At 61.3% G+C, this 40,616-nt stretch carries 38 protein-coding genes and 5 pseudogenes; 17 read left to right on the top strand and 26 right to left on the bottom strand.

Annotation, left to right across the window (positions count from 1 at the left end; genetic code table 11):
* Positions 1-62 precede the first annotated feature (62 nt).
* A pseudogene (locus ACFFWD_RS15160) lies at positions 63-392 on the top strand (hypothetical protein); the annotation flags it as partial.
* Positions 393-454: 62 nt separating this feature from the next.
* Entirely contained in the window at positions 455-970 is a 516-nt protein-coding gene (locus tag ACFFWD_RS15155; protein ID WP_376966401.1) for a hypothetical protein, read from the top strand.
* Between the two features lie 98 nt (positions 971-1,068).
* On the opposite strand, the pseudogene ACFFWD_RS45265 reads toward ACFFWD_RS15155, so the two are convergent.
* Positions 1,069-1,158 (bottom strand): annotated as a pseudogene (locus tag ACFFWD_RS45265) (transposase domain-containing protein); the annotation flags it as partial.
* A gap of 313 nt (positions 1,159-1,471) precedes the next feature.
* Between ACFFWD_RS45265 and ACFFWD_RS15150 the strand changes: the two are divergent.
* Positions 1,472-1,939 (top strand): hypothetical protein, encoded by a 468-nt coding sequence (locus ACFFWD_RS15150; RefSeq protein WP_376966399.1) that lies wholly within the window; start codon positions 1,472-1,474, stop codon positions 1,937-1,939.
* A gap of 176 nt (positions 1,940-2,115) precedes the next feature.
* On the opposite strand, the gene ACFFWD_RS15145 is transcribed toward ACFFWD_RS15150, so the two are convergent.
* The 9 genes from ACFFWD_RS15145 to ACFFWD_RS15105 form a co-directional block, all read right to left on the bottom strand.
* Positions 2,116-2,367, bottom strand: a complete 252-nt coding sequence (locus ACFFWD_RS15145; protein ID WP_376966397.1) for a hypothetical protein — start codon at positions 2,365-2,367, stop codon at positions 2,116-2,118.
* Positions 2,368-2,516: 149 nt separating this feature from the next.
* Positions 2,517-2,720 (bottom strand): cold-shock protein, encoded by a 204-nt coding sequence (locus ACFFWD_RS15140; RefSeq protein ID WP_376961571.1) that lies wholly within the window; start codon positions 2,718-2,720, stop codon positions 2,517-2,519.
* Between the two features lie 108 nt (positions 2,721-2,828).
* Positions 2,829-3,095 carry a hypothetical protein gene (locus tag ACFFWD_RS15135; RefSeq protein WP_376966395.1) on the bottom strand — a complete coding sequence of 89 codons (267 nt, stop codon included), beginning with the start codon at positions 3,093-3,095 and terminating at the stop codon, positions 2,829-2,831.
* Positions 3,092-3,310 carry a hypothetical protein gene (locus ACFFWD_RS15130; RefSeq protein ID WP_376966393.1) on the bottom strand — a complete coding sequence of 73 codons (219 nt, stop codon included), beginning with the start codon at positions 3,308-3,310 and terminating at the stop codon, positions 3,092-3,094. Before ACFFWD_RS15130 ends, ACFFWD_RS15135 begins: the two co-directional genes overlap by 4 nt.
* Positions 3,311-3,536: 226 nt before the next feature.
* Complete coding sequence (locus tag ACFFWD_RS15125; RefSeq protein WP_376966390.1) at positions 3,537-3,908, bottom strand: hypothetical protein; 372 nt, start codon at positions 3,906-3,908, stop codon at positions 3,537-3,539.
* On the bottom strand, positions 3,905-7,114 hold the full coding sequence (locus tag ACFFWD_RS15120; RefSeq protein WP_376966387.1) for an efflux RND transporter permease subunit: 3,210 nt from the start codon (positions 7,112-7,114) through the stop codon (positions 3,905-3,907). Before ACFFWD_RS15120 ends, ACFFWD_RS15125 begins: the two co-directional genes overlap by 4 nt.
* Positions 7,107-8,054: a divalent metal ion exporter adaptor subunit IhpB gene (gene ihpB, locus ACFFWD_RS15115; protein WP_376966385.1), complete on the bottom strand. Its 948-nt coding sequence runs from the start codon at positions 8,052-8,054 to the stop codon at positions 7,107-7,109. The genes ACFFWD_RS15120 and ihpB overlap by 8 nt, the downstream gene beginning before the upstream one ends.
* Positions 8,051-9,322 (bottom strand): divalent metal ion exporter subunit IhpA, encoded by a 1,272-nt coding sequence (ihpA, locus tag ACFFWD_RS15110; protein WP_376966382.1) that lies wholly within the window; start codon positions 9,320-9,322, stop codon positions 8,051-8,053. Before ihpA ends, ihpB begins: the two co-directional genes overlap by 4 nt.
* 55 nt (positions 9,323-9,377) lie before the next feature.
* A complete protein-coding gene (locus tag ACFFWD_RS15105; RefSeq protein WP_376966379.1) occupies positions 9,378-9,797 on the bottom strand; it encodes a hypothetical protein in 420 nt (139 codons plus the stop codon).
* 726 nt (positions 9,798-10,523) lie between these two features.
* On the opposite strand from ACFFWD_RS15105, the gene ACFFWD_RS15100 reads away from it, so the two are divergent.
* Together ACFFWD_RS15100 and ACFFWD_RS15095 are read left to right on the top strand one after the other, a co-directional pair.
* Positions 10,524-12,254 carry an ABC transporter permease gene (locus ACFFWD_RS15100; RefSeq protein WP_376966407.1) on the top strand — a complete coding sequence of 577 codons (1,731 nt, stop codon included), beginning with the start codon at positions 10,524-10,526 and terminating at the stop codon, positions 12,252-12,254.
* A gap of 13 nt (positions 12,255-12,267) precedes the next feature.
* Entirely contained in the window at positions 12,268-13,572 is a 1,305-nt protein-coding gene (locus ACFFWD_RS15095; protein ID WP_376966377.1) for an ABC transporter ATP-binding protein, read from the top strand.
* Between the two features lie 12 nt (positions 13,573-13,584).
* Here ACFFWD_RS15095 and ACFFWD_RS15090 read toward each other — a convergent pair whose 3' ends face one another.
* Positions 13,585-14,424, bottom strand: a complete 840-nt coding sequence (locus tag ACFFWD_RS15090) for a DUF1194 domain-containing protein (RefSeq protein WP_376966375.1) — start codon at positions 14,422-14,424, stop codon at positions 13,585-13,587.
* Positions 14,425-15,132: 708 nt separating this feature from the next.
* Here ACFFWD_RS15090 and ACFFWD_RS15085 point away from each other — a divergent pair.
* Positions 15,133-15,309 (top strand): hypothetical protein, encoded by a 177-nt coding sequence (locus ACFFWD_RS15085; RefSeq protein ID WP_376966373.1) that lies wholly within the window; start codon positions 15,133-15,135, stop codon positions 15,307-15,309.
* Between the two features lie 439 nt (positions 15,310-15,748).
* On the opposite strand, the gene ACFFWD_RS15080 is transcribed toward ACFFWD_RS15085, so the two are convergent.
* Positions 15,749-16,195, bottom strand: a complete 447-nt coding sequence (locus ACFFWD_RS15080) for a peptidoglycan-binding domain-containing protein (RefSeq protein WP_376966370.1) — start codon at positions 16,193-16,195, stop codon at positions 15,749-15,751.
* A gap of 257 nt (positions 16,196-16,452) precedes the next feature.
* Entirely contained in the window at positions 16,453-16,905 is a 453-nt protein-coding gene (locus ACFFWD_RS15075) for a hypothetical protein (protein ID WP_376966368.1), read from the bottom strand.
* Between the two features lie 724 nt (positions 16,906-17,629).
* Between ACFFWD_RS15075 and ACFFWD_RS15070 the strand changes: the two genes are divergently transcribed.
* Both ACFFWD_RS15070 and ACFFWD_RS15065 read left to right on the top strand, forming a co-directional pair.
* Entirely contained in the window at positions 17,630-17,980 is a 351-nt protein-coding gene (locus tag ACFFWD_RS15070; protein WP_376966366.1) for a hypothetical protein, read from the top strand.
* Between the two features lie 443 nt (positions 17,981-18,423).
* Positions 18,424-18,795, top strand: a pseudogene (locus tag ACFFWD_RS15065) (hypothetical protein); the annotation flags it as partial.
* On the opposite strand, the gene ACFFWD_RS15060 reads toward ACFFWD_RS15065, so the two are convergent.
* Together ACFFWD_RS15060 and ACFFWD_RS15055 are read right to left on the bottom strand one after the other, a co-directional pair.
* A complete protein-coding gene (locus ACFFWD_RS15060; RefSeq protein ID WP_376966364.1) occupies positions 18,759-19,190 on the bottom strand; it encodes a Chromate resistance protein ChrB in 432 nt (143 codons plus the stop codon). The pseudogene ACFFWD_RS15065 and the gene ACFFWD_RS15060 overlap by 37 nt on opposite strands.
* Positions 19,191-19,268: 78 nt before the next feature.
* Positions 19,269-20,888, bottom strand: coding sequence for a sensor histidine kinase (locus ACFFWD_RS15055; RefSeq protein ID WP_376966362.1), 1,620 nt, complete (start codon positions 20,886-20,888; stop codon positions 19,269-19,271).
* Between the two features lie 156 nt (positions 20,889-21,044).
* Between ACFFWD_RS15055 and ACFFWD_RS15050 the strand changes: the two genes are divergently transcribed.
* Complete coding sequence (locus ACFFWD_RS15050) at positions 21,045-21,650, top strand: response regulator (protein ID WP_376966360.1); 606 nt, start codon at positions 21,045-21,047, stop codon at positions 21,648-21,650.
* Positions 21,651-21,653: 3 nt separating this feature from the next.
* Here the strand turns inward: ACFFWD_RS15050 and ACFFWD_RS15045 are convergent, their stop codons facing one another.
* From ACFFWD_RS15045 to ACFFWD_RS15035, 3 genes are all read right to left on the bottom strand, one after another.
* A complete protein-coding gene (locus ACFFWD_RS15045; protein WP_376966358.1) occupies positions 21,654-21,983 on the bottom strand; it encodes a hypothetical protein in 330 nt (109 codons plus the stop codon).
* Positions 21,984-22,680: 697 nt separating this feature from the next.
* Entirely contained in the window at positions 22,681-25,905 is a 3,225-nt protein-coding gene (locus ACFFWD_RS15040) for an efflux RND transporter permease subunit (RefSeq protein WP_376966355.1), read from the bottom strand.
* 37 nt (positions 25,906-25,942) lie between these two features.
* The gene (locus ACFFWD_RS15035) at positions 25,943-27,160 is read right to left on the bottom strand and encodes an efflux RND transporter periplasmic adaptor subunit (protein ID WP_376966353.1); all 1,218 of its coding nucleotides are present in this window, start codon (positions 27,158-27,160) and stop codon (positions 25,943-25,945) included.
* A 240-nt stretch (positions 27,161-27,400) separates the two neighbouring features.
* On the opposite strand from ACFFWD_RS15035, the gene ACFFWD_RS15030 reads away from it, so the two are divergent.
* Positions 27,401-28,966: an efflux transporter outer membrane subunit gene (locus ACFFWD_RS15030; RefSeq protein WP_376966351.1), complete on the top strand. Its 1,566-nt coding sequence runs from the start codon at positions 27,401-27,403 to the stop codon at positions 28,964-28,966.
* A 12-nt stretch (positions 28,967-28,978) separates the two neighbouring features.
* On the opposite strand, the pseudogene ACFFWD_RS15025 reads toward ACFFWD_RS15030, so the two are convergent.
* Positions 28,979-29,449: pseudogene (locus tag ACFFWD_RS15025) on the bottom strand (relaxase/mobilization nuclease domain-containing protein); the annotation flags it as partial.
* A gap of 550 nt (positions 29,450-29,999) precedes the next feature.
* Positions 30,000-31,088 carry an IS110 family RNA-guided transposase gene (locus ACFFWD_RS15020; RefSeq protein ID WP_376966349.1) on the bottom strand — a complete coding sequence of 363 codons (1,089 nt, stop codon included), beginning with the start codon at positions 31,086-31,088 and terminating at the stop codon, positions 30,000-30,002.
* A gap of 203 nt (positions 31,089-31,291) precedes the next feature.
* Here ACFFWD_RS15020 and tnpA point away from each other — a divergent pair, with 203 nt between their 5' ends.
* The 3 genes from tnpA (at position 31,292) to ACFFWD_RS15010 (ending at position 32,739) form a co-directional block, all read left to right on the top strand.
* Positions 31,292-31,429 (top strand): IS66 family insertion sequence element accessory protein TnpA, encoded by a 138-nt coding sequence (tnpA, locus tag ACFFWD_RS45260; protein WP_446680518.1) that lies wholly within the window; start codon positions 31,292-31,294, stop codon positions 31,427-31,429.
* A 57-nt stretch (positions 31,430-31,486) separates the two neighbouring features.
* Positions 31,487-32,203, top strand: a complete 717-nt coding sequence (locus ACFFWD_RS15015; protein ID WP_376966346.1) for a transposase — start codon at positions 31,487-31,489, stop codon at positions 32,201-32,203.
* Positions 32,204-32,328: 125 nt separating this feature from the next.
* Positions 32,329-32,739, top strand: a complete 411-nt coding sequence (locus ACFFWD_RS15010) for a hypothetical protein (protein WP_376966344.1) — start codon at positions 32,329-32,331, stop codon at positions 32,737-32,739.
* A 179-nt stretch (positions 32,740-32,918) separates the two neighbouring features.
* On the opposite strand, the pseudogene ACFFWD_RS15005 reads toward ACFFWD_RS15010, so the two are convergent.
* The 3 genes and pseudogenes from ACFFWD_RS15005 to ACFFWD_RS14995 form a co-directional block, all read right to left on the bottom strand.
* Positions 32,919-33,035: pseudogene (locus tag ACFFWD_RS15005) on the bottom strand (IS110 family transposase); the annotation flags it as partial.
* A gap of 191 nt (positions 33,036-33,226) precedes the next feature.
* Positions 33,227-33,502: a DNA -binding domain-containing protein gene (locus ACFFWD_RS15000; RefSeq protein WP_376966405.1), complete on the bottom strand. Its 276-nt coding sequence runs from the start codon at positions 33,500-33,502 to the stop codon at positions 33,227-33,229.
* Between the two features lie 76 nt (positions 33,503-33,578).
* Positions 33,579-33,854, bottom strand: coding sequence for a helix-turn-helix domain-containing protein (locus tag ACFFWD_RS14995; RefSeq protein WP_376966341.1), 276 nt, complete (start codon positions 33,852-33,854; stop codon positions 33,579-33,581).
* Between the two features lie 395 nt (positions 33,855-34,249).
* On the opposite strand from ACFFWD_RS14995, the gene ACFFWD_RS14990 reads away from it, so the two are divergent.
* Positions 34,250-34,546, top strand: a complete 297-nt coding sequence (locus ACFFWD_RS14990) for a helix-turn-helix transcriptional regulator (RefSeq protein WP_376966403.1) — start codon at positions 34,250-34,252, stop codon at positions 34,544-34,546.
* Here ACFFWD_RS14990 and ACFFWD_RS14985 read toward each other — a convergent pair.
* Both ACFFWD_RS14985 and guaA read right to left on the bottom strand, forming a co-directional pair.
* Positions 34,500-35,756 (bottom strand): tyrosine-type recombinase/integrase, encoded by a 1,257-nt coding sequence (locus tag ACFFWD_RS14985; RefSeq protein ID WP_376966339.1) that lies wholly within the window; start codon positions 35,754-35,756, stop codon positions 34,500-34,502. The two genes, ACFFWD_RS14990 and ACFFWD_RS14985, sit on opposite strands and share 47 nt — an antisense overlap.
* A gap of 291 nt (positions 35,757-36,047) precedes the next feature.
* Complete coding sequence (gene guaA / locus ACFFWD_RS14980; protein WP_376966336.1) at positions 36,048-37,646, bottom strand: glutamine-hydrolyzing GMP synthase; 1,599 nt, start codon at positions 37,644-37,646, stop codon at positions 36,048-36,050.
* A gap of 128 nt (positions 37,647-37,774) precedes the next feature.
* Between guaA and ACFFWD_RS14975 the strand changes: the two genes are divergently transcribed.
* On the top strand, positions 37,775-38,146 hold the full coding sequence (locus tag ACFFWD_RS14975; RefSeq protein ID WP_376966334.1) for a nuclear transport factor 2 family protein: 372 nt from the start codon (positions 37,775-37,777) through the stop codon (positions 38,144-38,146).
* Between the two features lie 178 nt (positions 38,147-38,324).
* Positions 38,325-38,657 carry a DHCW motif cupin fold protein gene (locus ACFFWD_RS14970; RefSeq protein WP_376966332.1) on the top strand — a complete coding sequence of 111 codons (333 nt, stop codon included), beginning with the start codon at positions 38,325-38,327 and terminating at the stop codon, positions 38,655-38,657.
* Between the two features lie 13 nt (positions 38,658-38,670).
* Here the strand turns inward: ACFFWD_RS14970 and ACFFWD_RS14965 are convergent, their stop codons facing one another.
* A complete protein-coding gene (locus ACFFWD_RS14965; protein WP_376966330.1) occupies positions 38,671-39,120 on the bottom strand; it encodes a winged helix-turn-helix transcriptional regulator in 450 nt (149 codons plus the stop codon).
* Between the two features lie 106 nt (positions 39,121-39,226).
* On the opposite strand from ACFFWD_RS14965, the gene ACFFWD_RS14960 reads away from it, so the two are divergent.
* Positions 39,227-40,492: an MFS transporter gene (locus tag ACFFWD_RS14960; RefSeq protein ID WP_376966328.1), complete on the top strand. Its 1,266-nt coding sequence runs from the start codon at positions 39,227-39,229 to the stop codon at positions 40,490-40,492.
* Positions 40,493-40,616: the final 124 nt, after the last annotated feature.

Genomic DNA, 40,616 nt, shown 5'->3' with positions numbered 1-40,616 from the left:
CACCCGCCTCGATACGCCGCCTATCTCAGTCCGTCATCACCCACTTTCCCGCATAGCTCTGACTGTGGCAGCATCCAGGTCAGACGGCGCGAGCGGCTCGACCTGCCGGACACGGTCACGTCGATCAGCAATTGATTTCTCCGGCCATCGCGATTGCGGAAGCAGGCCGGGAGGGAGAGGTTCGCTTCTTCGGTGAGGTCGACGCTTCGGCAACCAACATGCGCCGCGTCGTAGTGCGGATCGCCAACCGGTTTGACCGCGTGCATTTCTGTTACGAGGCCGGTCCGACTGGCTATGGCCTTTATCGCCTGATCCGGTCGCTCGTCCATGAATGCACGGTGGTGGCGCCATCGCTGATCCCAAGGAAGCCGGGCGATCGCGTGAAGACGAACGTAAGCGTCGAGCTGAGGCCGTTCGGGGATAGCGATCGTTTGCCCCACGGCGAGTAAATGACGTGGATATCGATGCCCCGGCGATTGACGTCGATATGGCCGAATGGTGGGTTTTTCAAACTCAGCCGCGAGCCCTGCCGATGTCTATCGAATCCCAGTTGCGCGAGAAGTTGCGGAAGATCGAGGCTCTTTTCGCGGGTGCCGGAACGGCCGGCGAGCGGCTCGCGGCGGAAGCGGCGCTGGAACGTGTGAGGGAGCGTTTGACGGAACTTGGTCGGCAAGATCCGTCAATTGAGATGCAGTTCTCGATGCCGGATCAATGGTCGCGCCATCTGTTTCTCGCCTTGTGTCGGCGTTACGGCATGAAGCCCTATCGCTATTATCGGCAGCGGCGCAACACGGTCATGGTTCGCGCACCCAAACGGTTCCTCGATCAAGTTCTGTGGCCGGAGTTCTCCGAGCTTGACCAGGCCCTGCAGGCCTATCTTCATCAAGTGACGCTGCGCGTGATCCGCGATGAGGTCTTCGCCGACGCGAGTGAGGCGCAGGAGATTCCGGAGGCGCTACCACCGAACTGATGGATGCGGTTAGGGCGGAAGGCTTGCTTTGCTTTTATCCCAGGCCAGCGATTCGTCGATCTTCGCCGTCGGCCATCCATAGGCCGAGCTGAGGCCATTCAGGCTTTGAAGTTCCACGACATGAGCTGGTCGATGCTCGAGATCGGCCAGCCTTGAGCGATGCGCTCAAGGGTCTGCGTGAGCCAGGAAGACATTCCTTCTTGGCTGAACTTCTATGCTTCTCCGCAATAGTGCGCCGGGGCGCGCAGAGAGCCATTGCGGTGCCAGGGATAGACACGACGGATTTGCTGCGCAGCCATTGCGCAGCATCTCGTTGATTTGCCCCAAATGCGCAGTCCCTAAGCCTTCCCACCGAGTCTCCGCGCTGCGCGAGTCGTGGCTTTGGCAAATCCATTCTATCAAACCTACCAATAGCTTAGCCTTATTCTGGGCAAATTTCGGCGGAAGCCTGCGGTTTTCGGCGCAAGCCTGCGGTTCGCTGCGTTGGTCGAGGATCAATCAATGTGGATCCGGATTTTGGCGGTCGGAGTGGTTGGCCTAGTCGTAATGGGCGCGGTTGCAGCGCTAGGGAGAAATCCCGCGCCTGCACCGCTTACCGAAGCCTACCCAGTGGCGCAGAGCGCGGGGAAAGCCGATCGGCTTCCGCTCAACAACACCGAGCACGACACAGCTGAGGCCAAGGTGGACGCCTCACCTGCGGCGACGAAGCCAACGGCGCCAACCCAGATCGCCACAGTGACGCCGCTACCGTCCAAACCGAAGGCCGATCCAGCACCGTCCATCATCTCTCGACACTGGCATGATCCGGCCGACTCAAAATTCAAATCGCGAAAACGCGCGGCTGTCAGCGAGAGATCTCAAATAGTTCAGGACGACAAGCCAAGGCAGGCTATCGAGGCAAAAAACTGCAGCGAGAGCGGACTGGACACTCTGTTACGATCGATCAATCTAAAACCGCGCTGCCAATGAAACAGTGCGCTTGAAGACCGACGCAAAATGAAACGACCCCGGCGCGGTCGGCGCGTCGAGGTCGCCATTTCAGCCAACTCCCAGCCGTCGGGGGGCGGGAGTGACCGCGGGGAGCAAATGAATTGACTCCCGGCATTGCCACTTGTTCCCGGCCATCTGGCAGCGGCTGATCAGCGTCAGTCGAGCGGTGAAAGCGTCGAAGGCGACACCTTGTTGCCCTGCGGGCAACCTGTTCGCCCCTTGAGAGGCAGAATCGGAGTTGAGGCAGCCACGGCCACCTCGGTCCGGCTCGTGAATTGGGCCAGACTAGCGTCCGATGACCATTCCACATAACCAACGACCGCAAAGGCGAGCGCTACCACGATGAAAATCCAGACCACCAAAGTGGCGCCTGTTCCACACCAATTCTCGCTGCTGAATAATGGCATCGCGGTTTTCCCGACACCGAGGCTGCCCTGTCGTTAGATCGACTCGCGATTTTCAAATGTGAACGGCCTTACATCTCACGCGCACTTGATGCTGAGGCAGACTGAAGCCCGCCGGGCGTGAACCGGCGGGAAGTCGACTCCGACCCTCGCTAGCCGACCCTCAGATTCTCCGCGGACGTCTTGCCCCGGTTTTCCTTCTCTTCGTAGCTCACCTTTGCGCCCTCATTGAGTGTACTCAGTCCAGCTTTCTCGACTGCCGAAATGTGCACGAAGACGTCCTTGCCGCCGTTGTCGGGCTGGATGAATCCAAATCCCTTGACTGGATTGAACCATTTCACAGTGCCTGTCGCCACGTCGCTCTCTCCCTTTTGAAGCAGTGGCAGCCTAGGGCGCTAGCGCACCACACCGCAAGGAAAAATCCGCCGGCTGTGAACCGGCGGGTCCCATCAAAATGAAGTTGACTACGTGGCGCGCGATCGAGCGCCAGTCTCCTTGCGAAGGCGGTAATAGAGATCCTCAAATCTCTTGGCCATCACCGCCATTTGCGTAACCGTAAACACCGCAAGTTCGGGAGCCGCCGCATCGGGAGCTTCAATACACTCACCGTTTTCGTAGGTTAGACCGCCAACTGCTTCGTTGAGTTGACATTCTGCAAGACGCGCCATGCGCGTGAGGCCGCAAATATCTCCCTCGAGTTCAGAGAACGCCTTCGCAAATTTCCCGCTCATGACGTCACCGCCATGCGGTTGAATGCCGTTGCCAATGCGCCGATCAGCGGGGTTGTGTAGTTGTCCTCAAACTTCCAGAGCTCCTTTTTGTGGACCTGGTCGAGATGGGTCACCAGGGCGACCACGCCCGCAAGCGTGGTGGGGACCGCTTCGAGCAATTCGAGGAAGAGATCCATTTCGTCCGACGCCGGCTCACTGATGAAGTCGTCGGTCACCCGTTCTGTACAGCACCATTATTGGCTGCTCACGGAACGAAGCGGCACCGAGCCCAACAATCTGCGCGGTCCGCGCGCCCAGTTCTTCTGCAGCCACTGAGTTCCACGACAGCGTGCAGATCATGCAGACGGCTGCCAAATGTCGGCGGCAGCTATGGGGCGGCGCGGAAGCGCTTCTCACCCTTGATCTTCTCCCCGCTCGCAGCATTCGCTTCACGTCTGTGAGCTACTTCTTGAATTTGGCCTGGCCCGACTTCCCCTCGGCGGTCTTGATCGTGAGGGTGATCGTCGCGCCGGCAGGGATCGGATTCTTCGCGTCCCCCTTGAGCGAGTTCTCGCCTTGGGGCGCAAGGGTGACCGTTTCGCGAGCCGATCCGCCGACGATCAGCACCGCACCGACATAGCCCTTGGTCGAGACCGGCTTCGCTTTGAAGGCCTCAAAGACGTTGATGGTGACCGTTTTGCCCGACGTCAGGAGTTCAGCATCGATGCCGGCGACGTCGAGCATCAACCCGCCGTTCGGACCCTTTTCGTATTCCCCGGCGGAAACCGGCGCCGCGAACAAGATGGTTGCGATCAACAACAGCGTGTACTTCATGACGTTGTTCCTTCGGTAACAGGTGAGTTCGATTTGCCGTTGGAGGGTTCCTCCCGCCTGAGCAGGACGTAGAGCGCCGGCAGGACCAACAAGGTGAGGACAGTCGACGAGATGATCCCGCCAATGACGACGGTCGCCAGCGGCCGCTGGACCTCTGCGCCGGCGCCAGTCGCGATCGCCATCGGGACGAAGCCGAGCGAGGCAACGAGTGCGGTCATCAGGACCGGCCGCAGCCGCGTGAGCGCCCCTTCCCGGACCGCGTCCACCAGCGCCCGCCCCTCGCCGCGCAGCTTCTCGATGAATGTGATGATGACCAGACCGTTGAGCACGGCGACCCCGGAGAGCGCGATGAAACCGATTCCGGCGCTGATCGAGAGGGGGATTCCCCTGAGCAGAAGCGCGGCGACGCCGCCGGTCAGCGCGAGCGGCACGCCGCTGAACACCAGAAGTGCATCGGGTATCGAGCCGAGGCTGATGAAGAGCAGCATGAAAATCAGGAACAGCGCGAGCGGCACGACGACCGTCAGGCGCCGCGTCGCCGAGACCAGTTGCTCGAACTGGCCGCCCCAGCCGATCCAATAGCCGGCCGGCAGTTTCACCTTTGTCATCACCTGGTTCTGAGCGTCGGCGATGAACGAACTGAGGTCGCGGCCTCTTACATTCGCGGTCACGACGATCCGCCGTTTGCCATCCTCGCGGCTGATGAGATTGGGACCGGGCGCAAGATTGATCTGAGCGAGTTCTGACAAAGGCACATAGCGAATTTGAGCCAGCGGGGAATTGCCCCATAAAGCCGCCGTTGGCTTGGTCTGATTCTCAGCCAACGGCAACGGGACCGGCAACGCCTTGATCGCCTGGATGTCGGAGCGCAGGTGCTCCGGGAGCCTGACGACGATATCGAAGCGGCGATCACCCTCAAACAATCGGCCCGCGCTCTTGCCGCCAACCGCGATCTCCACCAGATTCTGAATATCGCCCACGCTGATCCCATAGCGCGACAAAGTCTGACGGTTCAGCTTAACGGTCAGTACCGGCAATCCCGAGGTCTGCTCCGTTTTGACATCCGCTGCCCCCCGAACCTTCTGCAGGATCGCTTGGACCCGGGCCGCGGATTGGATGAGCACGTCCAGATCGTCGCCGAATATCTTGACGGCGACGTCGCTTCGGATACCCGATACCGTTTCGTTCATGCGTTGCTGGATCGGTTGTGAAATCCCATAGACGCTTCCGGGGACATCTTCGAGCGCCTCCTGGATATCCGAAACAACAGCGGCCTTCGGCTTGTCCGGATCGGGCCATTCCTTCCGTGGCTTCAGCATCACGTAGCCATCCGAGCCCGACGGCGGCATCGGGTCGGTCGCAACTTCCGCCGAGCCCGTCCGCGCGAACGCCTCATTGACTTCAGGCACCTTGAGCAGCCGCTTCTCGAGCATCGTCTGCATTTCGACCGATTGCGTCAGGCTCGTGCCCGGGATGCGTATGACCTCCATGGACACATCACCTTCATCGAGACCTGGAATGAATTCACCGCCCATGCGGGCAACGGCTATGCCGCAGAGGGCAACCAACAGGGCCGCGATCACGACGACACCGAACCTGTTGCGGATCGACGCCGCGAGCAGCGGCGCATAAATGCGGCGCGCTCCCCGCATGAAGTAATTCTCACGTTCGGATACTTTGCCGCCGACCAGCAGCGCCACGGCCGCCGGCACAAACGTCAGCGACAGGATACTGGCGCCTGTCAGCACCATCAGCACGGTCAGCGCCATCGGCACGAACATCTTTCCTTCGACCCCGGTGAGCGTCAGGATCGGCAGATAGACGACGGCGATGATGAACGTTCCGAACAAGCTGGGACGAATGACTTCGCGCGATCCGGCGAGGGTGGTGGCAAAACGTTCCTCGCGATCGAGCATGCGGCCGAGCCGGTGCTGCTCCGCGGCGAGCAGGCGCAGGCAGTTTTCGACGATGATGACGGCGCCGTCGATGATGATGCCGAAATCGATGGCGCCCAGGCTCATCAGATTGGCGCTGACGCGGTTCTCGACCATGCCGGTGATGGCGATCAGCATGGCAAGCGGAATGACACACGCAGTTGCGATCGCCGCCCTGAAATTTCCCAGCGTCAGAAACAGCACGACGACGACAAGCAAAGCGCCTTCGACGAGATTGTTCCGGACCGTCTCGACGGTCGCCTCGACCAGGCGCGTCCGGTCGTAAACGGTGTGCGCGACCACGCCGTCCGGTAACGAACGTCCGATCGCCTTGAGTTTGGCGGCGACGCGCTGCGCCACAGTTCGGCTGTTTTCGCCGATCAGCAGCATCGCAGTGCCCAGCACGACTTCCTTCCCATTCAACGTCGCCGCACCGGTACGAAGATCCCGGCCCTCTCTGACGTCCGCGATATCGGACACCCGCACGGGAACGCCGTTCCGCGATCCGATCACGATTTCCTTGATCTCATCGATGTTGCCGACCTGCCCCGGCGTGCGAACGAGGTACTGCTCGCCATTGCGCTCGATATAGCCGGCGCCGACGTTCGCATTATTGGTCGCGAGCGCCGCCATGACGTCGCGGAAGCTAAGCTTGTAGGCCATTAGCTGTGCGGGATCGGGCAGCACATGAAACTGCTTCTCGAAACCACCGACGGTGTTGACCTCGCTGAGACCCGGCACCGTCCTCAACTGAGGCCGAATGATCCAGTCCTGAACCGTGCGCAGGTCGCTCTCGGTGTATGGCCCCCCGCTTGGCTTGCGCGCCTCGGGCTTGGCTTCGACCGTGAACATGTAGATTTCGCCCAGTCCGGTGGACACCGGACCCATCGCAGTCTCGATCCCGGCAGGCAACTGATCCCTGACCTGCTGAATCCGTTCGTTGACCAATTGTCTGGCAAAATAGATATCGGTGCCATCCTTGAAGACGACCGTCACCTGGCTAAGGCCGTAGCGCGACTGCGACCGCGTGTTCTCAAGGCGCGGCAACCCGCCCATCGCGGTCTCGACCGGGAACGTGATGCGCTGCTCGACTTCCAGCGGCGAGTAGCCGGGCGCGCGGCTGTTGATCTGGACCTGAACGTTCGTGATGTCGGGGACGGCGTCGATCGGAAGGAGCGTGAAATTCCAGGCTCCGAAGCCGGCCATCGCGAGCACGGCGATCATCACCAGCCACCGTTGACGGATGGCGAAGGACAGGATGCCGTCAATCATTGTCCGCTCCTCCCTTCGCCATTTCCGCCTTCACGATGAAGCTGTTCTTCGCTGCGTACACGTCGCCTTCCAGAACGCCGAAGGTGATCTCGACGAACTCCGGATCCCGCTCGCCGATCTCGACGTCGCGGGCTTCGAACTTGTCGCCGCTGCGGACAAACACGACCGTGCGATTCTCCACGGTCTGCAGCGCCGAGACTTTCACGGCAACTGGTACCTGCCTGGCTGACAGCGTGAGCCGGCCGGTGATGAACAGCCCAGGGCGCAGCCGCTGGTCGGTGTTCGGTACGACTGCTCTTGCCACAGCGCTCTGGGTATCGCTGCTGCCGACGGGCGATAGGTAGGAAATCTTCGCCTCGATCGTCGGCTTGCCATCCGCGGGATCGATGAGAACCTGATCGCCGACGTTGACCCGGCCAAGGTCGCGGCGATAGACGGAGAAGTCCACCCAGACGCTCGACAGATCCGCGATGACAAACGCCGGCTTTTGTTCGGAGACATATTCGCCAAGCGTGGTCTGACGGTCGATGACAGTGCCTGCGAGCGCGGCCTTCAACTCGTACGGCGTCAGGCTCTGATTGCTTTCGACGATCGCGAGGACCTCGCCTTTCTGGACCTGGTCTCCGATGCGCTTGCGTACGTCGCGGACGATTCCCGGAAAGCGAGGCGTGACCTGAACCAGGGACTCGTGGTTTGGCTGAACGATTCCGTTCAGCAGCAGATTGTCGTGCAGCACCGCAGGTGATGCTTTCGCCAGCTCGATGCCGGCCGTCGCAACTTTGGCGTCGGTCATCACGACGCTGTTTGAATGCTCTTCCTCTTCAATCTTCTCGGTTGTCGCTGTCTTGGTTGTCGCCGGCGTCGATACGCGGTAGCCGGCGTAGATCAGCGCGCCGGCAACCAGGGCGAAAACCAAATACCGGATCAATCCCCGAATCATCTTGAACTCTCACGTGCGAGCGAAAACGGATTGCCCACGAGTCCTTCGATGGTCGCGACGGCAACGTGGAAATTCTGCAATGCTTCCTGTTCGCGCAGCCGCGCCTGCGTGAGGCTTGCCTGGGCATCCAGCACCTCAAGAAGCGTGAAGCGACCCTGCCCGTAACCATCGGAAATGGCCTGCGCCGCCTGCTCCGCCTTCGGGATCGCGACTTCGCGGAGGATGGCAAGCTCCCGCAGCGAGCCCTGAAGTGAGTCGTAGGCCCGTCCGGCAATGACGACTAAGATGTTCCGGTTGGCCTCTCTCTCCGCCCTAGTCTTCGCGAGGCTCTCCTCCGCCGACAGGATGTTGCCCTGATTCTGGTCGAACACCGGGATAGGTACCGAAAGCGTAAGCCGGACGGCGTCGTCGTTGGTCCCGTTGAAATGACGCCAGCCAGCAGCGATCCGGACGTCGGGATAGGGTTTCAGCCGGGCCAGCAACAGCTCCGCGTTCCGCTGCGCATAAACCGCGGTCCATCGCACCAGTTGCGGATTCGCGTCGATCCCAGCCACGACGGATTGAAAGGACGGCGGTCGTCCGGTGGCTTCAATACGGCCGGAGACAACAGCGAACTTCGGTGTGGTTTCTCCCATTAGGACGGCGAGTTCACGTCGCGCACTGGCGAGTGTCGACCGAAGCCGCTCCCGATCTGCCTTGACCAAGGCAGAAGCCACCTCTGCCCGGCCGGTCTCTGCCGGCGAAGACGCACCGGCCTCGACCCGCCGCCGCAAGAGCGGGGTCAGCCTGTCGATGGCCGCGATCTGTTCATCCAGGATTTGGATTCGACGCTGTGCGCCCAGCACGTTGAGGAATGCAATCGCGGTCTCCGTGAGAACTTCCAATCGGACCGCCTGACGTTGGATCGCGGCCGTCTCGACACTGGCCGCACCCGCCGCAATGCGAGCCTCCCGCTTGCCGAACCATTCGAAGGCTTGGCTGATCTGCAGCGTGGTCTCTGCGGACTTCGTGCCCCGATACTTGCCCGTACCGAACGAATTGTCTTGTTCGTAGGACACCTCGGGATTGAGCAGCGCTCCGGCTTGGATACGCTGCCCCGTCGCAATGCCGACATCGCGCTCGGCCGCGGTGAGACGCGGACTGGCGGCAAGCGCCCGACCGAGCGCATCCCTCATGGTGAGGGTCTGGGAATGTGAGGCGCCGGTGAGCCATGGGCTGACCAGAAATGCGGCTGCGCACGCAAGATGCGTGACCGTTTTGCAAAGCATGAGAGTTACCTGGCCAAGCGATCGATTCGAGCGCTCGCGCGCTCTTAGGAGACGCTTAGATCCGGTATTTGGGCGGCGGCGTATCGAGTCCCGGGTGATCTTCAAGAAGAAACGTCGGCGTGGCGTATGTCGGCGGGGCCGACTTTGACGTCGGCTCGGCTACCAGGACAGGCGGCGGAAGGAGCAAGGGAACACAGGTGTAGCAATGATCAACGACAGTGACGGCCGGCTTCTTCGAATCCTGGTCCGCTTTGCCGGGCATAGCGGCAAGTTCGACCTGCTCGGCCTGCTCAACGGACGCAAGCGTCTCCTCGGCGCAGACAATCTCTCCAGCAACCCCAACGATGACGTATGCCAATGTAAGGCAAACGGTCAGCATCCCGCGTAGCGCAGGTGCAAAAAGACGCCGCCTGTGGCTGAGTTGCCATTTCATCGAGAGCACGGGATAGCAAGGACCGGAAGCGAACACTATCACGAATTCGACCCTCCAAGGCGCGTTTCACACGAATGGGGACCAAATCGGGCCGCACGGCTGGCCTGTTCATCATCCTCAGCATTCCCGGGCCGCCGGTTCTTGAGAACCGCCAAACAGCCAGCACCGATCGCGGAGCTCCACAAGCCGGTTCATCGCTGTTCAGAGCTTCGCTCCTCATCGAGCCATCCCGCGCGGGGCCCTGCGCGTTCGAGTACGACGATCTCAAACGGGTGTTGGCAGGGTGATCAGAGTACGAGCCCGCCGATTTCTACGCTGGGCCACGCCATTCCTCTCGCGTGAGGAGATGCTGGTTTCGCGGGGGCGTTGGCTCAAATAAAGATGCGACAGACCGCACGAGCAAGCACTGCACCAAGACGCGCGAGATCAAACAGGGGAGATTGCGCAGAGCAAAAACTGACGCGCGCTATGGGTAACAACGTGGGAATAGAAAAATCGCGAAAAATGTTTTTCGCATCAACGACTTATTGCCCTGGTGCGCTCGGAGGGCGATCGCATTTGCTGCGATTTCAATAGGTTGTCAAGAGCCTTCAACGCATAAGGTGCATTTCCCGCCGCATTCTCTACTACGCCTATTCCGTGAACAAGAACGTCACGCTTACGGCCGACTACCAGTTCATCGTGAACCCCGCCTATAACGCCGACCGCGGCCCGGTCATCGATCTTTTCGGGCCGGTTGCACGCGGAATTCTAGCCGGAGCGGCCGTCATGAACTTGCAGGATTTTCGCCCGGCCGCGCTGGGCCAGGCACTGCGGCCCAACGTCTGGGATCTCGTCGCGCTCATTCTGGTCGTCGGCATCATGGTGCTGATCGCCTACGGCGGTGAGCAGACCACATTGCCATTGTCCGCGCTCGATACTGCTCCCGTGTCGCTCGATCCGATCCACCTCCCCTTCTATGCCCTGCGCACCACCATGCGGATGCTGCTGGCAATCGTCTGCTCGACTGTCTTTACCTTCGTCTATGCCGCCCTCGCCGCCAAGAGCCGCCGGCTGGAGATGGTCCTGATCCCGCTCCTCGACATTCTGCAGTCGGTACCGATCCTGGGCTTCCTGACCTTCACGGTCGTGTTCTTTCTGAACCTGTTTCCCGGCCAGGTGTTGGGCGCCGAGCTTGCCTGCGTGTTCGCGATTTTCACGAGCCAGGCCTGGAATATGACCTTCAGCATGTACCAGTCGATCCGCAACGTGCCGAAGGACCTCGAAGAGGCGTCTCAAAGCTTTCATCTCTCGGGCTGGCAGCGCTTTTGGCGGCTCGACGTGCCGTTCGCCATGCCCGGCCTGATCTGGAACGCGATGATGTCGATGTCCGGCGGCTGGTTCTTCGTGGTGGCGTCAGAAGCCATCACCGTCGGCAATACCACCGTCACCTTGCCAGGCATCGGCTCCTATGTTGCGCTTGGCATCCAGGAGAAGGACCTGCCCGCGATCGGCTACGCTCTCCTGACGATGCTTCTCGTCATCATTGCTTACGATCAATTGCTCTTCCGTCCGATCGTGGCCTGGGCTGACAAATTCCGCTTCGAACAGACCGCCTCGGGCGAGGCGCCAACCTCCTGGGTGCTTGACCTGTTCCGGCGCACCCGCGCACTGCGCGGGCTGACGTTTCCGCTTGCGGCCGCGAACAAGGCCATTTCGACGCTGCACCTCCGTCTTCCCAAAGGTCTGACGAAAGTCAAACGTGGCGCCCCGTCGCGCATCCTTGATGCTGCCTGGCTTGCGCTGATCGTCGCGGGCACCGGCTACGCCGCGTGGAAGGCCTATCGATACCTTTCCGCGAATCTCGACGCCTCGGACGTCGCAATCGCGCTGGGAGACGGCGTCCTCACACTGATCCGCGTCGTCGTTCTGATCGCGCTGGCGTCACTGATTTGGGTCCCTGTCGGGGTCTGGATCGGACTGCGGCCGAAGCTCGCCGAGCGGATACAGCCGCTGGCGCAATTTCTGGCTGCGTTTCCGGCCAACCTGGCCTTCCCGGTTTTCGTCGTACTCATCGTTCGTTACGGCCTGAACCCGAACGTCTGGCTCAGCCCGCTGATGATCCTGGGTACCCAATGGTATATCCTGTTCAACGTGATCGCTGGCGCGAGCGCCTTTCCGACCGACCTGCGGGAGGCTGCAGGCAGCTTCCATCTCACAGGATGGCGGTGGTGGATCAAGGTGATCCTGCCCGGCATCTTTCCCTATTATGTCACCGGTGCCATCACGGCATCCGGGGGATCATGGAATGCATCGATCGTCGCCGAAGTCGCGAGCTGGGGCGATACGCATCTGACGGCGAAGGGGCTCGGCGCCTACATCGCAGCGGCCACGGAAGCTGGCGATTTCCCGCGCGTGGTTCTCGGAATCGCCGTGATGTGCATTCTGGTGACGCTCTTCAATCGTCTGCTCTGGAGGCCGCTCTACGCCTTCGGCGAACGCCGCCTTCGCCTCGGCTGATCGGGAGGTAGTCATGCTCGAGCCCCAACCCACGCTTATCGACATCCGCAGCGTCTGCCGGTCCTTTCCGAAAGGCAGTGGCGAGGAGCTCTTGGTGCTCGAAAAGGTCGATCTGACAATCCGCTCGGGCGAAATCGTTGGCCTCCTCGGCCGGTCTGGATCCGGAAAATCGACGCTGCTGCGGATCATCGCGGGTCTGGTCGCGCCCTCGTCCGGAGAAGCGGAATGCCGCGGCCAGACCATCAAGGGGCCGCCGAACGGCGTCGCAATGGTCTTCCAATCGTTCGCGCTGTTTCCATGGCTGACCGTGCTGCAGAACGTCGAGCTCGGACTGGAGGCGCTCGGCGTCGATAGCGACGAGCGCCGAAGCCGCGCCCTCGCTGCGATCGACCTGATCGGTCTCGACGGCTTCGAGTCGGCATATCCGAAGGAGTTGTCGGGCGGCATGCGCCAGCGCGTCGGCTTCGCACGCGCCCTGGTGGTGCATCCGGACCTGCTGTTGATGGACGAGCCGTTCTCGGCGCTGGACGTGCTGACCGCCGAGACGCTGCGCACCGACCTCATCGATCTCTGGATCGAGGGCCGGCTGCCCATCAAATCCGTGCTGATGGTAACGCACAACATCGAGGAGGCGGTTCTGATGTGCGACCGCATCCTCGTCTTCTCCGCGAACCCGGGGCGCGTCGCCGCCGAAATCAAGGTCGACCTGCCTCACCCGCGCAATCGGCTCGATCCGGTGTTCCGTCAACTCGTCGATCAAATCTATGCCCGCATGACGCAGCGCCCCGAGCCGAAGGCGCCGACCGTTGATGGCATTCCCGGTAGCGGCGTCGGCATGGTTCTCAATCATGTCTCGTCGAACGTGCTCTCCGGTCTGATCGAGACGTTGGCCGCACCGCCCTACAATGGTCATGCCGACCTCCCGGTGCTCGCCAGTCATCTGCAGATGGAAGCGGACGAACTCTTCCATCTCGGAGAAGCGCTGCAGTTGTTGCGATTTGCCGTCTTAAGCGAGGGCGATCTCACTCTCACCGAATCCGGCAAACATTTCGCACATCTTGAGACCGACGGGCGTAAGAAACTGTTTGCCGAGCATCTCCTAAGTTATGTACCGGTTATGGGCCTGATCCGCCGGGTGCTCGACGAGCGGCCTTCCCACGCTGCTCCGGCCGCGCGCTTCCGCAACGAACTTGAGGACTACATGTCTGAGGACTACGCGGACGAAACACTCAAGACAATCGTTTCATGGGGCCGCTACGCGGAGCTGTTCGCCTACGACGAGCAGTCCGAAACCTTCAGTCTCGAAAACCCGAGCTAGGGAACGGAGCGCCTAACGCCCCCAGCGATCCTGCCAGATTTTCTCGCCGATCGTGCAACTGACGCGCGGCTCCGTTCCCGCGACGGGAACGACCCGGTGTTCGGGAGTCCTGCCCGCGACCTCGAGCAGAAGCTTCGTGCGGATGGCCTCCTTGAATTGGTCGCGGTCCTTGATGCTCACGACGAACGAGCCGGGGCCCCCGACGACGCAATCCTCGTAGTACCAATCGAGGTTGTCGATATCCATCGTCGAATAGGACGGCTCCTTGATCATGATGGGCAGGCCGTTGATGACGATGCCCTTCGCCAGCGCCTCGTCGCGAACCGGCGTAATCGGCGGGCCGTTGTTGTTCGGTCCGTCGCCGGAGATGTCGATCACGCGCCGAAATCCGCGCTGCGGGTTCTCGTCGAATAGCGGCATCGCGAACTGTATCGCCCCTGAAATCGAGGTCCGCGATCCTCGCCGGACCGGCGTTTGCATGATTTCATTGGCGACGGCGTCGGCGGTCTCCGGTCCGTCGATCACACGCCAGGGAATGATGATCTTCTGGTCGCTTGAGGCGGACCATTCGAGGTAAGTCACCGAAATCTTGCCGTTCGGACCGCCCCGCAGCGCCTGCAGGAATTCCTTGGAGACGATGGCCTGGGCATAACCCTCGCGCTGGACCGCGAGTTCGTCCAAATCCATCGAATAGGAGACGTCAACCGCGATGACGAGTTCGACGTCGACCGAAGGTGCGGTTTGCTTGTCCGCCACGTCCGGTCTTTCACCCGGCGCGGCAATGCCTGCGGTATCATTGCCGGCGAGTATGCAGCTGACGAGCGCCGCACCCAATGAGATACGCCACCGCATCGTGGACCTCCGCATCCCGAGGGATGGTGACATCCAAACAGAACCCCGGAAAGCTGAACGTGGTTCCGTCGCGTTCAAGTTAATGGGATGGACAAGGTTGGCAATGTGCCGACGGCACCCTGCCCGCATATCTTTTTTGGAACCGCTATTCGGGAGACCGCTAGCGTATCACGCCGCAAGGAAAAACCCGCCGGCTTGAACCGGCGGGCGTGTTTATACTTGTTACCCCGGGCATCCTTCGTCAGGTCGATGCATACGGTCAAGACACCATCCCGTGGTGCGGGATCATCGCGAGCCCGGAGGTCTCATTTGCGATCTCGCGCGCCGAGCTGATGGCGAACCCCAGGGCGTCGCCTATGGAGGCGCACGGCATCAGCATGGTGCACTGGTCATCCCGCGTCCCAATGCCTAAAGCGTGATGAGTTTAGGTTCGTCCATATCGTGAGTTTGCGAAGTAGCTTGCGCATTCTTCGGATGAGAAAAGCTGCAGGGCCTCGCCGAATGCTCGGCAAACAGCCTCGACCGTTCGGGCGGCCGCTTGTCTGAGCAAGTGTTTGAGTTTGGCAAAGACCTGTGGGGTTCAGGTCGGGTGAGTATGACCTCGCAAACGTTCCAGATGCTCCAATCCGGCACACAAATTCTGGCACGCATCATGCGGTCCCAAGAGGCACCCGGGGAATTGTGTCCCGGGCAGCGACACGGAACCTCATGCCGACCTTTGTGGTGGCCTTCCAGCACAAGGCCGATCAGAGCATTTTCCAGATGCGGGTGACCGCCGACTCCGCGGCGGAGGCGGTGCGCGTCGCTCGCGAGCAATACCCGGCGCCCGCTTATGCGTTCGTTTTCATCACCCCCAGCCGTGACGCAGAGGCACGCCGCCTGTGAGTCAGTTCATAGGCGACTCGCGCACTTCGCCGCAGCATCAGGTTTCCCCGCGCGGAGGCCGAGCCATGGCCGAAAAGGGAATACCCATGACCGAGGCAATAGTGATCGTCGTCTTACTCGCGATGGTCGCGCTCGTGATGTGGTTCGGCGCCATGCCCTGAGGGCGGCTCAGAAAAATCCGCACGCGGGCGGATGCGTGGTGGGTTTTCATAACGCCCAGCCGCGACGCGCGTCTGGCCTCCCGTCCCCGTTGTCCAAAAGGTGCAAGAGGCCAGTCCCCGCGCGGGCGTCGCCCTCTTGGGGGGTCGCGGACCCCCAAGAGGGCGAAGCATTGGAATAGTAGCTCGTTAACCTGACCAGCACCTGAACCCCCCGTCGCTGATTGCGAGGCGCGACGGCGAGGGCCGAAAAATTCCGCAGACGGACGGGCGCCGCGCCACTATTCGCCCAGATAGACAAGGATCTCGTCGATCCGATGGAGCGTGACCATTCCTGCCAGCCCATCGGCTCTGAATCCAGCTTGTTGCTGGAACAGCCGGACCGACAACTCTGTCTGAGGTCCGTAGACAATTCCAAATTCCGCTCGTTCGGCGGAGGGATGCCGCTTCCCGGGAGGAATGTCAGGCGCTTTTGTTATGAAGAACGGCCCCCAGCTCGCGTTCACATTCGACAAAGTATACGGGTTGGTATTTGCCGTCTGTGGCCGATGCTCAGCTGGCAACCGGTAAGAGTTAAACTGCAATCTGAACAGCGCGCCTTGCAAAGCACGGACGGAACCATCCCCTTCTTTTTCGCCGTGCCTCATCGCACGGCCCGACATCGACGCGGCTTCCTGCGCCCGCTTTTTGTCCCGCCACAGATTGGCGCGAAGCTTCTGGTGCAGCATCGAAGGTTCCAGGATTAAACGGACACTGGAACCTTAATCTCTCACGAAAATGCCTGCGCAGCAACTTGCGGGGACGGCCTGCTTGTAGACGGCGTCCACCGTCCATCGTGCCGGCGAGGAGACCTATCAGTGAGCCCGCGCCGGTTTGTGCCGCCGCTCCGATGCACCGTGTCCGGAGCGCGCCACAAGCGCGCTTGAAGCGGCGCGCTCCCTACCACAAGCCGTCGTCACTTGGCACCGGCATCTTGTCCGTGGCGTCAACGATGTACTTCAGTAGTCGCCGCGAGTGTGTCACGCGCGCAATCCGACCGCGTAGGTCGACGAGCTTGAATCGGCCGGCGGTGCAACTCGCCACGATCTGCGCGATAGGAGGCGGCCTGCCGTAGGTCTCGCCATACGTGGCCCATGTGTGCTTGACCATGCTTGTAGTAGGCCACCATCCATGCGTCGACCGTGCCGGCTTTCGCCTTATGCTTCCCGATTTCCGTGGACGGCGCGCCGCCGGTCTGCTCGATCAGCGCGTGATAGGCGTCCATGAATTCCTGTGAGCCCGACTTGCCCTTGATGGCGACTCGCCTATGGCCCTTGCGGCGGAAAACGTAGCGGCGGTTGCCGCGTGAGCGGGCCGAGGCGATCAGCGCGCTGGACGGCCGCGGCTGGCCCGGCGCGCGGCGTCCGTATTGAACTCGGCCCAGGATCGGCGCGACCAACTGGGGTGGAGGCGGGCCCTACTGGAGGACTCGGACAATGCCCGATTGGATTCTTGCTCCGATTTGCCTGATAGCCCTCGTCGGCTTCATTTGGTTCGCCTTCAGACGGGGCTTCAGCGTGAAGCCCGATAAAGACAACCGCGCCCCTCCGACTTGGCCGTGGGGTCCTGGTGGAAACTTCCGTTAGTGGCGATGGGTGATGCGGGCGCGGTGAGCGGCATCCGAAGCGAAACAGCCGGCCGATGAGGGCGGGGCCGCTGGCGATCTGAGGCGGCGCACCGCTCCGCCGCCACCGGCTCCAAGCGCCGCGGCTTCCGCATCTCGAAACCAGGGCACTGCCGCTGGTGCCAACAACGGAACACCTTTCCGGCGCGTCCATTAGTACGGCGTGATCGCGCAGCATGTTAAACGTGGACGATCGTTCCGTCAGTTCCGTGTAAGTGCTGTGCTGTAGCATAAAGGCATGACCGCACAGGCACGAGAGCGCAAGGTGCCGCCGCGATTAGCGGGGCAGCTCGTCGTCTTCAGTGTCCTACTTGCTGCGTTGGCGATAATACACGCAAGTCACTAGCTGGCGAGCCCGTGGATCGATAGGCTGCTAATCATTGTAGGTCTTTGCGAAATCTTCCTTGGCGTCCAGCTGTTTGTCTGGCTGAGACATAACACCAATACGAGCCGTTGACCGAGACACGAGGAGACAAGCGCTACATTAGGAGAGCGTCAAATGGCAATCCGGATCTGGTCGCTCGCATTCTGCCTGCTCGTCTGGAGCACACCGGAAGCCGTCTCTGGCTCAATGAACAAAGACGACCCTTGGAACCCGCACCACATCAACGGCTTGCCGCCGGAGGTTCGGCACTACATAGCTGGAATTTGCAAATCCCCACCCGCCGCTCAACGCGATTTTGCAACCTACAATCCCCGCGAAAGACGCTGGCGCATCAATCTCGAATATCTTCGCTGCGAGGGCCTGGGCGAATTTCGGCGAGGTAACCAGTGCCTCGATGTCGACTTCGTCGAGGTGGGCTCACAGTACAGGCTCGCCAGCAAGCACTACGCAGATTGCGGATACTAAGTACGCGAAGCCCGTTGCCGTCGTTCAGGCTAACGGTCGTTTCTGTACGGATCGCTCTCGTCGCAACTTGCGAAATCGCGCCTCGATCGCCCCGGGGACTGCGTCCCAAAAGCCGACCAATCTCCCGGGAAGTGTTTCTGGCCTCTTTCAATTGTATGATCCGCTGCTCTTCCTCGGCAGTCCACGGCTTCATTTGATAGCCGACGACCCGGGTATTCATTGGTTACCTACCCATTCGGAATATTGCCGCCGAGTTTCGTGCCGCGGCGCCTCGCGGCCCGCCAACGCGGCCTTGGTACGAGCGGAGATCATACCGGCCCCGCGGCTGAAGCGTCGAGGCCGTAGGACGGCAGTGAGCGGGTGGGCCAACGTGCTGCTGTGCACGGAGGCTAGACGTGATAGGGGTAACTAGGTGGGCCAGCAAATTGCCGGAGGGCCCGGGAATGGCAAGAATCAACCACTTGCACCACGTCGATCACATTCAGCAGCCAAACCCTGATGACTGTTGGGCGACGGCTGTTGCCATCGTTATGGGGCGCCACTCGCTGGCGGGCGTCGACCACGTAAAGAACTTGGCAAGGGCGGCCGGAGTTCAAATCAACCAAAATGGGTCACTTCCTCCTGCTTCAGCCATTGCCCTCGCTAGAGCAGCTCATCTTTTTTGCCATGACATGCGTGGTGCTCGGAGACTGACCGTTTCCTTGCTGGAGAAGGTTTTGCTTAAGTCAGCGGCAGCGGCATTTGGATATTTTAACTATCTGACTAGGCCCGCGGCGGATCAACATGCCCTCGTTTTATTTGGGCTTTTGGGCGACGGTAGTTCACGTGGGACTAACATCCATATTCTTGATCCGTGGGACGCAAAGGTCGCCGTGATCGATTTCGAGTATTTCGACAATCGCATTGCGGATGTCGACTTTATCTTCGCAAGAACCTGATTTCCGACAGGAACAGGCGCGCCATAGAAATCAAGCTTCTTGATCTTCTCGAGCCACCCCTGAAGCTTCTTGAGATCAGTGTCCTCCTCCTCGAGTTCCGCGTAAGTAAACTTGTTGATCGAGAACTCCTTCGCGATCTCCTTTTCGAACTCCGAGCAGCGCCCCAGGAATTCGCGATATTGCTCGTCGCGCTCCGCGCTGAAGCGACCGACGACCTTCTCCTGCTGACCGTTGTCGTGGAAGGGGCGTGTCGGCCGCTCGGCCGTCAGCATACGTTGCGGTCGTGCGCTTCAATGGGCCTTGACTCCAAATAGGCGCAAATTGTCGGATCAGAATCCTACCCACGGAGATCAACTTGGGCGCGCCTCAGCAAGAGGCGTTTCGTCGGGGGCACCAGTGCTACGGTGGTCGAGCTGGCCAAATTCCGAGTTGGACTTGACAGGCAACCAAACTGTAAACCGGGATCCTTTTCCTTCCTGGCTTTCGACATGGACCCGGCCACCATGAAGCTCGCTCACCATCTTGACCAGGTAAAGACCCACGCCCGTTCCGACGATCCCCGATACGTTGCTGCCGCGATGGTAGCGTCCAAAGAGGCGATCCATGTCGCCGGCGGGAATGCCAATCCCCTGGTCCGCAACCGAAACCACGATTTCGTCGGACGCGATGGTGGCATCGACCTCGACTGCCTTATCTCCAGGAGAATACTTGATCGCGTTCGACAGCAAATTGCTGAAGAGCTGAAAAAGCAACTTTGGGTCGCCTCGCATTTGCAAGGGTATCGTCGCAAACCGCTCGACGACCGGTGCCCCTTGCGCGATCTCACGATGCAGCTGGCACACCTCGCGCAACATGGCCGCGATATCGATATCCGTCAGGTCGAGGGGCAGCGCGGGCCCGCCTTCGATCAGGCGAGAGGAATTCAGCAAGTTGTCGATCAAAAGGGTTAACCGCAGCACCGATCCGCGGATCCGGCCCGCCCGCTCGTCGATATCGTCGGGCTGCAGCCGGTCTTTCATTTTGATCAGGCGCCGGGCGTGACCGTCGATGTTGGTTAAAGGCGTGCGAAACTCGTGCGAAGCCATCGTCACGAAATTGCGCTGCAGCAAGGCTAGGCGTTGCTCCTGTTCGAGCTGCTCCTTCAGCACTGCGGCTTGCTCGGCGAGCGTGCGCTGACTCTCCATCAGCTCTATTGCGTTGCTGCGGAACACCACGGCGGCGCGCGCCATCTCGCCGATCTCATCGCGTCGCTCGATGCCGGGAAAATCGATGCTGGTGTCATTGGCGGCAAGACGATGCATGCGGCGCGCAAGATCGAGCAGCGGTTTCGAAATGACGCGGCCGATATAGACGAGCGCACCGGCTACCATGAGGCCCGCGATGGCAATGGCGAGCCCGATCAGCCAGAACGCGCGCCGATAGGTCGACGCTAGACGATCGCTTGCGACCCGGGAGTTCGCCACCGCGCGGTCGGTGAGCTGGTTCAGTGAATCACTGACCGCGTTGTAGGCAGCGTGCGAGCTGCCTCTGTGGATCGCGATCGCATCGGCCTTGCGATTGTCTCGCGAGAAGTCGAGCATCTGATTGACTATCTTGCGATAGTCGTTCCAGCGATCCTTGAATTTGGCGTAGAGATCGTCTTCGGTGGCATCGTGCCGGATCTCCTCGAAGCTACGCTCGGCCTGCGCAATCAATCGATCGAGATTTTCCATTTCCTTTTCGGTTGCGGCGATCTCGGACGGATCCGATGACAGAAGGTGGCCGCCCTCGATCGCCCGGAAGTCGGATGTAAAGTTGTTGAGATCGCCGAGGGCGCGGATGGTCGGAAGCCATACTTCCGCGACGTTGGCGGAAAGCCGATTGAAGCTGCTGAGCTGAGAGATGCTGAACAGGCCGAGTGCGCCGGCCAGCAGGAAGAAGAAAACGAAGACGGATGCAAGCTGGGATCGGACTGAATGCGTTTGCCACATTGGGCCCAACCTTGAATTTGCAAGATGCCAGAAACTTAAGAGAATCAGCTATTTTGGCCTAGTCTGGAAACTCGGATTTTGACAAGATCGAAGCCTTTAAGTATCATTATACCACAAAGTTGACTTTAGTTCCATCGAGGTTCTTCAGGCTGCACGATGTCCGAACCGCCCAAGAGGGTCCTTTGCATCGAGGATGACCGCGAGACCGCGGCTTTGATTGCCGAGGATCTGATCGATCGGGGCTACGAGGTCAGCACTGCGCACGACGGTCACGAAGGTCTTGCTGCGATCCTGAGGAACGCGCCGGATCTGGTGCTGTCGGACATCAGTATGCCGGCAATGTCCGGCTTCGAGCTGCTCGAGCGGTTGATCGCGCTGGCGCCCCGGTTTGCCAAGATGCCGTTCATCTTCCTGACCGCGCTCACCGATCGTGACAACGAACTCAGAGGCCGACGCCTTGGAGCCGACGACTACGTCACCAAACCGATCGACTTTGACCTGCTCGCCGCCATCATCAAGGCCCGGCTCGCCGGGGTGGCGCGCACGGAGCTATGGCCGCGGCTCATTGAGCTGAATGATCGAGAAGTGGAATGCTTGACCTGGGCGGCGCGTGGCAAGACGTCTGCAGAAGTTGCCCAAATTGTCGGCCTGGCGAAGCGCACGGTCGACTTTCATATCGATAACGCTCGCACAAAACTTGGAGCAGCAACCCGGATCGAAGCTGTCGGTAAAGCGGCGGCCGGCGGTTTGATCGATCCTTAAGGATCACCAAATGGCGATCAGGCAGATCAAAACGAAGGGCACGGCAAGCAGACTGAAGTAGACCCAGGTCCGAGATGCTTCGGGGTCCTTGGGAGGTCTGAAGAGATGGATTGCGATCCAGAGGCAAAGGACTGCGCCCACAACCAGCCTGATCAGGTCGCCAGGGGTCTCATAAACGCTCCAGATTTTCTCGCTTTGGGGGAAGCTGACGCGCGCCGTCAAAATCACCAAGACCAGGATAAAGGCTGCGCGCAGAAAAAGGGCCAACATCCGCAAGCGCCGGGAAGGCGGAGGATGCAAGGACGTGATCTGCTGGTCCAACTTGGCAGGCATCGCTCGACATCCTTGTCAAGGTCGACACCAAATCAGCTCCAATATTCATATTCTATGTTCGCGCCCCACGCCGGGCAATAGGTAGCGTATCGACCAGCTATCCGACCCTCACCGCCTTCGCTGCAAGCTGGTGCCGGTGACCGTCCCCAAGCTCTTTGGCGTGCCCTGGACCATCCCAGCAGGACTGGTGCCAAGGTGCGTCATGGCGGTTCCGTTGACGGCACGGTTTATTGTAGCCGGAGCGGCCAACTTTGTGCCGGCGCCCGCCGCCACCCCCGCATTTCCGGACGCGATCGGACTGGCCGGTGCCAGGCCTGACTGGGGCACCGGGCGGGAGCCCCCTGGCAGGCCGGGTTGAGGCGCGCCAGGCTTGGCGACCGGAAAACCAATGGCGTTTGGTGTCGTGAGGTCATTGGGCGTGCGGGGAGCCTGTTGACCTGGTTGTTGGACGGCAAGGCCGCTTTTGGTTTTCATGCCGCTGATATCTTGGGCGGGTTTGGTGACGCGGCTGGGCTGCACGGTAATGCTGGTGTCGATTGGTCCAGCATCAGTGCCTCCGCTCCCCGTCGGCGCAGCCTCTTGGGCGCGGCCTCCTTGCATGATGAGCACACCAAGCAGCGCAACAATCAAGGGAACGCTCCGCCTCCCTGCCCGGCCTTTGGGTACAAGCAAGCCCTGCGCAGATTTCCGCCACATCTTAGGCCTCGTTCGCCTCTGCCGCCGGCGGTGAACCGGTTTCATTGCGCGTCAGCAGGGTCTGTAGCGCGGGTACGACCACCAGCAGGACGATTGGTCCGATGAACATTCCTCCGACCACCACCGCCGCGAGCGGCCGTTGCACCTGGCTGCCGATGCCGCTCGAGACCGCGGCCGGCAATAAGCCAATGCACGCGGAAAGCGCCGTCATCAACATCGGGCGCATCCGCTGCTCGGCGGCGTGGAACATTGCATCGATCGTTCCTCGGCCGCTGGCCCTCACCTCATTATAGTACGTCGTGATCAGGATGCCATTCATCACCGACACGCCGAACAAGGAGATGAATCCGACCGCCGCCGAGATGCTGAAATCCAGTCCGGAGAAATAGAGCGCCATGACTCCGCCGCCAGCCGCAAATGGGATGCCGGCGAGCGCCATCAGGCTGTCGCGCAATGAATTGAACAGGCCATAAAGCAGGACGAGGATGATGGCGAGACTGACTGGAACGATGATTGCCAGGCGTGCCTTGGCCTGCTGCAGCGAATCGAACTCGCCAGCCCAAGTAATGCGGTAGCCGTTCGGAAGCTTGACGTTCTGTGCGACGCGCCGCTGGGCTTCCTCCACCGTGCTTCCGAGATCACGGTCGCGCACGCTGAATTTGACTGGAATATAGCGTTCGTTACGCTCCCGCCAAATGTAGCTCGCACCAGTGTCGAGGGAGATGTCGGCGAGCTCGCTCAGGGGAATGTAGGCATTGCCGCCACCACTGGTCTGGAATCCGACTTTGACCGCGCGCACCTTGTCGATTTCGTCGCGGTATTTTGCCGCGAGCCGCACCGTTACGTTGAACTGCCGCTCGGCTTCGAGCAGCGTGGTTGCAACCGTGCCTCCAATAGCCGCATGAATCAGAGTATTGATATCGCCGACATTGAGGCCATAGCGCGCGGCTTTCTCCCGGTCGACTTTGATGTTCAGGTTGGGCTGGCCCAGGACGTGGAAGATTCCAAGGTCAGTAACGCCCCTGACCTGCCCCACCTCTCGCATGACCTGATCGGCGAGTCGCTCCAGCGTTGCCAGGTCGCGCCCCATGATCTTGATGGAGTTGGCGCCCTTCACACCTGAGAGCGCTTCTTCAACATTGTCCTGGATATACTGCGAGAAATTAAGCTCGACCCCGGGAAGCTCATTCGAAAACTCCGTTTGGACCTGAGTGATCAGATCCTCTTTCGTTTTTCCCGCGGGCCATTGTTCGAATGGCTTGAGCGGGGCGAAAATCTCCAGATTGTTGAAGCCAGCGGCATCGCTACCGTCGTCGGGGCGGCCGTGCTGGGTGACCACCGTGGTAATTTCCGGATGGCGGAGCAGAATCTCGCGCATCCTGTTTGCGATCGGCATACCGGCTTCGAGCGATATCGTCGGCGGCATGGTCGCACGAATCCAGAGATTGCCTTCCTCGAGATGCGGCAGAAACTCGGTGCCCAGACGCGGGATCAAAAAGCCGATGAACGCCAGAAATCCGAGCCCGACCGCAACCATGGTCTTGCGGTGCGCCAACGACCAGCGAAGGACGGGCGTATACGTCTTGCGCAGGATACGCACCACGAAGGTTTCCGCTTCCTCGATGTGCTCTGGCAACAGGTAGGAGGTCAACACCGGCGTAACGGTGAAGGTCGCGATCAACGCGCCGATCAGCGCATAGCCATACGTCTTTGCCATTGGATTGAAGATCTGACCTTCGACGCCCTGCATGGTGAAGAGCGGCACGAACGCTGCGACCGTTATCAGGGTGGAGAAAAGCACCGCTTTGTCGACCTGCAAAGCGCTCGCATAGATAACTCGCAAGCGATCGGTCCAGGTGCTTCCGGCGTCGCCCGTTCGGGTTGGATCGACGCCAAGGCGGCCGCCGGCAAGCTGATCGAGCAGCGTCTGGCGCTCTTCAGGTCGGGTCTGGAAATTCCGGAAGATATTCTCAACGAGAATGACGGCGGAATCGACAATGATACCGAAATCGACCGCGCCGATAGACAGGAGATTGGCGTCCTCGCCGCGCAGCACCAGGATGATGATGCTGAAAAACAAGGCAAAGGGGATATTGACGCCGACAATGACCGCGCTGCGGAAGTTCCCGAGGAAAACCCACTGGATGAAAAAAACCAGGAGGCATCCGAAGATCAGGTTGTGGAGCACCGTGCGGGTGGTGACCGACACCAGCGTGCCACGGTCATAGTACGGGACGAGCTTGACACCGGGCGGCAGCGTGCCGTCGCTGTTGATTTTCTCGATCTCCGCCGCGACCCGCGGCAACACGTCATTGGTATGCAGCGTCCGATTCATCACCACGATGGCGGCGACAACGTCGTCCTCTCTGTCGCGGCCAGCTTTGCCAAGCCGCGGCAGATTGCCGACATAGACCCTGGCAACATGCTTTATCTGGACCGGCGCGCCATTCGACTGTGTCAAGACAATGTTCTCAATGTCGCTAACGCGATAGCCCTGCGTCAGATCGCTTTCGCCGCCGCTGTCAAGGAGGCCCACGCCACGAATATTCACGGACTGCTGACCGACGTTGATGGTCCGTCCCCCGACATTGATGTTGGCGTTGCCGATGGCGCTGATCAGCTGCGACAGCGTAACGTTATAGGCATCGAGCTTGTTGAGATCGGCGTCCACTTCAAATTCTTTGGTCGTGCCGCCCCAGGTGTTGACCTGAACGACGCCGGGGACGGTCAATAACCTGCGTTGCAGCACCCAATCCTGGAGGGTCCGAAGATTGGTCAGCCCAATGTTTGGCGGGCCGACGAGCTGATAGCGAAAGATCTCGCCGACCAGGCTGCCGCCCTGAATTGTCGGTTGCACATTGTTCGGGAGGTTTACGCGTTGTTGCAGATTTTGTGCCGCCTGATTAAGCGCGAAATAGTAGTCGATCCCATAGTCGAACACGACGCGAATGAACGACAAGCCATAAAACGAGTTCGAACGGATGACGTTGACGCCGGGGGTCGCCGAGAGGCCGACCTCCATCGGGATGGTGTAGTAGCGCTCCATCTCTTCTGCCGACAGGCCAGGCGCCTGTGCAGTAATTTCGAGGATCACAGGCGCCGGATTGGGATAGGCCTCGATGTTGAGTTTGGTATAGGCAGCGAGCCCCGCGCCGATGAACACCAACAGGCCAAGGAGAATGATCGGGCGGCGCGTCAAGCCGAACGCAAGTATTCCTCTCAGCACCGATGTCCTCTCAATCTCTGCACTGCGGCGCGTTTGTCTACGACCGCGGTCCGTTGGCCAGCGCGTTGCTCAGGAACAACGCCCCTTCGGTGGCAACAAGTTCGCCCGGCTGCACGCCTTCGAGGATCTGGCGCGCACCGTTGTACTGCGAGCCGATCTTGACGGTGCGCCGCGTGAAGCGGCGGCGGTCGGCGGTCACCCACACGGTCATCGTGCCGTCGCCTTCGCGCACGACGCCGTCCATGGGCACGGCGGGCGAGGTGAGCGGCGCGCCAACCGTGATGACAAAATTCGCAAACATCCCCGCCTTTAATTCGTGCTGTCCATTCGCGATTTCGGAGCGGACCAGCACACGTCGGGTCGTCGGGTCGACCACCTCGCCGATCCTGGTGATCTTTCCATAGAAGGTGCGACCGGGAAAGGCATCCACCCTGACGCGGACCTCCTGGCCGATGCGGTAGCCCGGGCTATCGGTCTCAGCCACGTTAGCCAGCATCCACATGCTCTCCATGTCGGCCACGGAGAACGGAGCGGGCGCATTGCCCGGCTGCACGTACAGGCCGGGCGCTGCATTGCGAGCCGTGATCCGGCCGCTGATCGGGCTGGGAACCACGAGGACGGATTCGGCCATGCGCTGGGCAATGATGCGATCGATCTCGGCATCACTCTTGCCAAACAGGCCCACCGAATTGCGGGCAGCTCTCAGCGCGCCCTCGGCTGCCTGCTGGTCGGAGGTCGCCTGGTCCAAGTCCTTCTGCGAGACCGCCCGTGTCGTATAGAGTTCTTTCAAGCGGGCCAGATTTCGGGTCGTGAACTCCCGCGTTCCGGCGGAGGAAATCAGGGTCGATTCCGCCTGCAACAGATCGGGGCTGTTGATTGTGAACAGGGTCTCGCCCCGCTTCACGTCGTCCCCAATGCTCGCGAACGTGCCGATGATTCTGCCCGGGTAGGGGGTGAACACGTCGGTCGACACTTCGCCATTGAACTGGATCGTCCCGACTGCCTCCTTTTCCACAGGAAAAGCCTGCTGGTGCACCGGCTCGACTTTCACCCACGCGAGCTGATTGTCCGATAGGTCGACGGTGAGTGAATCACGTGCCGTCTCCGGACTTCCGCGTTCAGTCTTCGCGTTGGTCGCCGCAAGCCCCGAACCGATGTCGCCTACCTGCCAAATCAGAAAGGCTGCGGCCGCCCCAGCAAGTCCCGCGGCGACAACGGCTGCTCGGATTCGATCGCCTTTATCGGGGAGCGTCATAGACATAGATCCGTTTGCGGAATTGATCGGCGAATGGCGTGACAATGGTCTTGGGGCCGCCGCCGGTCTACTGTGATAAATCACAGTTCCCTGGACGGCCAATATTTGCCAGTTGTGGCAAGGGGATCACAGCGCAGCCACGGCAAACCTGAAATGATTGATAGCGACAGCCTGGCCCAGGCGCCGAGGCGATCAGCACGGTCTGCTAGCAAGATGTCGATCATACCCTTCGGACATTCGATGGCCGCTGTACTGGTTGCGACTGCTCTGCTCGGTGGCTGTGCGGTGGGGCCTGATTTCGTCGTTCCGGCCGCGCCCGATGTCGACGGCTATAGCAAAGCGCCCCTGGCCAGCCGTACCAGCTCGAGCGACGTATCTCTCGGCCAGTCGCAGCACTTTAGCCAAGGCAAGGACGTTTCGGCGAAATGGTGGGAATTGTTTCGTTCGCCGGCGCTCAACTCCCTGGTCGAGGCATCCTTACGCGCCAATCCCAATCTGCAGTCGCAGCTTGCGGCGCTGCGGGCCGTCCAGGAGTTGGCCTACGCGCAGGAAGGCAAGTTTTTTCCGACTGTCCTGGGAGGCTTCAGCGCGACACGGCAGAAGGCCGCGGACAATCCGTTGGGTGCGACCTCGGTGCCGGTCGGGCCAGACGGCAAACCCATTAACCCTTTTAATGTTTTTACCGCCCAAGTCTCCGTTTCCTACATGTTGGACGTATGGGGTCTCACCCGGCGGAATGTCGAGTCGCAGCAGGCGCTGGCTGATGCCCAGCGCTTTCAGGCGGAAGCCGCCTACATCACCCTGACCTCAAATGTGGTCGTCGCGGCGATCCAGGAGGCCGCACTGCGCGCGCAAATTGACGCGACGCTTCAACTCATCGATGTCAGCACGAAGATGCTTGATATCATGCACCGGCAATTGGCGACGGGCTTTGCCAATCGCAGCGACGTGGCCGTCCAGGAAGCCGCTCTCGCGCAGGTCAAGGCAACGCTGCCGCCGCTGCGACGACAGCTGGCGGTGCAGCGCGATCTCCTTTCGGCGCTCGCCGGCCGATATCCGAGCCAGGAGCCGGCCCAAACCTTCAAGCTCACATCGTTTCGCCTGCCATCCGACGTGCCGGTGAGCCTGCCGTCCAAGCTGGTCGACCAGCGGCCGGACGTTCGCGCGGCGGAACAGCAGTTGCATTCGGCGGGCGCCCTTGTCGGCGTCGCGATCGCCAACATGCTTCCGAATTTCACGGTCAGCGGTACCCACGGCTACACGTCGCTGGAGCTTGCCAACTTGATTTCGCCCGCCAATGTGCTCTGGACGGTGGGCGCAAATGCTGCGCACACCATCTTCGACGGATTCACGCTGTATCACCAACAGCGTGCGGCCCAAGCTACTTTCGAACAGGCGGCCTGGACCTATCGTAACACGGTCATCGGAGCTCTGCAGAATGTTGCCGACACTCTGCATGCTTTGCGAAACGATGCCGACGCACTGAAGGCTGCGCGCGATTTCGAGCGCGCCGGCAAGGTTAGTTTCGATCTGGCGCGCCAGCGCATGGAAACCGGCGATGCCAACGTCCTTGTGCTCCTCACCGCCCAGACGACCTACTTGCAGGCGCTCATTCAGGTGGTGCAGGCACAAGCAGGCCGCCTGTCAGATACGGCAGCTCTTTATGTGGCGCTGGGTGGCGGATGGTGGAACCGCGAAGGTCCGCCCGCGCCTGAACAGAAGTTTGAAACGGCAACCGCGACGACTCAACCAATCCCGAGCGAGCAGAAGCAGGGGTTCTGGCCTGGGTTTCCGCCAGCGCGCTAAACTCCGCGCCTGCAGCTCGCTCTCGTTCTGATGATCCAATTCCAGGGTGACCAGTTCGCGCCCGGTGCCGAATGCCATGAGCGATATAGTCGCCGGCGATATTAAGAATCTTGCCATCGTCGGTTACGCCTCGGACAAGGATATGAGTGTGGGGATGACCGTATTGTTGTGATCAACCGCGACCCAGTCGAGCCGCGCTTCTAGGTCGATCTCTAACTGCCGCATCAGGTCGCGGATAAGGCCGCGCAAGTCCCCCATCTCGGCTCAATCCTCAGGGGCGACGATGAAGCGGAATTGGTGGCGATCGCCCCGCCCGCGCCCGAAGCTCGAGCGATTGCCGGGCGTGATCCGGCCGGAGCGCGAGTCCTGGACGCCGGCCCTCTCGGCGGCGGCGAGCGCCTGCGCGACGAAGGGTCTGGCGCGTTGTGCGCTGGACGAGCGGATGCGGCCGGGCCGGATGCGGAAATCATCCTCGCCGCTCATGCTTGAGGCCCCGCACATCGCACCAAGGCGCGGAGAACGATAGGAAATCCGGGGCGCCGCGAGGTGCGCGAAGAGCCGGCACCTCGCGAAAATGCGGCATAACCCCTTGAAACAACACGACCGACCAACGCCGCACCTCGCGGCCTTTTATCTCGCCCTCTTAATCGGGCGTTGTTTTCGCACCACGTCACCCATTCTCGCTTCCTTTCTTTTCTACGACAAGGTCCTCTGCGCCACGCTTGAACGCGACGCGCCACCACAGCCACGAGTCCCGGTGCGCCGTGCACTCTTCCGCGCTCATCGACGGCACAAATTCGCTGCAGCAAGGCAGCGCGGACACCGTCGCGGCGCATCTTTCCATCGGCATGACGGAGCCACATCACAGGCAATCCAGCGCGATCGGCTGGCATCTCAAGATGCGCCGTCGCAGGCAAGATAACGTGCGTTCCGTCGTCGTTGTGCTGCACCAGTCCTCATCCGCCTGCGGCGGAGCTCCATGTTCAGTTCGCGGCGATCACCGCGTCGTTGGCAGGTCGATTGATCGCGCGCCTCATGCGTAAGCCCCGAGCAGCTTGCGCCGCTTGAGGGCCGCACGCGCGCGCGTCTCCGCTGCAGATGCGGACGGATCGCCGCAGTAGACCGTACCGCGCCTCCACATTGCATGCATGATCACGGCAAGCTTGCGCGCCACCGCCACCGTCGCCTTGCGGTGCGAGGCGCGCTTCGCCAGCGCCAGGCCCCAGCTCTTCACCTTGTCCTTCTTCTTGTAGCGCGTCAGCAGCGCGCTCGCCGCCTCGTAGAGCGCCCGCCGCACGTCACCATCACCCGCCTTGCTGATCCGTCCCTGGACGTCGATCGAGGAACCGGACTGCCAGCGCCGCGAGGTCAGGCCAAAATACGCCGCCACGTCGCGCGAGCGCTTAAAGCGCGAGGGATCGTCGACCGCGGTCATAAAACTCAGCGCCGCGATCGGGCCGACACCGGGAATCTGCATGAACCGCCGGCACAGCTCATGGCCGGCGACCAGCCGGACGACCAGGTCGTGCAGCCGGCAATACTGCTTCCACAGCGCGGCGCGCGCAGTCAGCATGGCGTCGATCAGCTCGCTGACCAGCGCGTCACCGGCCACCGCCTCGCGCACGGCTTGCGCAAAACCGCCGCGCCCGACCCGGTTCAGCCGGATGCCGAACACCTTGAGCGAATGCCGGATCGCATTCTCCAGATCCAGGAACTTGCGCTTCAAATTGCGCCGGTGCGTCAACAACAGCCGCAGCCGGTAGCAGGCCGCGCTCTTGATATGGGCCCGCCGGAACCAGCCGGTGCGCATGATGTGGGCAATGCCGAGCGCGTCGGCTTTGTCGGTCTTGTTGCGCTGCGCCTTCAGCGCGGCGCGGACGTGGAGGGTTTCCAGGCAGACCGCCGGCAGCCCGAGCTTGAGCAATTCCGGATGCAGCCAGGGCGACAGCGAGCCTGCCTCATGGCCAACCCGCCGCAAGCGCGACAGATACGGCGTGAGCGCCGCCTTGATCGCGTCCGGATCGGTCACCACCGTGACCTCCAGCGCCACCCTGCCCGCGTCGTCCACCACGCAGATCGCCGTCTCGTCCATGCCGACATCCAGGCCACAGAAGAAGTCCATCACCCGCCTCCCGCGTTGCTGAGGCGGCGCACTGTGCACGTCATTCATCGCGCGAGCCACGTGATCATCTGCCGCAATTTCCGGCGCAGACCGATTACGGGCGGCCATCGCTCGCCATCGCGTAAGCGTCCGATCTCTGCACCCGGATTGAGTAGTGCAATTGCGCACCATGCGGAGCTCCCTCGTAGCGTGGAGGATCTCCGGTGAATTTGAGACATTTCGAGAACAAGGCACGACAGTCCTTTTGGCTGGTTCACATCGAAGCCTGGCGTCAGAGCGGATTGGATCGGACGAATTACTGCCGTCAGCACCGACTCTGGAAGTGCACGTTCGATCGCTGACTGAAGTATCTGGCCGGCAAGGAAGCCGCCCGCAAACACGCGGAAGATCAGGCGGAATTGCGCCGTCAGAAGCGTCGGGAAGCGCACGACAAACAGCGCAAGAAGCGCACTCGGCTGCGCTTCTCCGTGAGCACCGACGTGCGCAACAAGGCCCTTCAGGCCTTCTGGGCGATGCATGTCGAGGCGATGACCTGGAGCGGCATGGGCGTTCGCGAATATGCCGCAGCATTACAACTCTCGCCCTACTCGCTGCGGCGCTGGCGTGACCATTTGGATGAAGCCGAGGTCGAAATCAAGTGGCGGGCTCATCTGCATCCCTCCGCCCGGCTCTTCGCTAGCACTAGTGCTAAGCAAGCGACGCCGAAATCGAGCTTGACAGCTCCGCCGAGCGACGATCCGGTGTCGCCTCGGCAGCCTGTCCGGCGCTTCTTTAGCGACGAGCAAAAACGCGCCATCGCGCTCGAGAGCGACCAGCCCGGCGTCAGCGTCTCGCGGGTCGCGCGCAAGTACGGGATCGTCGCGGGTATGTTGTTCCGATGGCGCGTGCAGTTCGGCGTAGCGCGGAAGAAGCGCGCGCAGCTTGCGCCCGTTACGCTTCCGGATGACGCAGGGCCAACGCGCCTGCTGCGAGACCTCGTGCATCCACCAAAGGGAATGGTGGCGGTTGACCTGCTGGACGGCCGGCGCGTCTTTGCTCCCACCGGCAGGAGATGGCGGATATTCCCCGTTTCGCGGCCCCGCCAGGGGACGCTCACCGCGCGCGCGGATCCCTAATCTTTGCTCCCCTTCAGCATGCTGGATGCAATACCAGCGCTAGTTCCTCGTGATCCCTGCAGCACTTACTGCGCAGGCTTCAATCGCGGCCGCCGCGTAACCTTGGCACCGAAGCCGACTTTGAAATGGGTCTCGCTGACCCACATCCGATGCAAGATGCTTGCGAGCTTGCGCGCGACCGCAGTGATCGCGCACAGCATGCTCGCCCGCCGCACGGCAAGCATGACTTCGATGGTCATCGCGAAGATCGGATCATCGCGCTCGAGCAACTCGCGAATGCGTGCTTCGTAAGCGCCCCGGGCGACTGCTCCGACCAACAAACCATAGGCCTGCAGCGCCCCGCGAATGTGATTCTCGACGTCGATCAGCTTGCGCTTGAGAAGCTTCCTGTTGGTCAGCAGTGTGCGCATCTTCTGCATGTCGATGTTCTTGACATGGGCAGCGCGATACCAGCCCAATCGCATCATCTGCGCGATGCCGCGCGCATCATTTGGTCGGTTTTGTTGCGCATCGTCGACAACGACACCCGCATGTGACGCGTTTCGACAATGATGATCGGAACTCCGGCGGGCTGCAGTTCGTGATAGAGCCAAATGCCCAGCGATGACGCCTCAGCTCCCGCTCTATCCAAGCGATCCGCGCAGCCCTCAAGAGCGGAGCGCCGCCGGCTCGGTGCCGATCTTCACCTCGCGAACGGTCTGCCCCTCGCTGTCGACTTCGCTAGCGCCAGGCCCTGCGCCTTGTCCTTTTTCTTGAAGCGCGTCAGCAGCATGCTCGCCGCTTCCTGCAGCGCCCGCCGCACGTCGCCCACCTTGCTGATCCGCCCGTGGAGTAAGGAAGCGCAAAAGCGGGATGCCGATTGGAGGGCAAAACGAGAATGCGCCGCTAGATTAAGGATTACTTCGCACCACGGCCCCGACCGTCAATCCACAATTCCGATGCAACCAGAAGATCACCGCATGCCCGAGAAGGTTCTTTTCTCGCGGGCTGGTTGGCTTCGAAGTCATCCAACTAAGTGAATAGCTAAGTGGGGCTGAGGCGCAGGAGATGCCGATAGCCGTGCTTGGTCATCCATCTCACTCGGGCCAGATGAGTGTCGAATGAACGGCGTGCGCGGTCCGGTTCTCGATCCGGGTCTATGCGCAACACAATCTGCGCGATTTCACGCCAGTCGGCGCCATCGGCCTCGGCGTCAAGGAGCCGCAAATAAGTCGCCAAATGCTCACGATCATATTTCGTGAGAGTTGGATCCGTTGGCGCAGTGTCGGCAACCTCGGGATCAAACGGGGGGCTTTGCATCTGGTATCCTGCATAACAGCGGTGGACTGCATTGACGTCCACGGCTGGAAGCAGAAGATCTAGGTGATCGCGATACTCATCCAGCTTTTCCACCACGGCGCAACGCTGCACGAGCGCCACCGGGGTTTCGAACCCGCATCACACCTTCGCCTTGCTCAGAGACCAGGAAGACAATTCCAGCCCCCTCCAGAGCGCGACGGACGCGATCACGCGTGTCTTCGCGCACTTCGAGACCACTTTCGGACTCGAGGCGTTTGAGGGCCGTTAGAGCGACCAAGGCCTTGTCAGCGAGCATCTCCTGTGTCCAACCGAGAAGCGCGCGTGCGGCCCGCACCTGGCGGGTAGTGATCATGCATGATCACCGCCACACGCAGCGGGCGAAACGCCACGGAAACGACTATAATAGTCGTCATCAGGCGATTGGCTAGCGATTTTTTAGCGTTTCCGCCCTATCGAACGGTCGCTCGTTGCTCCTCGATTCCCGACTGTACGCCGGTCCCGGACAGCGGTGTCACAGTATTCTTGAGCTAGCCGGACATCCGGAGGGGATCGTCGATTCGGAGCGTCCGCAGCCGGTTACGGGCTCTTCGCCGAGCACCAACGACGGCGTGGCTACCAGATTTCCTTCGTCGAATAATTCGTTCGTACGCTGCAGCCGCCGGCGGCCCTACTACTTTCCCAATCGGCTTGCTCTTTTGAAGACTACTGATTTCAATCAACTCCGTCCAATCGTGAATGGCTTCGGAGATGCAAGCTCAAGAAAAACCACTGATCAAACGCACTATTCGACGGCACCAGCTGCGAGAAATCGTACCCCTGGCGGATAGCACCATCTACGAAATGGAGCAGCGAGGCGAATTTCCGAGACGCTTCGCTTTGACCCCACGATGCGTGGTTTGGGATTTAAGCGAGGTTCAGGCATGGCTCGCGGCCCGTCGTTCCAAACCAATTTTGCGTGCACCTGGCCCCGACGTGAGGCAGAGGCGAGCCCGTCCTGTCAAAGAGTCGGATCGGGCGCCAAGATCGGCATCGACGGAGGTATGAGCGTCGGCACATGCTTTCTACCGTCAACCCACGCGTCCAAGATATCCGACCACTCCTGCATCATGTGTCGACGCTGCACCTCATACTCGGCCTTGTTGTAGACTCCACGGGACGAGCGACCGTCCTCGTGCGCCAGGCACTTTTCGATCCAGTCCCTGTTGAAGCCAAGTTCATTCAGTAGAGTTGAACCGGTCCGCCGCAGGTCATGAACCGTGAACGGCTCAAGAGGTAACCCTTCCGCCTTCGCTCGTTCGACGACCGCGTAGGTCACTCTGTTGAAAGTCGCGCGGGACATCGGAGCGTCCGCATCGTAACGCGACGGTAGGAGGTATCGCGAATTGCCCGCGCAGGTCTTCAAGGCGATCATGATGTCGAGCGACTGGCGCGACAGGTAAACGTTATGCGCCTTCGAGCGCTTCATCCGTTCCTTCGGGATCGTCCACACCGCATTCTCGAAGTCGACCTCATCCCACACCGCGTCCTGCAGCTCGCTCTTGCGCACCATCGTGAGTAGGTAGAGCCGCATTCCTAAACGGATCGTGGGAAGCGTGGCGATGTGCTCTAGCTGCTTCAGCATCACTCGGATTTCGGAAGGCGAGAGTGAACGATCCTTGGGTACGAAGGTCGCGATTGATGCTGGCCCCACTTCATCGGCTGGGTTGGCGATCTTCTCACCGTGCAGGATTGCGAAGCCGTAGATCTGCTTCAGAATGTCTCGCACGTGGATTGCGGTCGCCGGAGCGCCACGGTCAACGATTTTGACGCAATGAGCCCTCAGGTCGTTCGGCGTGATCTCCGTTAGGAGCCGGTTGCGCCAGACTGGCAAAAGCTCTCTCTCGAAGATCGATCGCCGCATGGCGCGCGTGCTGTCGGCCATCGGCGCGGCGATGAGCCACTTCTCCCCGAACTCGCCAAAGCTCTTCGCTTCCTTCAGACGGCGCTTCTCGCGCTGCTTCTCTATCGCGGGCGATCGTCCTTCGCGAACAGCGCGCCTCGCGTCGAGGCATTTCTCTCGAGCCCGCACAAGCGAGATTCCATCGCGCCCGTACTTGCCCAGATGGACCGTCTCCCGGCGTCCGTTGATCCTGTAATCCAAGAGAAACGAGATCGTACCACTCGGCAGGACGCGAACATACATGCCGTCGCGGTCAGCAACTTTGTAGGTTTTCTCCCGTGGTTTCAGAGCCTTGAGAGCAACGTCCGTCAGCATTCCTACCGTCTCCAGAAAAGTACCGTCAGCGCTTTTTCGGAGGTTCGCAGCAGAGAATTTCAAGAAAATTCAATCTGTTAAGGCCGAAAAAGTACCGTCACGAGCCGCATTTCTCGTGACGGTACGTTCAAAGATTCGGCTGGGCAAGATATCGGGGTCCGTCAGTCGGATTGGCAGAGCCGAACGCTGCGTGCCGATAGTCGGCGATAGCAAAAAGAACTATTTATTTTTGATTTCAATGACTTGTATCATAGTCCGGCGAATTTCCGGATACGCTCGGATGGGGCTGAATTATTCCCACTCGATCGTCCCCGGCGGCTTCGACGTCACGTCGTACACCACCCTATTCACGCCCTTCACCTCGTTGATGATCCGCGTCGCCGTCTCGCCCAAAAACTTCATGTCGAATTGATAGAAGTCGGCGGTCATGCCGTCGGTCGAGGTGACGGCGCGCAGGCCGACGACGTATTCGTAGGTGCGGCCGTCGCCCATCACGCCGACGGTCTTGACCGGCAAGAGCACCGCGAAGGCCTGCCAGATCTGGTCGTAGAGGCCGTGCTTGCGGATCTGGTCGATGTAGACGACGTCCGCATTGCGGAGGATGTCGAGCTTTTCCTTGGTGATGTCGCCGGGGCAGCGGATGGCGAGGCCGGGGCCCGGGAACGGGTGGCGGCCGACGAAGATCTCGGGCAGGCCGAGCTCGCGGCCGAGCACGCGCACCTCGTCCTTGAACAATTCGCGCAAGGGCTCGACGAGCTTCATGTTCATACGCTCGGGCAGCCCGCCGACATTGTGGTGCGATTTGATGGTCACCGAGGGGCCGCCGGTGAAGGAGACGCTCTCGATCACGTCAGGATAGAGCGTGCCCTGCGCCAAAAATTCGGCGCCGCCGATCTTCTTCGCCTCCGCATCGAACACGTCGATGAAGAGCCGGCCGATGGTCTTGCGCTTCACCTCGGGGTCGGTGACGCCGGCGAGCTCGCCGAGGAACTGCTTGGACGCATCCACATGCACGAGCGGGATGTTGTAGTGATGGCGGAACAGGTCGACGACGGTCTTGGCTTCATCAAGCCGCAACAGGCCGTGGTCGACGAACACGCAGGTGAGCTGGTCGCCGATCGCCTCGTGGATCAGGACCGCAGCGACAGCGGAATCGACGCCGCCGGAGAGGCCACAGATCACCTTGCCCTTGCCCACCTGCGCGCGGATCTTCTCGATCGCCTCCTCGCGGAAGGCGCGCATGGTCCAGTCGCCGGTGAGGCCCGCGACCTTGCGGACGAAGTTGCGCAGGAGTTTTGCGCCATCGGGCGTGTGCACCACCTCGGGGTGGAACATCAGGCCATAGTACTTGCGCTTCTCGTCCTGGATGATCGCGAATGGCGCATTCGGCGAGGTGCCGGCCACGCTGAAGCCGGGCGGCATCTTCGTGATGCGGTCGCCATGGCTCATCCAGACCTGGTGCTTTTCGCCGAGGCCCCAGAGGCCGTCGAACAGGCAGCTCTCGGTCTTCACCTCGACATCGGCGCGGCCGAATTCGCGGTGATGGCCGCCCTCGACCTCACCGCCGAGCTGCGCCGCCAGCGTCATCTGGCCGTAGCAGATGCCGAGCACGGGAACGCCTGATGCGAAGATCAGTTGCGGCGCGCGGGGCGAGCCGGTCTCATGCACCGATTCCGGGCCGCCGGAGAGGATCACCGCCTTCGGCTTCATCTCCTTGAAGGCGGCTTCCGCCTTCTGGAACGGCACGATCTCGGAATAGACCCCCATCTCGCGGACGCGGCGGGCGATCAGTTGCGTCACCTGGCTGCCGAAATCGACAATCAGAATCTTGTCATGCGCCGAGGCCACTGAAGGCGTCGACCACTGGCGGTCTTGTTGTGCGGCTGTCATGGCAAGCAAATACGCGACGATGCCCGCCCCCGCAACCGCGCACCGCGGCACACCCACATTCTTCTTTGGGCATGGACAAATCGATATAGGTAAGTAATACTTACCTATTATATCAAACGGAGGAAACCATGCCCAACCGTCACGACCCCGCGCGCCTGACCGCGCTCGGCAAGGACTGGATCGCCGCCTGGAATTCCCGCGATCTGGAGCGCGTGCTGGCGCTCTACGCCGAGGACGCCGAGATGACCTCGGACAAGATCCCGGCGCTCGGCCTCGACCCGACGGGAACCCTGCGCGGCAAGGACCGGCTGCGCCAGTACTGGTCGATCGCGCTCGAGCGCCTGCCCGACCTGCATTTCGACCTGATCGACGTGTTCGTCAGCCCCGACAGCCTCGTGGTGTTCTACACCAACGAGCGCGGCAGCAAGATTTGCGAGTATCTGCGGCTCGATGCGGCCGGCAAGATACGGCAGGGCTCGGCGAACCATCTGATGCATTGAGGCGAGCTCTTACCCCGTCATTGCGAGCGGAGCGAAGCAATCCATTGTGCCGCGTGCGAGGATAGATGGATTGCTTCGTCGCTGCCGCTCCTCGCAATGACGGCAGTTATCGCCGCGAAGGTGGTGGGTTACGCTTACGCTAACCCACCCTACGCAAACGCGCATCCGGAGAGACCGCATGAAGATCCCGCCCCTTTCCTTCACCGTCACGGACTGGAGCGGGGTCGCGCCGACGATCCATCCGGGCGAGACCGGCGAGGCCCTGTGGCGCACGCTTGATATCGGCGAGCTCAGGGTGCGCATGGTCGAATATTCGCCGGGCTATCTCGCCGATCACTGGTGCGATCGCGGCCATGTGCTGTTCGTCGTGCAGGGCGAGCTCGACACCGAGCTGCGCGACGGCCGCAAATTCACGCTGAAGCCGGGCATGAGCTATCAGGTCTCGGATTTCGGCGACGCCGCGCACCGCTCGTCAACAAGAACGGGTGCGACGCTGTTCATCGTGGATTGAACGGATCGCGCACTCAGCCCTTGCGGGCAACCTTCCTCACCCTGGTATCTGACCACGTCAGCGGACGGCCGGCCTTCGACGGCAGCACCAGGCGCCCGACCGGCTGGCCGGCCTGGTCGAGCAGCGCCGAATGCGCTTCGCCCCGCGCGTAAAGGTGCGCCTCGCCCCATTGCCTTAAGCTGACCACGACAGGAAACAGGTCGCGCCCCTTCTTGGTCAGCGCATATTCCTGATAAGCGCTGCCATCGGAAGCCGCGACCTGCTCGAGCACGCCTGTTGCGACCAGCTTGCGCAGCCGCGCAGTGAGCATGCCTTTGGCGATGCCGAGGTTCGTCTGGAAGTCGCCGAACCGGCGCAATCCGTCGAACGCGTCGCGCACGATCAACAGCGACCACCAGTCGCCGATCGCATCGAGCGCACGCGCCACCGGGCATTCGGCCTTGGCAAAACCGGTCCGCTTCATTTCACAGCCTCCTCCCCATCTGGTCCTAAAATAAGACTAGACAGCGCGCGACGCAACTGGTCTCATTATAAGACCACATGGGAATGCGTGACTTGCGGAGGCGATGATGACGAACGAGACCACGGCGGCGGCCGGACAGGCGGAATATGGTGCCGGTGACACCGCCGGGCGCGGGCTGTCGCGCGCAACGGCGCTGCTGTTTGCCCTCGCCTGCGGATTGAGTGTCGCCAACATCTACTTCGCCCAGCCGCTGCTCGATGCGATGGCGCATGATCTCGGCATCACGCCCGCCGCGATCGGGATCGTGGTGACGCTGACCCAGACCGGCTACGCGCTTGGCCTGATGCTGATCGTGCCGCTCGGCGACCTCTGGGATCGCCGCCGTCTGATCGTCGGACAGAGCGTGCTGTCAGCGATTGCGCTTGTCATCGTCGGCACCGCCTCCAGCGCCACCGCGCTGCTGGTCGGCATGATCCTGGTCGGGCTGCTCGCGGTCGTCGTGCAGGTGCTGGTCGCATTCGCCGCGACCTTGGCGACGCCGGCCGAGCGCGGACGCGCGATCGGGACCGTCACCAGCGGCGTGGTGTCGGGCATCCTGCTCGCCCGTTTCGTCGCCGGCACCCTCGCCGACATCGGCGGCTGGCGCCTGGTCTATCTGACGTCATCAGCGCTGATGCTGATCATGGCCGCGCTGCTGGCGCGGGTCCTGCCAAGCCATCGGCCAGAGGCCAGCGCGAACGGAACCGGCCAATCCTATTCGCAGCTGTTGCGCTCGACCGCGGCGCTGTTCGTCGAGGAGCCGACCCTGCGCGAGCGCGCCACCTTTGCGCTTCTGATCTTCGCAAGCGTCAACGTGTTCTGGAGCGCGATCGTGCTGCCGCTCGCGGCACCGCCGTTCTCGCTGTCGCATACGACCATCGGGCTGCTCGGCATCGTCGGCGTCGCCGGCGCGCTGGCGGCGCGCAATTCGGGCCGGCTCGCCGACCTCGGCTGGGGCCAGCGCACCACCGGATTGTCGCTGCTGCTGATGCTCGCCGCCTGGGTCCCGATCGCCTGCCTCTCCACCTCGCTCTGGCTCGTGGTTGCCGGCGTGGTCATGATCGATCTCGCGGTGCAGGCGGTGCATGTCACCAATCAGAGCCTGATCATCGCCGCGCGTCCCGACGCGGCGAGCCGGCTGGTCGGCGGCTACATGGTGTTCTATTCGATCGGCAGCGCGCTTGGCGCGATCTCCTCGACCGCCGTCTATGCGATCGCCGGCTGGATCGGCGTCTGCATGCTCGGCGCCGGCATCAGCGCGGTGGCGCTGCTGTTCTGGGTGATCACGGTGAGCCGGACGCCGGTGCCCACGGGCATCTGCTCCGAAGCGTAGGGTGGGCAAAGCGCAGCGTGCCCACCATTCTTGGCGTGCTCGTGATGGCGGGCACGGCGCTTTCGCGCCTTTGCCCACCCTCATATGAGGCCTTTGTGAGTCAAGCGTCGCGCCGAGGGCTCGG

The sequence above is a fragment of the Bradyrhizobium erythrophlei genome, from assembly GCF_042430365.1.
GTDB lineage: Bacteria > Pseudomonadota > Alphaproteobacteria > Rhizobiales > Xanthobacteraceae > Bradyrhizobium > Bradyrhizobium erythrophlei.
Note: the sequence above shows the minus strand (reverse complement) of the source record. Positions and strands in the feature narration are given on the sequence as shown.

What these genes read in the sequence shown, in the direction of transcription:
- ACFFWD_RS14990 (WP_376966403.1), top strand. Translation starts at nt 34,250, where the DNA reads ATGCAAGCTCAAGAAAAACCACTGATCAAACGCACTATTCGACGGCAC.
- ACFFWD_RS15080 (WP_376966370.1), bottom strand. Translation starts at nt 16,195, where the DNA reads ATGCTGCACCAGAAGCTTCGCGCCAATCTGTGGCGGGACAAAAAGCGG.
- ACFFWD_RS15020 (WP_376966349.1), bottom strand. Translation starts at nt 31,088, where the DNA reads ATGGACTTCTTCTGTGGCCTGGATGTCGGCATGGACGAGACGGCGATC.
- ACFFWD_RS14965 (WP_376966330.1), bottom strand. Translation starts at nt 39,120, where the DNA reads ATGAAGCGGACCGGTTTTGCCAAGGCCGAATGCCCGGTGGCGCGTGCG.
- ACFFWD_RS15030 (WP_376966351.1), top strand. Translation starts at nt 27,401, where the DNA reads ATGGCCGCTGTACTGGTTGCGACTGCTCTGCTCGGTGGCTGTGCGGTG.
- ACFFWD_RS15050 (WP_376966360.1), top strand. Translation starts at nt 21,045, where the DNA reads ATGTCCGAACCGCCCAAGAGGGTCCTTTGCATCGAGGATGACCGCGAG.
- ACFFWD_RS14975 (WP_376966334.1), top strand. Translation starts at nt 37,775, where the DNA reads ATGCCCAACCGTCACGACCCCGCGCGCCTGACCGCGCTCGGCAAGGAC.
- ACFFWD_RS14970 (WP_376966332.1), top strand. Translation starts at nt 38,325, where the DNA reads ATGAAGATCCCGCCCCTTTCCTTCACCGTCACGGACTGGAGCGGGGTC.
- ACFFWD_RS15060 (WP_376966364.1), bottom strand. Translation starts at nt 19,190, where the DNA reads ATGCTGACGGCCGAGCGGCCGACACGCCCCTTCCACGACAACGGTCAG.
- ACFFWD_RS15095 (WP_376966377.1), top strand. Translation starts at nt 12,268, where the DNA reads ATGCTCGAGCCCCAACCCACGCTTATCGACATCCGCAGCGTCTGCCGG.
- ACFFWD_RS15135 (WP_376966395.1), bottom strand. Translation starts at nt 3,095, where the DNA reads ATGAGCGGGAAATTTGCGAAGGCGTTCTCTGAACTCGAGGGAGATATT.
- ACFFWD_RS15150 (WP_376966399.1), top strand. Translation starts at nt 1,472, where the DNA reads ATGTGGATCCGGATTTTGGCGGTCGGAGTGGTTGGCCTAGTCGTAATG.
- ACFFWD_RS15045 (WP_376966358.1), bottom strand. Translation starts at nt 21,983, where the DNA reads ATGCCTGCCAAGTTGGACCAGCAGATCACGTCCTTGCATCCTCCGCCT.
- ACFFWD_RS15085 (WP_376966373.1), top strand. Translation starts at nt 15,133, where the DNA reads ATGCCGACCTTTGTGGTGGCCTTCCAGCACAAGGCCGATCAGAGCATT.
- ACFFWD_RS15145 (WP_376966397.1), bottom strand. Translation starts at nt 2,367, where the DNA reads ATGCCATTATTCAGCAGCGAGAATTGGTGTGGAACAGGCGCCACTTTG.
- ACFFWD_RS14960 (WP_376966328.1), top strand. Translation starts at nt 39,227, where the DNA reads ATGACGAACGAGACCACGGCGGCGGCCGGACAGGCGGAATATGGTGCC.
- ACFFWD_RS15100 (WP_376966407.1), top strand. Translation starts at nt 10,524, where the DNA reads ATGAACTTGCAGGATTTTCGCCCGGCCGCGCTGGGCCAGGCACTGCGG.
- ACFFWD_RS15010 (WP_376966344.1), top strand. Translation starts at nt 32,329, where the DNA reads ATGGGTCTCGCTGACCCACATCCGATGCAAGATGCTTGCGAGCTTGCG.
- ACFFWD_RS15000 (WP_376966405.1), bottom strand. Translation starts at nt 33,502, where the DNA reads ATGCAAAGCCCCCCGTTTGATCCCGAGGTTGCCGACACTGCGCCAACG.
- ihpB (WP_376966385.1), bottom strand. Translation starts at nt 8,054, where the DNA reads ATGATTCGGGGATTGATCCGGTATTTGGTTTTCGCCCTGGTTGCCGGC.
- ACFFWD_RS14985 (WP_376966339.1), bottom strand. Translation starts at nt 35,756, where the DNA reads ATGCTGACGGACGTTGCTCTCAAGGCTCTGAAACCACGGGAGAAAACC.
- ACFFWD_RS15070 (WP_376966366.1), top strand. Translation starts at nt 17,630, where the DNA reads ATGGCAATCCGGATCTGGTCGCTCGCATTCTGCCTGCTCGTCTGGAGC.
- ACFFWD_RS14995 (WP_376966341.1), bottom strand. Translation starts at nt 33,854, where the DNA reads ATGATCACTACCCGCCAGGTGCGGGCCGCACGCGCGCTTCTCGGTTGG.
- ACFFWD_RS15090 (WP_376966375.1), bottom strand. Translation starts at nt 14,424, where the DNA reads ATGCGGTGGCGTATCTCATTGGGTGCGGCGCTCGTCAGCTGCATACTC.
- guaA (WP_376966336.1), bottom strand. Translation starts at nt 37,646, where the DNA reads ATGACAGCCGCACAACAAGACCGCCAGTGGTCGACGCCTTCAGTGGCC.
- ACFFWD_RS15125 (WP_376966390.1), bottom strand. Translation starts at nt 3,908, where the DNA reads ATGAAGTACACGCTGTTGTTGATCGCAACCATCTTGTTCGCGGCGCCG.
- ihpA (WP_376966382.1), bottom strand. Translation starts at nt 9,322, where the DNA reads ATGCTTTGCAAAACGGTCACGCATCTTGCGTGCGCAGCCGCATTTCTG.
- ACFFWD_RS15120 (WP_376966387.1), bottom strand. Translation starts at nt 7,114, where the DNA reads ATGATTGACGGCATCCTGTCCTTCGCCATCCGTCAACGGTGGCTGGTG.
- ACFFWD_RS15035 (WP_376966353.1), bottom strand. Translation starts at nt 27,160, where the DNA reads ATGACGCTCCCCGATAAAGGCGATCGAATCCGAGCAGCCGTTGTCGCC.
- ACFFWD_RS15055 (WP_376966362.1), bottom strand. Translation starts at nt 20,888, where the DNA reads ATGTGGCAAACGCATTCAGTCCGATCCCAGCTTGCATCCGTCTTCGTT.